The organism is Clostridium kluyveri DSM 555 (assembly GCF_000016505.1).
Classification (GTDB): domain Bacteria; phylum Bacillota; class Clostridia; order Clostridiales; family Clostridiaceae; genus Clostridium_B; species Clostridium_B kluyveri.
Window position 1 is genome coordinate 2,533,557 of sequence record NC_009706.1, and the last position, 57,671, is coordinate 2,591,227.

General features: G+C 32.3%; 62 protein-coding genes, 2 pseudogenes and 1 riboswitch (1 of these 65 only partly in view). Of the genes and pseudogenes, 5 read left to right on the top strand and 59 right to left on the bottom strand.

All coding sequences use genetic code 11. The annotated features are described in order from the left end of the window. From CKL_RS12000 to sugE, 12 genes are all read right to left on the bottom strand, one after another. Positions 1-705 carry the 5' end (the start) of a permease gene (locus CKL_RS12000; protein WP_012102798.1) on the bottom strand. 966 nt of this gene lie to the left of the window's left edge, so 705 of the gene's 1,671 nt are visible here — the first part of the coding sequence; the start codon lies at positions 703-705; the stop codon falls past the left edge of the window. A gap of 15 nt (positions 706-720) precedes the next feature. Then, positions 721-1,689: a GTP-binding protein gene (locus tag CKL_RS12005; protein ID WP_012102799.1), complete on the bottom strand. Its 969-nt coding sequence runs from the start codon at positions 1,687-1,689 to the stop codon at positions 721-723. A 140-nt stretch (positions 1,690-1,829) separates the two neighbouring features. Then, positions 1,830-2,486, bottom strand: a complete 657-nt coding sequence (locus CKL_RS12010; protein ID WP_012102800.1) for a potassium channel family protein — start codon at positions 2,484-2,486, stop codon at positions 1,830-1,832. Positions 2,487-2,510: 24 nt separating this feature from the next. Beyond that, positions 2,511-3,863 carry a TrkH family potassium uptake protein gene (locus CKL_RS12015; protein ID WP_012102801.1) on the bottom strand — a complete coding sequence of 451 codons (1,353 nt, stop codon included), beginning with the start codon at positions 3,861-3,863 and terminating at the stop codon, positions 2,511-2,513. Positions 3,864-3,941: 78 nt separating this feature from the next. Beyond that, entirely contained in the window at positions 3,942-4,991 is a 1,050-nt protein-coding gene (locus CKL_RS12020) for an NADH:flavin oxidoreductase (protein WP_012102802.1), read from the bottom strand. A 42-nt stretch (positions 4,992-5,033) separates the two neighbouring features. Beyond that, positions 5,034-6,749 carry an ABC-ATPase domain-containing protein gene (locus CKL_RS12025; protein WP_012102803.1) on the bottom strand — a complete coding sequence of 572 codons (1,716 nt, stop codon included), beginning with the start codon at positions 6,747-6,749 and terminating at the stop codon, positions 5,034-5,036. 164 nt (positions 6,750-6,913) lie between these two features. Further along, positions 6,914-7,639 (bottom strand): DUF1287 domain-containing protein, encoded by a 726-nt coding sequence (locus tag CKL_RS12030; RefSeq protein ID WP_012102804.1) that lies wholly within the window; start codon positions 7,637-7,639, stop codon positions 6,914-6,916. Positions 7,640-7,804: 165 nt separating this feature from the next. Further along, entirely contained in the window at positions 7,805-9,034 is a 1,230-nt protein-coding gene (locus tag CKL_RS12035) for a nitrogenase component 1 (RefSeq protein ID WP_012102805.1), read from the bottom strand. Beyond that, the gene (locus CKL_RS12040; RefSeq protein ID WP_012102806.1) at positions 9,015-10,310 is read right to left on the bottom strand and encodes a nitrogenase component 1; all 1,296 of its coding nucleotides are present in this window, start codon (positions 10,308-10,310) and stop codon (positions 9,015-9,017) included. The genes CKL_RS12035 and CKL_RS12040 overlap by 20 nt, the downstream gene beginning before the upstream one ends. Beyond that, positions 10,307-11,062 (bottom strand): nucleotide-binding protein, encoded by a 756-nt coding sequence (locus tag CKL_RS12045; RefSeq protein ID WP_012102807.1) that lies wholly within the window; start codon positions 11,060-11,062, stop codon positions 10,307-10,309. Before CKL_RS12045 ends, CKL_RS12040 begins: the two co-directional genes overlap by 4 nt. A gap of 85 nt (positions 11,063-11,147) precedes the next feature. Then, complete coding sequence (locus CKL_RS12050; protein ID WP_012102808.1) at positions 11,148-11,999, bottom strand: AraC family transcriptional regulator; 852 nt, start codon at positions 11,997-11,999, stop codon at positions 11,148-11,150. Positions 12,000-12,119: 120 nt separating this feature from the next. Further along, complete coding sequence (gene sugE / locus CKL_RS12055) at positions 12,120-12,440, bottom strand: quaternary ammonium compound efflux SMR transporter SugE (RefSeq protein WP_012102809.1); 321 nt, start codon at positions 12,438-12,440, stop codon at positions 12,120-12,122. Between the two features lie 56 nt (positions 12,441-12,496). Beyond that, positions 12,497-12,600: riboswitch (guanidine-I (ykkC/yxkD leader) on the bottom strand. 347 nt (positions 12,601-12,947) lie between these two features. On the opposite strand from sugE, the gene CKL_RS12060 reads away from it, so the two are divergent. Further along, complete coding sequence (locus CKL_RS12060; protein WP_012102810.1) at positions 12,948-14,363, top strand: DHA2 family efflux MFS transporter permease subunit; 1,416 nt, start codon at positions 12,948-12,950, stop codon at positions 14,361-14,363. Positions 14,364-14,548: 185 nt separating this feature from the next. On the opposite strand, the gene CKL_RS12065 is transcribed toward CKL_RS12060, so the two are convergent. The 19 genes from CKL_RS12065 to CKL_RS12150 all read right to left on the bottom strand — a co-directional run bounded on the left by CKL_RS12065 (position 14,549) and on the right by CKL_RS12150 (position 29,363). Beyond that, complete coding sequence (locus CKL_RS12065; RefSeq protein WP_012102811.1) at positions 14,549-15,301, bottom strand: hypothetical protein; 753 nt, start codon at positions 15,299-15,301, stop codon at positions 14,549-14,551. A gap of 16 nt (positions 15,302-15,317) precedes the next feature. After that, the gene (locus CKL_RS12070; protein WP_012102812.1) at positions 15,318-16,031 is read right to left on the bottom strand and encodes an acylneuraminate cytidylyltransferase family protein; all 714 of its coding nucleotides are present in this window, start codon (positions 16,029-16,031) and stop codon (positions 15,318-15,320) included. Positions 16,032-16,070: 39 nt separating this feature from the next. After that, positions 16,071-17,117 (bottom strand): nucleotidyltransferase family protein, encoded by a 1,047-nt coding sequence (locus CKL_RS12075; protein ID WP_012102813.1) that lies wholly within the window; start codon positions 17,115-17,117, stop codon positions 16,071-16,073. A 16-nt stretch (positions 17,118-17,133) separates the two neighbouring features. Then, a complete protein-coding gene (locus CKL_RS12080) occupies positions 17,134-18,285 on the bottom strand; it encodes a LegC family aminotransferase (RefSeq protein ID WP_012102814.1) in 1,152 nt (383 codons plus the stop codon). A 36-nt stretch (positions 18,286-18,321) separates the two neighbouring features. Then, positions 18,322-18,993, bottom strand: coding sequence for a PIG-L deacetylase family protein (locus tag CKL_RS12085; protein ID WP_012102815.1), 672 nt, complete (start codon positions 18,991-18,993; stop codon positions 18,322-18,324). Beyond that, a complete protein-coding gene (gene neuC / locus CKL_RS12090) occupies positions 18,986-20,161 on the bottom strand; it encodes a UDP-N-acetylglucosamine 2-epimerase (protein ID WP_012102816.1) in 1,176 nt (391 codons plus the stop codon). The genes CKL_RS12085 and neuC overlap by 8 nt, the downstream gene beginning before the upstream one ends. Beyond that, positions 20,151-21,098 carry a GNAT family N-acetyltransferase gene (locus tag CKL_RS12095; protein ID WP_012102817.1) on the bottom strand — a complete coding sequence of 316 codons (948 nt, stop codon included), beginning with the start codon at positions 21,096-21,098 and terminating at the stop codon, positions 20,151-20,153. Before CKL_RS12095 ends, neuC begins: the two co-directional genes overlap by 11 nt. Before the next feature lie 19 nt (positions 21,099-21,117). Then, positions 21,118-22,116, bottom strand: coding sequence for an N-acetylneuraminate synthase (neuB, locus tag CKL_RS12100; protein ID WP_012102818.1), 999 nt, complete (start codon positions 22,114-22,116; stop codon positions 21,118-21,120). After that, positions 22,109-22,750: an acetyltransferase gene (locus CKL_RS12105; protein WP_012102819.1), complete on the bottom strand. Its 642-nt coding sequence runs from the start codon at positions 22,748-22,750 to the stop codon at positions 22,109-22,111. Before CKL_RS12105 ends, neuB begins: the two co-directional genes overlap by 8 nt. A gap of 57 nt (positions 22,751-22,807) precedes the next feature. Further along, positions 22,808-23,794: an NAD-dependent 4,6-dehydratase LegB gene (locus tag CKL_RS12110; RefSeq protein WP_012102820.1), complete on the bottom strand. Its 987-nt coding sequence runs from the start codon at positions 23,792-23,794 to the stop codon at positions 22,808-22,810. Between the two features lie 30 nt (positions 23,795-23,824). Then, the gene (locus CKL_RS12115) at positions 23,825-24,082 is read right to left on the bottom strand and encodes a peptidase associated/transthyretin-like domain-containing protein (protein WP_012102821.1); all 258 of its coding nucleotides are present in this window, start codon (positions 24,080-24,082) and stop codon (positions 23,825-23,827) included. 17 nt (positions 24,083-24,099) lie between these two features. Beyond that, positions 24,100-24,432, bottom strand: a complete 333-nt coding sequence (locus CKL_RS12120) for a peptidase associated/transthyretin-like domain-containing protein (RefSeq protein WP_242649420.1) — start codon at positions 24,430-24,432, stop codon at positions 24,100-24,102. Between the two features lie 26 nt (positions 24,433-24,458). After that, complete coding sequence (locus CKL_RS12125) at positions 24,459-24,785, bottom strand: hypothetical protein (protein ID WP_012102823.1); 327 nt, start codon at positions 24,783-24,785, stop codon at positions 24,459-24,461. Further along, a complete protein-coding gene (locus tag CKL_RS20845) occupies positions 24,778-24,948 on the bottom strand; it encodes a hypothetical protein (protein ID WP_012102824.1) in 171 nt (56 codons plus the stop codon). The genes CKL_RS12125 and CKL_RS20845 overlap by 8 nt, the downstream gene beginning before the upstream one ends. A gap of 49 nt (positions 24,949-24,997) precedes the next feature. Further along, positions 24,998-26,716, bottom strand: a complete 1,719-nt coding sequence (locus CKL_RS12130; protein ID WP_012102825.1) for a motility associated factor glycosyltransferase family protein — start codon at positions 26,714-26,716, stop codon at positions 24,998-25,000. A 185-nt stretch (positions 26,717-26,901) separates the two neighbouring features. Further along, positions 26,902-27,189 (bottom strand): hypothetical protein, encoded by a 288-nt coding sequence (locus CKL_RS12135; RefSeq protein WP_012102826.1) that lies wholly within the window; start codon positions 27,187-27,189, stop codon positions 26,902-26,904. A gap of 84 nt (positions 27,190-27,273) precedes the next feature. Then, positions 27,274-27,573, bottom strand: coding sequence for a hypothetical protein (locus tag CKL_RS12140; protein WP_012102827.1), 300 nt, complete (start codon positions 27,571-27,573; stop codon positions 27,274-27,276). 91 nt (positions 27,574-27,664) lie between these two features. After that, on the bottom strand, positions 27,665-28,840 hold the full coding sequence (locus CKL_RS12145) for an SAM-dependent methyltransferase (protein WP_012102828.1): 1,176 nt from the start codon (positions 28,838-28,840) through the stop codon (positions 27,665-27,667). An 82-nt stretch (positions 28,841-28,922) separates the two neighbouring features. Next, positions 28,923-29,363, bottom strand: coding sequence for a MerR family transcriptional regulator (locus CKL_RS12150; RefSeq protein ID WP_012102829.1), 441 nt, complete (start codon positions 29,361-29,363; stop codon positions 28,923-28,925). Positions 29,364-29,506: 143 nt separating this feature from the next. Between CKL_RS12150 and CKL_RS21330 the strand changes: the two genes are divergently transcribed. Beyond that, the gene (locus CKL_RS21330) at positions 29,507-29,641 is read left to right on the top strand and encodes a recombinase family protein (RefSeq protein WP_423200919.1); all 135 of its coding nucleotides are present in this window, start codon (positions 29,507-29,509) and stop codon (positions 29,639-29,641) included. Positions 29,642-29,720: 79 nt separating this feature from the next. On the opposite strand, the pseudogene CKL_RS21805 reads toward CKL_RS21330, so the two are convergent. The 12 genes and pseudogenes from CKL_RS21805 to CKL_RS12205 all read right to left on the bottom strand — a co-directional run. Further along, positions 29,721-29,850, bottom strand: a pseudogene (locus CKL_RS21805) (transposase); the annotation flags it as partial. Positions 29,851-29,859: 9 nt separating this feature from the next. After that, entirely contained in the window at positions 29,860-31,548 is a 1,689-nt protein-coding gene (locus CKL_RS12155) for a methyl-accepting chemotaxis protein (protein ID WP_012620689.1), read from the bottom strand. A gap of 42 nt (positions 31,549-31,590) precedes the next feature. Continuing rightward, positions 31,591-32,106, bottom strand: a complete 516-nt coding sequence (locus tag CKL_RS12160; RefSeq protein WP_012102831.1) for a methyl-accepting chemotaxis protein — start codon at positions 32,104-32,106, stop codon at positions 31,591-31,593. A gap of 734 nt (positions 32,107-32,840) precedes the next feature. Beyond that, positions 32,841-33,605, bottom strand: a complete 765-nt coding sequence (locus CKL_RS12165; protein ID WP_012102832.1) for an ABC transporter permease — start codon at positions 33,603-33,605, stop codon at positions 32,841-32,843. Further along, positions 33,602-34,516, bottom strand: coding sequence for an ABC transporter ATP-binding protein (locus CKL_RS12170; RefSeq protein ID WP_012102833.1), 915 nt, complete (start codon positions 34,514-34,516; stop codon positions 33,602-33,604). The genes CKL_RS12165 and CKL_RS12170 overlap by 4 nt, the downstream gene beginning before the upstream one ends. Further along, the gene (locus CKL_RS12175; RefSeq protein WP_012102834.1) at positions 34,516-34,719 is read right to left on the bottom strand and encodes a PLD nuclease N-terminal domain-containing protein; all 204 of its coding nucleotides are present in this window, start codon (positions 34,717-34,719) and stop codon (positions 34,516-34,518) included. Before CKL_RS12175 ends, CKL_RS12170 begins: the two co-directional genes overlap by 1 nt. Next, the gene (locus tag CKL_RS12180) at positions 34,719-35,837 is read right to left on the bottom strand and encodes a helix-turn-helix domain-containing protein (protein ID WP_012102835.1); all 1,119 of its coding nucleotides are present in this window, start codon (positions 35,835-35,837) and stop codon (positions 34,719-34,721) included. Before CKL_RS12180 ends, CKL_RS12175 begins: the two co-directional genes overlap by 1 nt. Before the next feature lie 386 nt (positions 35,838-36,223). After that, complete coding sequence (locus CKL_RS12185; protein WP_012102836.1) at positions 36,224-36,955, bottom strand: ABC transporter permease; 732 nt, start codon at positions 36,953-36,955, stop codon at positions 36,224-36,226. Beyond that, positions 36,955-37,680: an ABC transporter ATP-binding protein gene (locus tag CKL_RS12190; RefSeq protein ID WP_012102837.1), complete on the bottom strand. Its 726-nt coding sequence runs from the start codon at positions 37,678-37,680 to the stop codon at positions 36,955-36,957. The genes CKL_RS12185 and CKL_RS12190 overlap by 1 nt, the downstream gene beginning before the upstream one ends. Next, positions 37,681-38,250, bottom strand: coding sequence for a WHG domain-containing protein (locus CKL_RS12195; protein WP_012102838.1), 570 nt, complete (start codon positions 38,248-38,250; stop codon positions 37,681-37,683). Positions 38,251-38,322: 72 nt separating this feature from the next. Continuing rightward, a complete protein-coding gene (locus CKL_RS12200; protein WP_012102839.1) occupies positions 38,323-38,514 on the bottom strand; it encodes a hypothetical protein in 192 nt (63 codons plus the stop codon). Between the two features lie 421 nt (positions 38,515-38,935). Then, entirely contained in the window at positions 38,936-39,502 is a 567-nt protein-coding gene (locus CKL_RS12205) for a TetR/AcrR family transcriptional regulator (protein WP_012102840.1), read from the bottom strand. Between the two features lie 245 nt (positions 39,503-39,747). Between CKL_RS12205 and CKL_RS12210 the strand changes: the two genes are divergently transcribed. Together CKL_RS12210 and CKL_RS12215 are read left to right on the top strand one after the other, a co-directional pair. Beyond that, positions 39,748-40,938 (top strand): multidrug efflux MFS transporter, encoded by a 1,191-nt coding sequence (locus CKL_RS12210; RefSeq protein WP_012102841.1) that lies wholly within the window; start codon positions 39,748-39,750, stop codon positions 40,936-40,938. Between the two features lie 117 nt (positions 40,939-41,055). Continuing rightward, positions 41,056-41,640, top strand: coding sequence for a hydrolase (locus CKL_RS12215; protein ID WP_012102842.1), 585 nt, complete (start codon positions 41,056-41,058; stop codon positions 41,638-41,640). A 205-nt stretch (positions 41,641-41,845) separates the two neighbouring features. Here CKL_RS12215 and CKL_RS12220 read toward each other — a convergent pair whose 3' ends face one another. From CKL_RS12220 to CKL_RS12245, 6 genes are all read right to left on the bottom strand, one after another. Further along, on the bottom strand, positions 41,846-42,637 hold the full coding sequence (locus tag CKL_RS12220) for an energy-coupling factor ABC transporter ATP-binding protein (RefSeq protein WP_012102843.1): 792 nt from the start codon (positions 42,635-42,637) through the stop codon (positions 41,846-41,848). Positions 42,638-42,642: 5 nt separating this feature from the next. Continuing rightward, a complete protein-coding gene (locus CKL_RS12225) occupies positions 42,643-43,440 on the bottom strand; it encodes an energy-coupling factor transporter transmembrane component T (protein WP_012102844.1) in 798 nt (265 codons plus the stop codon). Positions 43,441-43,445: 5 nt separating this feature from the next. Further along, the gene (cbiM, locus tag CKL_RS12230; protein ID WP_012102845.1) at positions 43,446-44,462 is read right to left on the bottom strand and encodes a cobalt transporter CbiM; all 1,017 of its coding nucleotides are present in this window, start codon (positions 44,460-44,462) and stop codon (positions 43,446-43,448) included. Between the two features lie 145 nt (positions 44,463-44,607). Beyond that, the gene (locus tag CKL_RS12235; RefSeq protein WP_012102846.1) at positions 44,608-46,251 is read right to left on the bottom strand and encodes a spermidine synthase; all 1,644 of its coding nucleotides are present in this window, start codon (positions 46,249-46,251) and stop codon (positions 44,608-44,610) included. Positions 46,252-46,354: 103 nt separating this feature from the next. Further along, positions 46,355-47,179 carry an ATP-dependent sacrificial sulfur transferase LarE gene (gene larE / locus CKL_RS12240; protein WP_012102847.1) on the bottom strand — a complete coding sequence of 275 codons (825 nt, stop codon included), beginning with the start codon at positions 47,177-47,179 and terminating at the stop codon, positions 46,355-46,357. Positions 47,180-47,463: 284 nt separating this feature from the next. Continuing rightward, positions 47,464-47,838, bottom strand: coding sequence for a MerR family transcriptional regulator (locus tag CKL_RS12245; RefSeq protein WP_012102848.1), 375 nt, complete (start codon positions 47,836-47,838; stop codon positions 47,464-47,466). 80 nt (positions 47,839-47,918) lie between these two features. Between CKL_RS12245 and CKL_RS12250 the strand changes: the two genes are divergently transcribed. After that, positions 47,919-48,287 carry a carboxymuconolactone decarboxylase family protein gene (locus CKL_RS12250; protein WP_012102849.1) on the top strand — a complete coding sequence of 123 codons (369 nt, stop codon included), beginning with the start codon at positions 47,919-47,921 and terminating at the stop codon, positions 48,285-48,287. A 96-nt stretch (positions 48,288-48,383) separates the two neighbouring features. On the opposite strand, the gene CKL_RS20850 is transcribed toward CKL_RS12250, so the two are convergent. The 10 genes and pseudogenes from CKL_RS20850 to CKL_RS21810 all read right to left on the bottom strand — a co-directional run. Continuing rightward, a complete protein-coding gene (locus CKL_RS20850; protein WP_172634743.1) occupies positions 48,384-48,536 on the bottom strand; it encodes a hypothetical protein in 153 nt (50 codons plus the stop codon). Between the two features lie 85 nt (positions 48,537-48,621). After that, positions 48,622-48,876, bottom strand: a complete 255-nt coding sequence (locus CKL_RS12255) for a TfoX/Sxy family protein (protein WP_012102850.1) — start codon at positions 48,874-48,876, stop codon at positions 48,622-48,624. A 218-nt stretch (positions 48,877-49,094) separates the two neighbouring features. After that, positions 49,095-50,243 carry an ABC transporter substrate-binding protein gene (locus CKL_RS12260; RefSeq protein ID WP_012102851.1) on the bottom strand — a complete coding sequence of 383 codons (1,149 nt, stop codon included), beginning with the start codon at positions 50,241-50,243 and terminating at the stop codon, positions 49,095-49,097. A gap of 28 nt (positions 50,244-50,271) precedes the next feature. After that, positions 50,272-51,435, bottom strand: coding sequence for an ABC transporter substrate-binding protein (locus CKL_RS12265; protein WP_012102852.1), 1,164 nt, complete (start codon positions 51,433-51,435; stop codon positions 50,272-50,274). 27 nt (positions 51,436-51,462) lie between these two features. Further along, complete coding sequence (locus tag CKL_RS12270) at positions 51,463-52,263, bottom strand: ABC transporter ATP-binding protein (RefSeq protein WP_012102853.1); 801 nt, start codon at positions 52,261-52,263, stop codon at positions 51,463-51,465. 7 nt (positions 52,264-52,270) lie between these two features. After that, positions 52,271-53,326, bottom strand: coding sequence for a FecCD family ABC transporter permease (locus CKL_RS12275; protein ID WP_012102854.1), 1,056 nt, complete (start codon positions 53,324-53,326; stop codon positions 52,271-52,273). Positions 53,327-53,356: 30 nt separating this feature from the next. Beyond that, positions 53,357-54,535: a nitrogenase component 1 gene (locus CKL_RS12280; protein ID WP_012102855.1), complete on the bottom strand. Its 1,179-nt coding sequence runs from the start codon at positions 54,533-54,535 to the stop codon at positions 53,357-53,359. Then, a complete protein-coding gene (locus tag CKL_RS12285) occupies positions 54,532-56,010 on the bottom strand; it encodes a nitrogenase component 1 (RefSeq protein WP_012102856.1) in 1,479 nt (492 codons plus the stop codon). Before CKL_RS12285 ends, CKL_RS12280 begins: the two co-directional genes overlap by 4 nt. Positions 56,011-56,360: 350 nt before the next feature. Beyond that, a complete protein-coding gene (locus tag CKL_RS12290) occupies positions 56,361-57,179 on the bottom strand; it encodes an MGDG synthase family glycosyltransferase (protein WP_012102857.1) in 819 nt (272 codons plus the stop codon). Between the two features lie 202 nt (positions 57,180-57,381). After that, positions 57,382-57,591: pseudogene (locus CKL_RS21810) on the bottom strand (glycosyl-4,4'-diaponeurosporenoate acyltransferase CrtO family protein); the annotation flags it as partial. Between the last annotated feature and the right edge of the window lie 80 nt (positions 57,592-57,671).

Genomic DNA, 57,671 nt, shown 5'->3' on the forward strand with positions numbered 1-57,671 from the left:
AAAAAGAAGTAATACTCCTAAAATCATATATATAATTATTTTTCCATTATTTGATTCAGCTGCTTCCACACTCCCTAAAGCTTTTTCATCTTCTCCTTGAAAATAATTTTTTGTAACTGCTTGTATATTTTTTAAAATTTTTTTTCGCAATATATGAGCTTTTAAAAGTTCTTTTTCTAAATCATTAATATTTTCAATTCCCAATATAATTGCATAGGAGTTAATCTCTTCAATCTTCTTTTTAATCCTTGTCTGATCTTTTTTCTCCATTCTTTTAAAATTATTCATTATTATTAAATTGCTATTATATATAGGCGGAAAAATCAAGGATTCCATATTATTCAAATAAAGTTCAAAACTTTCTGCATCTAATATATTAAATATAGTCGATATACTGCAGTTTTTTCTTATTTCATCCTGATTTAATGTATCTAACAGTTCCTGCAGTAAAGTTGCTCCATTATGTTCAATAATAATCCTATGGGGCTTATAACTTTTAATTATATCCATTGAAATTACATCTTCTACAGCAACTTGTCCACTGCTTATATATTTATCTTCAATGCTTTTCTCTCCAATCTCATTTTGAAATATAAGCACCCGCTGGCCACGGGCTAAAGTATTACCCAGGAGAACATTTATAAAAGTAGTTTTCCCAGCCCCTAAAAACCCTGTAACTATTTCTACATCAATTTTTTTTATCATCTATTATACCCCATATTAAGCAGTGAATAGCTTATTTATATAATCCTTATTTATTTTGCAGCCTATTACACATACTCTTCCAGTAAAATCAGATGTAGTTTCCCTTATATTTAATTCATTTGGGACATAATCAAACTCTATCCAGTTTTTATTTTCAACCTGAACTATCCCCTTCGCTCTGAGCACCATTCCAGTAAGTTTTTCATCCCTCAGCTTATTTAAATTATTCAACAACTTGTTTTTGTTGTATATAACTGAAGTTTCAATTCCATAGCTATCAAAAACTTCATCTACATTATTTGGGTCTTTATTTGAAACTTTTGTACCAATTACATTTAATTTTGTTCTTTCAAGTCTTACTGCCTGCTTTAGAAGTTCAGCCTTAAAATCTTCCTTGGCAGCTTTAACAATTTTATCTCCCTTTAGCTGTTCAATAGGGGTAGCAACAATACTACAATCACTATTAATCCTTTTAATTTGTTCTATCACTGATTGAATCTTTTCACTGCTTTGATTTTCTGTTCTAGTTAAAACAATACACTTAGCACTTTTAATCTGATCCTTATAAAAATCTCCAAAATTTATTATATAGGCATTGAATTTTGTTACATCTATCAAGGTTATAACCAGATTCAAATTTACTATTCTTTTAAGCTCCCTACTACTTATAACCTTCAATATTTCTGAAAGCTTGCCAACCCCAGAAGGTTCTATTATAATACTGTGAGGCTTATATTTACTGCATACCTCCTCTATAGCTTTTTTAAAATCCCCTGCAATAGTACAACATATACACCCTGCATTTATTTCTTTTATTTCTATATTTGTTTTCTTCAAAAAACTTCCGTCTATTGGCACTTTTCCAAATTCATTTTCTATTATAGCTACATTTTCTGTATATACTTTTTCAAAAATCAGCTTTTTGATAAGAGTGGTCTTCCCGGCTCCTAAAAATCCTGAAAAAATATCAACTCTGGTTTTCATAAACACATGCCTCCTTATTCGGATAAATTTACTTAATATTATAATATATATTAAATTAAATGCAAATTATTAGCATTTAGCATTGTTTATTTAAAAAATCAATATAGGAATGGCATTATTAAAATAATAACTATATAATATCAAATGCTATTTTCCAATTTTTCAATTTCTTTTTGTCCCCCTATAGCTACAATTATATCCCCTTCCAAAAATACAAAATCCGAAGTAGGTAATACATTTACATCATCTCCTCTTTTTATCATTATAATATTTATTCCATACTTAGACCTTATATTCAATTGCTCTAAATTTTTCCCAATCCATTTTTTTATACATAGTATTTCCGCTGCTCTATATTCAGGGGATAATGCTATAAAATCAAGCATATTATTTGATACCAGATTATGAGCAATTCTAACAGCTGTATCTTTTTCAGGAAAAACAACTTTATCAGCTCCTATTTTATATAAAATCTTTGCATGTAAATCTGTATTGGCCTTGGCAAGTACAAATTTCATACCCATTTCCTTTAACAACAAGGTAACTATAACACTGCTTTGAATGTCGGCGCCTATTCCTATTATAGCTACATCAAAATTATTCACCCCAAGTGCCTTAAGATTTTCCTCCTCTGTGGCATCTGCCTCAACTGCCTGTGTCACATAAGGAGTTATATCCTGAACATTGTCTTCTCTTGAATCCACTGCAAGTACATCATTTCCAAGTTCATAAAGAGTTCTAGCTATCGATTTTCCAAACCTCCCCAAGCCTACTACTAAATACTGTTTTTTTTTCATAAGATCATCTCCGTTTTTTAAATTTTATCCAATTAATATTTTATCTTCGGGATATTTTATAGATTTAGGAATTTTCCTATTTATCATGGATAATATTATAGTGAGACCTCCTAATCTTCCAAAAAACATGCTTATAATTATAACTATTTTTCCTATAATGCTCAAATCAGGTGTAGTTCCAAAGCTCAATCCTGAAGTTCCTATAGCCGATATACACTCAAAAATTATAGTTTCCAAGGATTCATCCTTTTCCGTTACACCTAATATCAAAGCAGATATAAAAATCAAAATTATATAAACTATGAATATAACAATAGCTTTGTATACCAAATCTTTTTTTATGGTTCTTTTATAAATTTCAGTTTCCTGTCTGCCTTTTATTACAGATACAGCTGTCATTATAATTAGGGCTGCAGTGGTTGTCTTTATCCCTCCTGCTGTAGAACCCGGAGCCCCACCTATAAACATAAATACAATAGTTAAAAATTTACTGCTCTCATTCATGTCAGAAATAGAAATTGAATTAAATCCTGCAGTCCTCACAGAAACTGAAGCAAAAAATGAAGATAACAGCTTATCTCCTGATGTCATATATTTCATAGTAGCTGGATTATTAAATTCAAATAAAAAAAACAATATGGTTCCAGAGGCTAAAAGTACAACAGCCATTGTTATACAAACCTTTGAATTAAGAGAAAGTCTCTTTGTATACTTAAAACTTAAATTATATATTTCCTGCCATACATAAAATCCCAATCCTCCAATGATAATCAATACACTTATAGTAAATATTATTGTAAAATTATTATAATAAGGCATTAAACTTCTACCCTCTCCAATTAAGTCTATGCCAGCATTACAGAATGCAGACACAGAGTGAAAAATCGAATAAAAAAGTCCTCTATAAACTCCAAACTGAGGAATGAACTGAGAAGACAAAACAACTGCTCCCACAGTTTCTACTAAAAAAGTAAACAATAATATGTACTTTGACATTTTTACAAGCCCCTGTATATTAAAAGAATTAAGTGACTCGTGAATTAACAGTCTTTCTTTTAATGTAATTTTTCTTCCTAAAATCAATGCAATAAGAGTGGAAAACGCCATAAATCCAAGACCACCAATCTGGATTAAAGCCAAAATTACCGTTTTCCCAAAATAGTTCCAATGAGTTCCTGTATCCACTGTTATAAGCCCTGTTACACAGGTTGCAGATGTAGCTACAAATAATGAATCTATAAAATTGGTGTATGTATGATTTTCAGAAGATATGGGAAGCCATAGTAAAATGGCACCTACAATAATTATTAACAAAAACCCTAGTATTAAAATTTGAATTTCATTTATTTTAAATAATGGTTTACTTTTAAGCTTCATTAAAATTCACCTTCTGTTTATAAATTACTCTTTATAGTATATCTAATTTAAAAATACTTACCCGATTTATTTAAAAAATTAAAATTTTCTTGGACAATTATCTCCATTTGTGAACCACCTACAGGGCTTACATCCTAAGCATTTAATAATACTCTTTCCTTCTCTTATATGACTTGTAAAATCATAATCTGCAAGCTGCGCTCTACCTATGGCAACAAAATCCGCCAAATTATTATCAATTAAATAATTGGCCTGCTCTTTTGTCTTAATTGAATTTACTGCAATTACAGGTATATTTACCTGTTCTTTTATTTTAGCTGCGCCATATACAATCCAATTACAGGGAAAATCTTTTGGTACTTCTTCTTTAATTGGTGTATTATCATATCCCGTAGAAACATGAATATAGTCCATACCTGAAGCTTCAAATTTTTTTGCCATATTAATGCTGGTTTCCAAATCGCTCTCATTACATCCCATCCTAATTCCAACTACAAAAGAAGCACCAACCTTTTGTTTAACTCCTTGAAGAATCTCCATTGTAAATCTCAATCTATTATCTAAGCTTCCGCCATACTCGTCCACTCGCTTATTTATTTTAGTTGAAAAGAACTGTGTCATAAGATAGGAGTGGGCTCCGTGAAATTCAACTCCATCAAAACCAGCTTTCTCGGCTCTAAGGGCAGCGTTTACAAAATCCTGTTGAATTGAATGAAGTTCATGCTTTGTCATAGCCCTGGCAGATATATTCCTATGAATATAATCAGAAGATGTAATAGTATCTTTATTAACAGGCTTGGAGGTTTTAAGTCCTGCATGATGAAGCTGGAGAATAACTTTTGCATTATATGTATGACAAATGTGCGCTATTTTACCCAACCCCTCTATATAATCATCACACCAAATTCCCAGCTGATCTGGAAATATCTTTCCACTTTCGGAAACTGCTGCTGCTTCCACAATTATCAGACCCGTACCACTTTTAGCTATTCTTTCATAGTGGTATATATTTTTCTTTGATACAAAACCATTCTTATCTGCAAAATTAAAACAAACCATAGGAGGTAGTACAATTCTATTTTTTATTTCTAGATTTCTAATTTTACGTGGTGTAAAAAGTGTATTCATTATCTTCTCTACCTTTCATTTATTTTTAAAACTAATTTTTTATTACTCAGACATCTTTACCCTCAATCCTCTATAACGGTTCAAAGCGGCACAGAATTCATGTTTCCTAGGAAGTGCCAGATTACCTGGATGACCTGTATAGGGTGAAATAGAATCTAATCCAAACTTTTCTATCTGCTCATATAGTCTATTGACAGCTTGAAAAACAGATGCCCTATCATCCAACATATGTTTTCTCAAAAAATCAATCATTACAGCAATACAATTGGTTTGGCTGTCATCTACTAATTGTTCCAAAGCAGAAAGATCAATAATTTCTCTTCCATATGAAATCTTATATTTCCCTCTAGGCTTAATGCGATCTTCTTTCCCTGTTCCTAAAAATCCCGCCTTTAAAGGTATTCTATGTGTAATTTCTCCAAATTTACTATTTGTGATTTGTTCCCGTATGTATCCATGGGAATTTGCAATCTCTTTGGCAGTACTTGTTACATCCTTTGGCACATATTCATCCATCATAACAATTTGGTGTGCCACATCAAAATAATCCCCTGAACCTCCAACTATCAATATAGTTGAAACCCCATTGTCATCATATAATGATTTTACCTTATCAATAAAAGGTGTTATGGGTTCTTTATCTTTTGAAACTAATTTTTGCATCCGTCCATCCCGTATCATAAAATTGGTAGCAGAGGTATCCTCGTCAATCAATAAAAGTGAGGTTCCCACTTCTAAAGCTTCCATAACATTTGCTGCTTGAGAAGTACTTCCACTGGCATTTTCCGTGGAAAATTTAAAAGTATCTTTATTTCCCGGCAAATTGCCGATAAAGGTGCTAATATTAACCTTTTCCACATTGCGTCCATCTTCAGCACGAATTTTTACTGCATCTTGCCAGGTAATGACAAATTCTCTGCCATCACCGGGAATATGATTATATACACCAAGTTCAAGTGCCTTCAGCAATGTAGATTTTCCATGATAACCTCCGCCTACAATTAAGGTTATTCCCCGTGGTATTCCCATTCCTGTAATTTTGCCATTATAAGGCAGTAAAATTTCTATTTCAAATTTTTCCGGGCTTGCAAATGGAATTTGACCTTTAAACAACGGCTTATCTGATATACCGCTTTCCCTTGGCAAAATGGAGCCATTACCAATAAAGGCAGCAAGACCCCTTCTCTCTAATTCTTTTCGAATATACATTTGATCCAAAATTAAATTCACCTGATTTTTTAATGCTTTTTGATCAATATTTTTATAAAACAAGGACCTATCCACTATTTTAGGAAGGATCTCCTGAAAGATACGGTTGGCAGCTTTACCCAAAACTCGTCTTCCTGCGGCAGGCAAACCAACTTCAAATCTCACTTCAATACGGTCATTTTTAATCAAAACAGCTGTCCTCTCAAGCATTTCTTGCCCACAATGATCAATTAGTAAAAGTCCACTACCCCCTGTTCCACTGATACCCTTATTTAAGTGCTGGATATTCTTCCATAAGACTCTCGTTAGAAAATCCGAAACAGCTGTTATTTTATCTTTTGAATCAATCAGATCATCTGGAATGCCTGTAATATCACGATTAATTACAATGTGAGATTTAGATGGAGGAGCATATGGATCTGCCTGGACATGGTCAACAAAAAGTTGATATGTTCCAAAATTATATGCTTCCTTTATTTCTTTATAAGCAGAATACCCACGCCCATCTATAGACATCAATAGTTTTTCAAGTTCATGATGGTTTTTCAAATTAAATGCCCCCTTGTATGTATTATTCTTTCTTTGCTCTATTATACATTATTTGAAAATTACATGGGAATATAAATTCCTTTAGACATATAATAATCTGGTTAACATTAAACTCATCATGGCAAATCATCTCAGCCCAATTATACATATTCTCAATCCTGTTATTATTTCGGGAATCTAAAATGACCTGTTATTCTAGGCATCCAATACATAATTTCATCACCTTCTCTAGCATAAGGTGGTACATTATGTATTATATATGGAATACCATCTGCTCTCCTTTTATCAGAAACTACAGCTATATGTTCACTGTGATCGAAAGTTATGATATCCCCTGGCTGCCATTCTTTTAAATTCTCTATATCATTGGGTTTCAGCTCAATAGTAACACTAGCTGCATATTTTTTAAAATAAACATAAAGATTATCCACCCTTCTAAAATCTATATTGGGATCTGGCTGACCCTCAATTCTTTCGTAATCACCAGGATAATTTCTTATATCTTCATCTACCATATCTTTTAGATTATATCCTGCATCCCTAAAAGCTCTCCATACCAAGTCAGTACATACTCCTTCATTCTCTGGAGGATATCCGCCTACATAATAGCCTTCTTTATATTTTACCTTTTTATCTGCTTCTTTTCTTGCTCCAAGTACTATATCTTTCTGATCCTTTATGCCGTCTTTATCTTTGTCTGAATTTATCAATACTATTCTTTTATTTAACTTTTCATCAATTGTCTCATTCTTTTTTTCACTAGTTGTATTTTTAGTTTGAATTCTTGCTGTATTTTTACTGTAAAATACATTTTTTTGCGTGAAAAGCTTAAAACTTATAGCGATTAAACAAATTAAAATTGAAAATATCACGAAAAACTTTTTTCTCATTTCTTACCTCCTTCTTCCCTTTATTATAAAGCATATTTAAAAAATAGTTACTATGTTGTTTTTTAAGTTTTCTTGTGGAATTAAAAAAAGGTGACCTTTCACCAACAATATAAGTTGAGAAAAACCACCTAGCGGTAATCATACATTACTTGTTTAATCAGTTTATTAATCTTCAATATCTTCATTGATCCACAGATTTGCCAGATGAACAGCACCACGAAAACCCATAAAGGGCGGTTCATAAGGATGCAGACGCCATTTTATATCGGGGTTGGAAATTTGCATTTCCGTATTGCGCCCCGCCCACTTAAGTACTTCACCGCTTGCCATAAGATATCCCTTCTTATGTGCCTGAACTGCTCTTATCCACTCGTCCTCTGAAAAATATGGTATATCCTCACCTCCCATATGTGGACAGTCACACCAGCAAGTTCCTTTGGAAAGAGAAAGCTCACCGCATCCAAAAGATAATATGCCACCTACCACATCTGCATGTCCACCCAATGACAATACAGCTTCATCCGGGTGTGATCTTACTATATGCCGAAAGGACGGCATTACTGGTGCAAGCCGACTCCAGACAATTTCTCTCTCTGCTTTGAGGAAAGCTTGATTCACAGCCAGTCCAGATATTTGTGCAATTTCCTCAAGCCACCGCACAGTTCCCTCAATACCGTAGGGTCTCCTTAAAATATAGGGTATATCAAACCTCCTTTTTAGATGTTCTGCAGCAGGTATTCCTTCGCACCGTATAACAAGGTTGATATGTGCATTACCCATCCGTTGGATTTGTTCTACAGATGTATCTGAGGTCATCACACACAACGGTTTCATACTGAAAGCACCTTCCATTATACGAAGGATTTCATTTGCATCAGCCTGAAAGCGGAATAGATCCGCACAGGAACCAATAATATTAAAAGTAGGCTGTGGAGTTCTTTCCCCATCCACCGGCAATGTTTTGACAAGCAGCAAAAGTGCCTCCTGCACACCCCGATGCTGAGTGATGTTAAACCCGCCGTATCCAAAAGGCAGCAGACGTACATCAGGATATTCTGGCTGCAATTCCTTACAGAGAGCGGAAATATCCATTCCAATCACCTCAGGAATAGATGAGGGCAAAAGAAAAATCACCTGGGGATGATCACTTTTTACAACATTAGCAATTGTATGGTTAAGCCTGCTTGTACCACCAAAGACTATATCTGTTTCGTCTATGTGTGTGGAGTAAAGCTTACAGGCGTCATGTACCCCTGCACGTTTTAGCGTTACATTACTATAAAACATATGCCCCATACAACCAAATTCCACAAGAGCAGCATCACGGATTGTAGCAAGTGTCCAAAGAATACCCATACGTCCTGAAGGAAGCGGTTTAAATCGATGCAGGCCCATGTTTATTCCCCCTTTCCCTAAGATGCACTTCATCTAATACGCCTAAAATTCTTCTTAACAGGTTACTCGTCCGACCATAACCTACCTGCCCGTAAAAATCAAACATATCCAATACACAGGGAATGTTTTTATTGATATCTGACAAATAGCCAAAACATAAATCCGGAGCCAGCTTTTCCAAAACCAATAAATCTGCTTCAGCATTCACCATTCGGCAGATCCACGGATTATAGCCCATTGAAACAAGTTCTTTGGCATAGCTCCTATCCTCTGGATAATATTCCTCTAAATGCAAAAGCAGTGGCTCCATGCCAAGCCTAGCAAGATAAATGGCCATTGGAATAGGTATATCGATTCTAAGACAAAATACATACCGAAGTCCGTCCAATCTTTCCTTTGCCTGATTTTGTAAAGTAAGGGCTTCCTGCCGTTCTTCTTCAAATGCATTGTCCCAAGAAAAACCAAAATGTTTCGCAATCCCCTCATAGGTCCTGTGGATTCTCTTCACATCATACAAAGTGTGCAGAGCAATATATGGTACACTAAATTCCCGTTCCATTTTCACAGCAAGCGGCTGCATGAATGGACAAACCACCAAATTCAATGCGGCATCTGGTGCACTTTGGAAATCTGTTAAAGAAGCACCTGGCGCAAGATACCTAAGAGCGAAGCTGCGCTTCACAAGTTCCGGTAGTAGGGATGGCATAGGTATATGTTTTTCTTCCGGGGAACGTCCCAATATGTTAATACGTGCCGGCTCTGTTTTTTTTGCCTTCATTAACACCCCAAGGGCTTCCATTGTTTTCCATGAACCAGGAGGGTAGCTGATATTTTTAAACTGACCCAGCAGCACAAAAGTTACCTGTGCAGATAATTCTGGCTGTATTTCATGGACAATCCCTTCAATGTCCTCTCCAATTAACTCAGGTACACAGGTGACAATCATCAGGATCGCCTTTGCTCCCGCTTTATCCATCTTTCTGAGGGCACCCATCAGACTATTCCGGCAGCCAAACACTACCTCCTGTGCATCCAGTACATACAGCCAGTGCAGCTCCCCATGCTTACCTTCCGGATTGGGACTGAAAAGACGTGAATGAGTGGTATATTCCTGCATCCCCACAAGTAGAGAGGAAAGACCTTTAATATCCTCTACGATCACGGAAGCAATACGCATTGGGCAATGATTGCCAGGAGAAACAGCAGGAGTTAAAAATTTAATACCGGTGTTAGATTTTACCGCCGACAGATGCTTTAAATGTTTCAATTCATTCATAACACTTCTCCTTCCTCCAGCAGTAGTTTTGCAAGTGCTTTGTAATGTACTGCCATACTAGAATCCGGAAAAGTCTCCACCACGGTTTTCCCCTGTGCCTCGGCCTGCTGTACAAACGGATCACGTGGCAGACGATAAATCACCGGCACTTCAATCTCCGCTGCCACCTTGTCTACCAACTCATTTTCCCCCTTGATATTCTTATCATTGAGAATCAGCCCCCTCAATGAGGCATAGCCACGCTTGCCAAAGCTCTTAACTGCACGGGATATATTGGTAGCCGCATAGAGGGACATCATCTCACCAGAGGTGACTATGCACACCTCATCTGCATATCCACCCCGTATAGGCATGGCAAATCCACCACAAACCACATCACCCAGCACATCATAAAATACTATATCCGGTTTATAAATTTCATAGGCATCCAGTTCCTCAAGTTTTTCAAAGGCTGTAATAATACCACGCCCAGCACATCCCACCCCGGGAACTGGTCCACCGGATTCCACACACAACACACCAGTACTGCTTTTCACCACAAGATCGTCAAGCTGTGCGTCACCATTTTCCCGCAGGGTATCTAGTACTGTGGAAATATTTTTCCCTCCCGTCAGGTTGCGAGTAGAATCGGCCTTGGGATCGCATCCAATTTGCAGAACAGTCAACCCCATAGCTGCCATAGCTGATGACACATTAGATACAGTGGTGGATTTTCCGATACCACCCTTCCCGTAAATCGCAATTTTTTTCATTAGCACATCCTCCCAATCCATTCCTCCAATAAAATTATAGTTTACCTTAATTAACTCTGTAAAAATCAGTATAACAAAACACTTTTTATATTGGAATGGAACCATCCTGAAATACATATGGATTATTCCTGAATTTTTCTCTCAACCCACTTGGGGAAATCCCGAACCGTTTCCTGAAACTGCGGCTGAAATACAGTGCATCCGGGTAGCCTACGCTTTTTGCCACTTCCCGTACAGGAGCACTACTGGTGATCAAAAGTTCCTTCCCTCGATTAAGCCTGTATGCCATAATGTAATCTCCTGGACCCATGCCTGCATATTTGCTGAAAACATAAAATAATCTGTTTTCATTGACTCCATTTTGCTCCGCCAATCCCCGCACAGTCAGTATATCCATATAGTGATCGTGAATGTAGGCTGATACCTGCTGGAATAAAGTCTGAGCACTATTATTGGTTTGATTGCGACTGCAAATAAAGACTTCCTCAAGTGTACAGCGAAATAGTGTTTCTGTCTGAAACGCAGGCAGTGCACCCGGTTCATTGAAAGTCTTCCACAAACGCCACAGCAGCTCTGTTAGGCGTGGGCTTTGCCCTATATTAATTTGGAAATGTGCATCCCTCAAGCAAATCTTCTCCTGTTTAGAGTCCTGAATGTCATACAATACAGAGATATACTGCCATTTCCCATTTCCTACTACACGCTTGTGGAGGCTCATATTTGCACCGCCGTGAATTATATTTCCAACACCCGCCAGATAGGGCGTATCATTAAAATGGAACTGTGCCTTTCCTCCCATGGGAAAGATAAAACCGGGAAAGGGTGTTGATTTCTGCCATCTGGCCGTACCCGGCTCTATCTTATAATGATACACACCCTGTACCCGAAAACAACTGTGCACAAAATGCTCTACTAGCTCATTGAGTTTTATTTCCATATTATGTACCTCCTTTTGCTGATTTAAATCACTGTACTTATATCCTATCCTTAATGAATAACAGCAGCAAAATAAGTTAGATGTATCTAACTTCAATATTATCATGATTTTTTATATACTTCAACGAGGAGATACAAGCTTTAATCCTATAATTCCTATTACTATAAATCCAATACAAATTAACCTTATTATTTCAATAGGTTCTTTGAATAATATTATTCCCAAAATTACAGTACCAACTGTACCAATTCCTGTCCAGATTGCATATGCAGTTCCTAGTGGAAGATTTTTTAAAGCTAATGATAAAAAATAAAAGCTTGCTATCATTCCCAGTATAGTAAGTATACTGGGTACAAGTTTTGTAAATCCTTGTGAATACTTCAAGCCTACAGCCCAACACACTTCAAAAATCCCTGCTACAATTAATAATAACCATTTCATAATTTCATTCCTCCTCTAAAATCAAAATAAAAAAGCCATGGATGATATAATAAAATATCTCCCAGGCTTTTATCCTTCCGTGAACACAGCAAACTGTGCGTTTTATCTTGGACCAGACCAATTATCAATTTCAAACTGCGGAACCCTATAAAACTTTAAATTATTAAAATTTCTTATTTTTAAAATAATAGCAAAAAATATTGAAATAGTCAATATCCGATCTTTTTCTATTTTTTATCAAAAATGTTATAGCATAAAATAATGACTTATTTAATTTTACAATTACTGCCATATAATAAGCTAGTGTGGTAAAAGAAATGGGTATAGTATCTCTTGTGTAGACTGCTCATAAAAAGAAAAAATGATTTGCAAAATTTCTGATAACTATTGTATAATATCTATACAACGAGTAGTTTTGATAACGTAAGTCCAGTTGTCAACGCTACTCGCTTTTTTTTTTGAAGGTCAACTATATATGGACTAATCTAATAAGAAGGAGAAAACCCAATGGAAGAAATAACGAAATCTAAAACAAGAATAAATACAAGGGCAATTCTAGCAGTATTGGCATTTAGTGCATTTATAGCACTATTTAATGAAACTATATTAAATGTTGCATTAAATATTCTTATGGAAGAAATGAATATTACAGCAGGAACAATACAATGGTTAGTTACTGCATACATGATAGTTGTATCAATTATGGTGCCAGTTACAGCTTTTTTAACCCAATCCTTTGAAACAAAAAAACTGTATTTAGGAGCTATGACCATACTTTTGATTGGAACAATATGTGCAGCTTGTTCTAAAACTTTTACAATATTACTTATTTCAAGAATACTACAAGCCTCAGCAACTGGAATGATGATTCCTATTATGATGAATACAATATTACTTGTAACGCCACCAGAAAAACGGGGCTCAGCAATGGGTATATGTGTCTGTGTAATTCAACTTGGACCAGCACTTGGACCAACAATTTCAGGGCTTATATTACAATTTTTTAGTTGGCATGCATTATTTATAACATTAATTCCGCTTATAATACTATCTATGATACTTGGATACATTTATTTAGTTAATGTATCAACTCTTACAAAACCAAAAATTGATGTTATATCAATTATACTGTCAACTATTGGATTTGGAGGAATCATATATGGCCTAAGTAGTTTTAGTGGTGGTGGAAATATGAAGATGATTGGTATAATATTTATTATTGGAATAATCTCATTGTTCTTATTTTGTAAACGTCAGTTATTATTAAAAGAACCAATGTTAGAAATACGCACATTAAAATATCCTTTATTTTCAATTGGTGTAGCACTTGTCATGATTTCAATGATAACAATATTTACTATGAATGTAATGTTACCTATGTTTCTTCAAGGAGCACTTAAGACAACAACTTTCATGTCTGCAATGGTATTACTTCCTGCAACACTTACCAATGGATTTGTAACTCTTATAAGCGGAAAAATTTATGATAAATTGGGGGCAAAGGTTTTAATACCGGTAGGATTTATTATAATTCTTGTGTCATTATTTATTTTATCACGCTCAACTATCGATACATCTCTCGCAAAGATTACAGCCATATATATAGTAGTATGTATTGGAGTAGGTAGTACAATGTCACCTTCTCAAACAAAAGCCCTTAATCAATTGCCAAAAAAAGCTTATCCACATGGTGTAGCTATACTAAATACTCTTCAACAAATATCAGCTGCAATTGGTTCATCAGTATTTATAAGTATTATGTCAGCTTCTCAACTCAAATCCTTAAATAATTCAGCTTCACAGGAAGTTGCTTTGGCTACCGGGTTTGGAGCAGCCTCATTAGTTTTAGTAATATTAGTTTTAGTAGGCCTTTGTTTGTCATTTACTTTAAAATTTGAAAATATTAAAAAGAATAAAATTTAAATAAACCACGATACTTACCGGTACGGCTAAAACAATTTTTTTGCATACTGAAAAACATAGAGGGGTTGTGCTCCTGGACACATTTATTTAGTCCTTTTTGAAAGAACCCCTCTCTTAAAACTTTTATCCAAACACAGCAATTAGCTAACACCCCACCTTTTTTTAAGGGATAAGACATTTGCAGTTCAAAAACTCACGGAAGATACAAAGCATAAATTCACTGCAGCTCCATCATTCCCTGGTAAACTAATTACTGCTGTATTTGCACCTGTTGCCCTAACTATGTTACCTTCACCTGAAATTGCATTATTTCTACTTGTATCTATATTTAAAACCCTATTTCCTATATTGTTTGCAAAAAGTATTCTTAATTGTTCCTGACAACATTGTTTATATCCCTTTGGGATCTCAGAAATAGTTGTATCTAAGGCAGCTTTTAGGGTACTAGTCCTAAAATCATAAGAATTACCAATTAAAAAAGTGCTTTGTATCAGCTCCATTTGACAAATAGATACAATTTCTCCATTTGAAAATTGTACTAATGCTGCTGTATATATATTATTTGCATCAGGATAAAATCTGATTATACTTTGATTGTTTACGGCTGGTTCAGGGGCTATTGTTTCAATTATGATATCTGTTGCTCCAACATTTTTTAAATACCCTAAAACAGCTCTTAATCCTGCCATGCAATATTCATCCCCATTTACTCCAGCAAATCCTGGAGGACAAATATTACAGAAATCATATTTAAGGTTATAATTGTTTCTGTGATACACAGGTGAACAATGATTATTTAAATATCTTTCATGAAAACAATCCAAAGAATCATCTTCAATGAAATCACCTAAGCAATTATCCTCAATGATTTCCCAATGACTGTGTTTTAAACCATTAACATAATAGTTTATACTAACTGAATTTTGGTTGTTATGCATATTTACTCCTCCAACTTTAATCAATAAAACTATTCATCATAAAATCATTATTTATTATAAACCTTACAAATTCAAATTGATAAATATCATCTATATCTATAGATGACATTTTATCCATTATATATGGATAACTTTTTTCTCTATAAAAACTCTTATATTTTAAAAAGTAATCTGTTTTACATATATAAATAGCTCCATTTATTCTATATTCCTTTTTCATATCCTGTCTTCTCACTCTTTTGCTGTCATCAAAAAGAAAATCCAAACGCATATTTGAATCTAAAACTATATTAATGTTTGATGGGTGATCTACTTCACATATACTTACTATTGAATTTCCATTATAACTCAATAACTTGTCTATACTTTCTAATATGTGATTTTCATTCCTAAGAGGTGAGGTAGGCTGCAGCAGAACAGTATAATCGTATGAACCTCCAGTTTTTTTTATTTCATTTAATACATGTAAAATAACATCATGATTTGATGCAGTATCCGTAGATAATTCATCAGGCCTTAAAAATGGAACTGAAGCCCCATAACTTTCTGCTATTTGTGCATATTTTTTAGAATCAGTAGATACAATTATATCGTCAAAAATTTTAGATTTTATACATGCATCTATAGTGTAAGCCATTAAAGGTTTACTATTTATTTCCTTTATATTTTTATTAATTATGCCCTTGGATCCGCTTCTTGCAGGTATTATAGCCAAAAAACTTCTATCCATATACATTGCCTATCTCCTTAAATTATAAAAACTTTCAAATCAAATATTTAATTTTTCTATCATACTTTTCATCTCTCTAAATTCCCCCATATCCAACCAATCATTATCAGTTACAGGGTATATACCCACTTTTTCACCATTTGACAAACAGATATTTATTAAATCTGTCATATTAAAATAGATGCCTTTAGAAATATACCTTAATACATCTACTTCCAATACATACATGCCTGTATTAATTAAAAATTCATAATTGGGTTTTTCGTCAATTGAGGCTATATCTCCTTTTTGATTTAAATTCAAAATTCCATATGGAATTATATAATTCTTTAAAGCTGTTACTACTGTTACCTTGTTATTATGCTCTTTATGATATTCTAAAATTTTAGAATAATTAGCATTAACCAATATGTCACAATTGCTTACAAAAAAAGTATTGCCTATGCTGTTACCCACTAAACTCAATCCTCCAGCAGTACCAAGAGGTTTTTTTTCCTCTAAAAATGATATTTTATATGATAATTTTTTACTAAAATATGCTTTTATTATTTCTTTTTTATAATTAACAGTAATATAAAAATTTTCAAATTTAAACTCTAGAAATCTGTTTATTATCCTCTCTATTATAGGTATCTCTCCAATTGGAATAAGTGCTTTTGGAATAATTTTTGTATATGGATGGAGCCTTGTACCTTTTCCGCCAGCCATTATAACAACTGATATATCCCTGGTATTATTACAATTGAATTTATTATCATATAAATCATCCCAAAATATTATATCTATAACTTCATGGTACTCATTTATCAGTGGAATACTTTCAATACGATACTTTTTCATCAATTTATTTGCTCTATTTCTATTTTTTATATTTAAATATATAGGATGTACGTTCATTATATTTTCCACTGAAGATGATAAATCTCCGCTTCTTACAATCCATCTTCTTATATCTCCATCTGTAACTACACCTATCAATTTATTATTTTCCACTACAATAAGAATTTTTTTTGCAGTTTTATTTAACTTTTCAATTGCCTGTCGTATTGATATTTTTTTATTTATAAAAAGAGCCTGAATACTCATAAGAACACTCCCTAACCTATTGAGCTTTTTCTAGTATGCTTATGATATATTCTATGTTTTCCCTTTTTAAGTTGGTACTGCATGGTATATTTAATACCCTATTGTAATATTTAATGGCTTTTTCAATTTTATATGCTTCATTGTTTATATATGGTCTTTGGGTGTGTATCAGTTTCCAAATAGGTCTTGTTTGGATTTGATTTTTTAAAAGGTATTTTAACAGTTCATCTCTATCCAAGCCGTTATTATTTATATATAAGGAATAAAACCAGTGATTGTTTCTTGCATTATTATTAAATTCCAGAAGTGTTAATCCTTCTATATTACTTATCCTTGACTTATACAATTTATAATTTTTAATTTTTATTTCAATAAATTCTTCTAATCCTTCAAGTTGTGCTACTCCCAATGCTGCCTGCAAATTAGTCATTCTGTAATTGTATCCTATATGATGATGTACATAATATAATTCCTCATCCTTAGCTTGAGTTGACAAATATTTAGCTTTTTTTATGTCCTCAGAGGATTTTCCAATTAAAATTCCTCCTCCTCCAGTTGTTATTATTTTATTTCCATTAAATGAATAGGCTCCAAAATCACCTATGGTACCTGCAAACTTTCCTTTATATTTTCCATTAGTATAATAAGTTCCTAGGGCTTCAGCAGCATCTTCTATTAATTTTATTTTGTATTTATCTGTTAACTCTTTTATTTTTTCAACGTCAGCCATATTTCCAAAAACATGAACTACTATTAATGCTTTAATATATCTGTCGGTATTTTTATTTTTCAATCCGCTATCAGTCATGACGCATTCATTTTCAAAGAATTTTTCAAGTTTGCTGCAATCCATATTTAAATTATCATCGCAATCCATAAATACAGGTTCTGCCCCTAAATATTTAACAGGGTTAACTGTAGCTATAAATGTAACCGTCGGCACTATAACTTCACAATTTACAGAAACTCCCGAGAGCTTTAACGCTAAATGAATTGCTGCCGTACCGCTTTGACAAGCAGCAGCATTATCTACATTCAAGTATTTTTTTATATCATTTTCAAATCTATTTACATAACTACCTGATGTAGAAATCCATTCACTTCTTATGGCATCTACCACATATTTTTCTTCATTACCCTTCAAATTTGGTACAGATAATGGTATCATAATTATCTTCCTCTCATATCTGCCTGAAACCCATTCCTATTCTACTCTCTCTCTTAATAGCATAAATGCTTCAGCATTTTTATAACCTGAAGCTCCTCCTCTAAATGTAGAAAGCCCTTTTACTACATCCACAGATCTTGGAAAAGGTGCTTTTCCTATTTCACTTTTAAATATATTCATAATACTCAGCTTTTTCTCTAAAAACCCTTCTATGTTTACAAATACATTAGGTTTAAAACCATCTATAGAATTATTTATTCCAAACTCAGTTTCCGATAATGTTTCATAAACATATACCTTTTTAACTGTATTATGCCTAAACCACTTGGTACAACACATGGAAGCTTTTGAAACAATTCTATGATCGCTGTGTATATCTCCATAATTAGGGATGTACAAAATTTCACACTTTGTTTCAACAATACATTTAGATATTTTATCCACTAAATCCCTAAAAGGTATTTTGTCTAATTCTGTAGTAGGAAATCCCAATCTAAATATCTTCGCAAATTTATATTCATTAGCTGCTTTTTCGATTTCTAATTCTCTGCTATTTATTCTTTCTTTAGAAAATCCTAATTCCTCTGTCATTGAAGTTACTATAACCCAATAAATCCTGTGACCCTCTTTTACATACTTTAATATAGTTCCTCCACAACCAAAAGTTTCATCATCAGCATGTGGTGCTATAATCAATACATTACTCATTATCCCCCTCCATTATCAATGGATCCTCTAATTTAACTATATAAGATTTTAAATCCAAGCTTCTCATTAAGCTTATAATTTTCTCAACTGAATTTCCGCTGCCATAGGGTGATTGTACTTTATCCAATAAAAGTTTAAATTCTTCAGTTAAAACTGTTTCTATCCCCTTTACTATATTACTCACTCCTTGATGAACAAAAATCATATTTTCTGCACATAATCTTCCTTTTTGCCTATTTCCCACATTAACTGCACCTAATTTTAATATTGGTGCCTCATATAATCCAGCACTGGAATTTCCAATCATAAACATACTATTCCTTAATAAATTTACAAATAAGGTTCTAGGGATATTTTTATAGAATTTAAAATCTTCTTTATTATAATATTTTTTTATTACTTCTATAATCTTCTTGTTTCCGCTGTCTACATTTGGGTAACTTACAAATGCATTTACAGACTTTTTTTCCAAAGCAACCAGAATTTCTTCAAAATACTTACCCGCTCTATCTTCTTCACCTGCCAGGGGGTGAAATATCATAACTGCATAATTATTCCAACGGGGTTTACCTAAGATATGAACAATTTCTTTTTTGCCTATATACTCAGTGGAAATAAATTTATCTAAAGCTGGACTTCCAACATTAAATATTCTATTTTTATTTTCTCCAATTTTTATTAATCTTTGTTTTGATTCTTCGTTACTGACAAAATGAAGAGATGACAATTTAGATACTGCATGCCTTACCAGATTGTCAATATTCCCATCCAAAGCATGATCTCCACCAAAAAAATGTATGGTTGGAATTCTAAGATATGTGCCTATTAATCCTCCAACAACCACTTCTTCCCTATCTCCAGCATATAGAATAACATCCGGTTTATATGCTGCTGCTGTATGAATACAATCCTGTAATAATATAGATAGTGATTTAATTCTAGAAGCCCTGGAATTGGAATCAATAAGATTTTCAATTTGGGCTATTACCGGTATTCCATCTTCCACTATATTATTTAATGTATATCCATAGGTTTCTGATAAATGCGCACCTGATACTACAAGCTTGATTTCAAAATCATTTGCTTCATTTAATTTTTTATATAAAAGGCTCATCAGCTCGTAATCCGACCTAATTCCGGTAAAGGCTAAAATTTTCTTAATAAACATCTGAATCTCCCATCTGTATATTCCAATTATTATAAACACTTAAATCAATGGATTCCTCTTTAAAATCCTTAACTCCAAAATAAGAGATAGGTTCACAGCTGACAAATCCAATTATTTCAGCTATTTCATGTACATTATCATTCAATTGACACCACATATTAGCATATTTAAAATTATTATTTTTTCCTTTTTCAATAACCCATTCTAATATTTCCTTTGTATAGCAATCATCTAATGAATTGATTTGTACTATATCAATTTCACAATTATTAAACTTTTTAGTAATTATTGATGAAACTACGGTTTGTCCTTGAACTATCACATAGTTATTATATCTATTAATTGGATTATCTCTAAATCTCCATTTTAAATAATCTAAATCCTTATATATTTTTATTTTGTTATTATTGTTATTGATAAGCCTTGAATAATCCAGTGCAAATTTTTTATCATTAATAATATTAAAATTTTTATAATTGCTTAAATTACTTATGTTCAGTAAATTTAATTTCATAGTGGGAATTTCATATATGTCCTTCCAATTTAATTTATTTACAAAGATAAGGTGAGAATTATTATTAGGAAATCCAATTACTGCTTTGTAACCGCTCTCCTCCATTCTTTCATATAATCCCTTAGCTAATTTAGGAAATAATCCTTTTCCTCTAAAATTTGGGTGTGTCATTGTAGTCATAGATAATGCGGCCTTTTCTATATTCCCATTAATACAAATTTTACAGGGTGATACAGAATAATTTGCTATTATCTTGTTATTTTCAAGTGCAGTGTTAACCAGCATATTTTTCATAGGATTATCTATATATCTCCATTTCAAGAATTTTTCAGGTATTTCTCTATTGAAACAACTCCTAAATAACTTTTGAAATTCTGATATTCTTTTTAAATACTCGTTTTTATCTATAAATTTAAATTCCACTAAATTTCCCTACCTTACCTTATAAATCTATAAGCTCATCTTTTTTAAAATCCCTTTTTGCCTTTTTGCCAATAACATAACTCCAATTTCTAGGTGATATACCTGTTCCAGGTCTCTTTACGCATACATTTTCTTCAGTAAATGTTTCTTCAGATTTTATGAAAACTTTAGCTACCAAACTTTTCCTTGCCACTGCTCTATTTATTTTTTCTGAAGGGGTTTGAATTTTTATCCCATCTCCAAGGGCCCTTTCTATATTTCTCACTGCTTTGACCATATTATCCAGTTCAAACGGCTCCAAACTGGCCTTATGATCTGGACCATACATATTTTTATCTAATGTAAAATGTTTTTCTATAACTTTGGCACCTAGTGCCGCAGCTGCTACAGCTACCTCTATGCCTTCTGTATGATCTGAATATCCAACTGGTACTTTAAATGCATTTCCTATAGTTTTCATAGCCAATAAGTTTACTTCTTCCATTTTAGTTGGGTAATCGGTATTGCAGTGGAGTACAACAATATCTTTTGTGCCATTTTCTCTTAAAATGTTTAGTGAAAATTCTATATCTGATAAATTACTCATACCCGTTGACAGTATAACCTTCTTTTTTAACTTTGCTATCTTTATCAGGTATGGAACATTATCTATTTCACTGGAAGGTATTTTAAAAATTGACATTCCAATACTATTTAAAAAATCAATACTCTCTAAATCAAACGGCGATGATAAAAACATTATTTTTTTCATATCACAATAATTCTTTAATTCTATATATTGTTTATAACTTAACTCCAACTTTTCTAACATTTGTAATTGGGAAGTTTCTTCACCCAAATTATTAATTTGATAATTAGCCTGTTTTGCATCTCTTGTTACTAGATTACATGCTTTAAAAGTTTGAAATTTTACTGCATCCACTCCTGCAATTACTGCTTTATCAATCATTTTTTTTGCTGTATTTAAATCCCCATTGTGGTTAACTCCAGCTTCGGCAATTATAAAAATATTACTCATGACATTCTACCTCCCGACCTGGATTGCCATAAACCTTAATTCCATCTTTAACATTTTTAACAATAACAGAACCCGCCCCTATAAGTACATTCTTTCCCACATTAATATTTTGAATAATTGTAGCATTAGTTCCCACATGTGTTCCTTGTCCAATTGAAACTCCTCCACTTAATGCTACTCCAGGTGCTAAATGAACAAATTCATTTATTTCACAATCATGTTCCACTATAGCACCTGAATTTATAATGCACTGCTTTTTTATTAAGGAATTAGCATTGACAATTGCTCCTTTTCCTATAAATACACCTTCTTCAATTTTTGCACTACATGACACTACAGCTGTTTTATCAATTATAATGGGAAAATTATATCCTATGCTCTTCAATAAATTATAAAATTTTATTCTAACTTCAGGATATGCAATAGAACCAATTCCAATAAATGCATTTTTTATGCCGGATTTATATAATGAATCAAGCTCTTCATCACACCACACTCTATCTATATCTAATCCACTATGCTTCGTATGCTTTTTATCAACAATTCCCACAATCTGAAAATTCTTTAATCCATTTATAGAATCAATAATACTTCTACAGTGTCCCCCTCCACCAATTAATATTATTTTTTCCATAAACTTTCCTCCTGATTATTTAATTTAAAACATAATAAAAAAACTTTTCTAATCCAATTAAATATTATATATATCCGTTTTATATTTTTCTAAATTTTTCCCTACCTTAAACCACTCAATGGTTTCTTTGATACCTTCTTCAAAAGTAAATTTTGGAACCCATTCTGTTAACCTTTTTATCTTTTCATTTGAGCCTAATAATCTACTTACCTCACTTTTTTCAGGTCTAATTCTTTCTGTTTCACATATAATTTTAGCTTTTGGATTTAACTGCTTTATAAGTTCTGCCGCAAGATTCTTTATAGATATTTCTCTTTGGGAGGCTATATTTACTACTTCCCCCACTGTTTTGTCACTTTTAGCAATTTCAACAAAGCCATCTGCAGTATCTTTTACATAATTAAAATCTCTTGTTGCACTTAGTGAACCTAGTTTTATTTGCCCTTTTTGTGAGAACAATTGAGTTATTATTGTGGGTATTATAGCTCTTGCTGATTGTCTGGGACCATAGGTATTAAAAGGTCTTACTATTGTTATAGGTAAGGAAAAGCTTCTATAGAAAGATTCTGCTAATTTATCTGCTGCTATCTTGGTAGCTGAATATGGTGATTGTGCCTGGCAGGGATGCTCTTCAGTTATTGGCACAAATTTAGCACTGCCATAAACCTCTGAAGTGGAAGTTATGATAATTCTCTTTGTATTTAATTCTTTAGCTGCTTGAAGTACATTTAATGTGCCCTTTATATTGGTGTCCACATAAGAATCTGGTGAGTAATAACTAAAGGGAATGGCTATTAGTGCTGCAAGGTGGTACACATCATCTACATTTTTCAAAGCTTCTCTTACTCCATTTTGGTCTCTTATATCACCACTAAATATTTCTATTTCCTTTAGCATATGTTTTGGTAATGTATCTAACCATCCCCATGAATTGAATGAATTATAATGTACAAAAGCCTTAACACTATATCCTGAATTTAAAAGTTTTTCTACCAGGTGGCTGCCTATAAACCCATCCGCCCCTGTTGCCAGAACCTTATTCATGAATTGCCTCCTATATTATTACTTGATATGTTATTCTAAGTGTATACTGCAATTTACATTGCCTGGATCACTACATTCATTGTTAAAAACTTTTAATCTATAATAATATCTTTTATTGTAAATTAAGCAGCAAAACTCTCCATTACAATTTGTAAGTGTATATCCACAAAACTTTCTATAATCTGTATGTGGAAGGAATGCTTCCAATAGCACTATTGCATCTTTAACTGGATTTCCATTTCTATAACATACTTTCCCTTTTACCAATACCCTATTACAACTTTTCATTTCAGCATTCCTTCCATTTAACTTGTTGTTTCTTCTGAACATAAGGGTTCAATTATTGGTTCATATATATATAACTCATAGTTAACATTATGAATTTTTTCAATATTTATGGCATATGCTCCAGAATTATTGGTAATTGCATATCCAATTTCTGTTTCTTTAGGAGGTCTATAATTGTAATTTATACTTTTAATGCCAATAACTGCTCCCTCTACTGGATTATAATTTGAATCCAAGACCTTTCCCTCTATTAATATATCCTCACTTTTTCCTATTACAATTCTTTTATTTAATATTTCATATGAACGTAGTTCCTGTGGGGTTATAATAATTTCCGCATATGATTTCAAAATTTTACCCTCCCATTCACTACTCACTACATATTTAAAGGAGAATATATATTCATTTCGTAAAATATATCCGATAAAACTTCCACACAAAATAAATATTCTCCTCTATTATTAGTGTATGCATAACCTATTATTTTTTTAACATTACTGTCACAATTGACTTGAATTACTTCTATTGCAGCGCCAATACTTGGTATTTTATTTGAATTATATACGGTACCATTAACAATAACTCTTTTATGACATTTTAAAATTACATTCAAATTATATTTACTGCAGTGGTTTAAATTATCAGTATTTATTAGTATGGATCTTTTTTCACATAATTCTATAGTATTTTTACCATTAGCCATTATTCTTTTGATCCATATCTTCTGTAAATATAGTCACTGTTGTATCCTTGCCTGCATCCGTATCCTCCGATGATATTATTGATCCCTTTTTCTCCTTGCCATTAATCACCATCTTGCTTATTTTTACTTGTTTATAAACTTTGCCATTTATTATCTTTTCCATTATATTCCTCCATAATATACATTATTGCAAGTTAACTATTAGAAATGTCTTAATAAAACTCCTCTAGTGTGTCTAACATTAAAGACTCAACTTCTCTCAAGAAATCTTTCATTTTATGAAAATAAGCTAAAAAACATTTACTTTGATATCTTAAGTTTGAAGTCAGAGAATCATAATCTTTAGCATACATATTAAAAGTTTCTTCTTTTATATCAAATAAAAATTTATTAAAATATCCACCTAGATAAAGTCTCCCCGCTGATGATTCAAACCCATTTACTATTCCCATGACATATATAAACTTTTTAAGTTCTTCATCATCTTCATCCATATCCATTAAAGATTTATCAGATTCACTGGACAGTAAATCTTTACATAACTCTTCTCCTTCTTCTGCCGCAGCTGTACATCTTTTTACATAATTCAATATATCATAAGCTATACCTTCTGCATCTATTTCAATTGTTCTATCTATAATGCAATTTTTTTTTCTACTATCCGTATTATATATTTTAAATACCTCACATAATTCCCTGTGAGGTGCACCTTTAATTTCCGCCCCGTAAGATACATTGATAAATTCTACATTGTTGACTTCACTATAAAATTTTATATACTCTTCTATTTTTGCTCTAAAGTGATCAAGTGTTACATTGGTCTTTATTCTCTTACCAAACACATCCCTTACATTTAAATCAGTATTATAGTTATTTTTTTTATCACTATCAAAAACAGCTGACTCCGAATGATGCTTGCCATAGGTAAAAGCAAAATCTTGTCCTGCCAATATTAAGGGGGAACATCCCATAATGTTTGCAATATCTACACAGGTGTGAGCTACCGAACCTCCTAAATACACTCCTTTAAGTCCACATAGCTTAGGTATTGTCTTCGACAATAATGTAGATACATATATTTTTTCTCCCTTATAATCCCTTATTAAATATCTATTACTGTATTCATAAAATACCAGCGGTATATCTTCCTCTAAATAGTCCTTCATCATATCATAATTGTCATTTACAGGATCTATTGATACCACCATATCCGGTCTTATTCCATTTTTAAGCATTGCCCTAAGTGTTCTATTTCCTGCTATTATAAAATATTTATCTAATTTACTTTTATACTTCACCATATCTGCTAAATTTTTATCTAAAGAGGGCCCTGCGGATACTATTATTGCTGGAATACCTCTATTTATATTTTCATATAAATTAACCGGCGTTGCACTTTTTAATGATTTTAGATTACCTATTAAATTTTTAATATATATTTGGCTAAATCTGTTTGCAATACTTATAGAAGAACATGCCGTATAATAAACACAATCCAAATTTTCCATAAATATTTCATATTCTTCTCTATATACACGGGAATAATTTCCGAAGGCATGAACATATAGGTTATTAAAATTTGTATTATTTATCACACTATACAATTTGGTTCTTACAGAATTTTCATCATAAAAAACTAATCTTACATTATCATTATCTATATTATTCTGGCCTTCATTAAAAATTTCCTTATTGGGTTCAAAAATTAATATTCTGTTTTTTTCACACAATACATTATATAAAGCATTTAAATATTCACCTGTATCAACACCAAAAATAATAATTAACGAATCAAACTTAATATCCTCTATAGTTTTCAATAACTCCTTAATATCTTTTTTGTAATTATTTTTATCTGCTAAATAATAATATTTTTTTCCGTTTTTTACATAATAAACATGATAACCATCCAACGTTTCAATCTTTTGCATATTATCTCCCTATATTATCTCTTTAGAATATTTTTTCCTTTAATTTTATAATATTAAAAGCTGTATCGTTTGTTACCGATAATATAATAGAAAAGCTGTCCAAAAATAAACTTTAAAGTTATTTTGGGACAGCTGTATTTTAAATTATATTGTATAATTTGATAATATTATCAAAAATCTAATTATTAAACTCCAAAGAACTTAATTACTAGGGCAACATTAGCCTTACAAGTTACGCCATATCTTCCTACTGCATCTGTAAAAGTAGTGTGTTGTGCTTCTTCAGTTGTTGGAGCAGTACTCTCCCAAACTTGGACAGCACCACTTTGCATAGCAGCTCCAGTGGGACTTAAGGCCGTTCCTCTTAATAAAAACATGCCCCAGGTACTTGTGCTGATATCTTTAGTATATGATGTTCCTGAATCTGCAAGAGATGCTGCAACGGTAACTGCTTTTGGTCTGTAATTAGCCATGGCATTCTCCCCTTTTAATCTACATTTTGAGTATTATTTACTCCATTATATAATATATATAACCTGTGAAATTAGTTACAATTCTTATGCTGGAGAATATGCAGTTAATTCATAAGCATAACCTTTTTTCCATAAAAGTGGTACACCATAAGAACCATCCTCTAATGTAAAAGTTACTCCTATGTTTTTTTTAACTTGTGGTGTTACATTACTGTCGATTTGGATTATATCAATAGCTGCATGTGGCAGTGGCCTTCTCTGTGGACTATACACCACACCCTTTAAAAGTACATACTCTTCACTTGGTAAAGTAGCATTTTTGCATATTATTTTTTGTGTAGTTAATTCTTTTCTGGATATTATTTTTTTTACTACAGCACACATAAAATTCCCCTCCTCCACATTTAAACTATTTGTATTTAATATATCCTATGTGATCTTGTTAAGATTTGGACTGCAAGTATTTAGTTCATTTTCATTCATATATATAATTACGAGTCAGTGGCCAATTATTATTTACACCTTTAGTAAATAGGAACTGATGAATATCGATGTTGCCACAATGAAATGATGCCGCACAGGAGTTTAAATAAAGGCGCCACATGCGAATAAAAGTTTCATCTTTTATTTTCCTGATATCTGGAAGAGCCTCCTCGAAATTTCGAGCCCAATGTTCTAAAGTTTTAGTATAATGTTCACGCAGGCTCTCAAAATCTATAAGATAAAACTTATTCATAACTATTATGGAAACAAGCTCTTGAACTGCAGGTATGTATCCGCCTGGAAATATGTACTTATTAATCCAAGTATTTGTTCCCGCTCCATCATAACCAGTAATACAATGCAGGAGAGAAACCCCACCCTCATTCAGAAGTGATTTAACAGCAGAAAAGTACCCTGGAAGATTTTCTTTACCTACGTGTTCAATCATTCCCACGCTCACTACTCTGTCAAAAGTCCTATTCCTCAATTCCCTAAAGTCAATGAGCTGGACCTCTACCAGGTTCTGTAATTCCTCTTCTTTAATTCTTTCCAAAACCCGGGAGTATTGCTCTTTACTAAGTGTAATTCCCAAGGCTTTAACCTGATAGGTTTTAGCAGCTGTAAGAATAAGTTCTCCCCACCCGCAGCCGATGTCCAGCAGCGTTTGACCAGGGTGCAAATTGAGTTTACGTAAAATATGATCCACTTTGTTCTTTTGAGCCTGAAACAAGCTGTCTTCCGGCGATTCAAAATATGCACAAGAATAAGTCATACTATCATCCAACCATAAACGATAAAAATCATTACCTATATCATAATGAAACTGGACATCATCCTGGCTTTTACGAATGGTATTGGATAGTATTTTTGCCAATTTAACATAAGGTTTTTTGTCATGGAGAAAGCTGCTATAATTATTATAGATGGATTCAATAACTTTTTGTACACTTCCCTCAATGTCAATTTTGTTATGCATATATCCTTCACCAAATGCAAGAGACGGATCACTTATAATCTCTGATTTTGCAATAGACTCATAGAAGTGAATCTTGAAACGAGCTTCTCCATCACCATACTTTTTTACTTCTCCATCCCAATACTTTACTTCACAGGGGTCAGCAAACATATTCTTCATGACATTATGATAGAACGCTTTATCAATACTCATTTATAATACCCTCCTATTATCATTGGAATCTTTATTTTTCCAGCATTAAATTATCTACTTTCAATGAGTGACTAATGCTTTCTCACCCTTCAAAGTTCTCCATATTCATTTTTTCAACAACTGTTTGAGCTCGTTTTTTTAAATCCAGTAACTCCTTACGTACATTTTCAATTTTATCAATCTTTTTTTCAATGAGTATAAGCTTTTGATCTATATTATTTATAATCTCAATCAATTTTTCTTTTTGCTTAGCTGGTTCAAATGATTGTTTGTAATCTATTTTATTGGCTTCCATTGCACTGCCAAGTGATATGAAATATTGCAGCTCTTGAAGAGAAAATCCCAAAGCCTCTTTAGCATTTTTAATCTTTACCAATAAGTCAATATGTTCCTGAGTGTAGCATCTAATCCCTCCTTCACTACGCATAGGTGGTGGTAAAATACCAATTTGCTCATAATACCTAATTGTCCGCTTAGTCAAACCACTTTCTTTTGAAACCTGATCTATTTTTAACCAATCCATAAAAGCCCTCCAAAGTCATTAATTCTATAATAGAATAACATTCCATTTACATTAACGTCAACGTTAATTGCTGGCAAGAGTAAAATTGTGCCATATATCCCTAATATATTGCGTAACCTAACTGAAAAAATATAAAAGAAGGAATACATTTAGTAAGTTATAAAGAGAATACGGATACATCAACCGATATTGGGAAGTCAATGATTACAATGATAAATGCTATTGCAGAATTTCAACGTATTAATTTACTTGAAAGACAAAAAGAGGGTAAGGCGTGAAAATAATTATGTGTATTCTCTCTTTTTAGACAAATAATTTTAATATGTGATAAACCTCAGGGATCCGGGGACAGAGTCCCCGGGGTACATTGCTAACAGGACCAAACTCAGATTTTATAGTTTTTTTAGCAACCATTTCTACTGTTAGTTGTCTGTTTTTCAGTTACATTGTATTTATCATATCCAAGTTGAGTATCCATTTCTGCTTCTTAAAACCTTTATTTAATCTTAAATGTATCTAAGGAGATTTGTAGTGAAGCAATTATTTCCTTCAGTATACTAGCCTGAACTGCAATTTTTTCCGCTGCCATAGTTTGTCCTTCTATATTTACTATCGTATTTTGAATACTTGCGGCTGTCTGCTCGGAGATTGCAGACAAATTTTCAGTCATTGCAACAATTTCATTCTTTTTTAAATCCATTTCCATACTACTACTCGTCGTATTGGAAATCTTGTCATATAATTTATTTATTAATTCAGATATGTTTGTAAATAAGCTATTTGTGTCATCGACTGCTTGTTTCTGTTCTATCGAAATCTTTTCTGCTTCCTGCATCAAGATTGAAGTTCTATCTGAATTATACTGAATTTCCTTTATAAGTTCATTGATGGTATTGGACAGATCCTTTGTCATATTTGCAAGCTTCGAAATTTCTTCAGCAACAACTGCAAATCCCCGACCTGCTTCTCCAGCTCTTGCACTTTCAATCATTGCATTCAATGAAAGCAGATTAGTCTTTTGTGTTATATCCATGATTGATTGAGTTATATTCGTAATAGCTTTACTTGTTTTTCTAACTTCATCCATACTGAGAGATACATTACTATCTTTTTCCGCCCTTTCTCTTGATTTTCTTATAAGTTCTCCTACAATTAATTTTCCCTTCTCGCTGAGCGCTTCTGTTTCATGAGCGATTTCATTCATTGCAGCTATATCTGAAGTAACTTCGTGAATTTTTTGCCCTAAAATCTGCATTTGAACCACTCCATTTTCAACTTCAGAGGAATTTTCCTCAGATGCCCTGGAAATTTGCTGTACCACATCCAAGATTTCCTTGGAATTAGTTTTTGATGTTTCAGTTGCAAAGGATAGTGTAGCAGCACTCTCAGAAACCGTATTTACAGCCTTTACGACTTTATAAATCAATCCTCTTGTATTTGAAATCATTTGATTAAAGCTCTTTGTAACTTTAGCAATTTCATCCTTCGTCAAAAACTTACCTTCAACCGTTAAATCACCCTGAGAAGCACAATTAAAGTCATGAATCATGCTTTCCAAAGGTGCCGATATGTTTTTGGAAATAATTCTACTTATGAACAAAACAAGCACTAACGACACAAGTATAACAATTATGATAAAAAAGGTCATTTTGTCCATCTCTTTAAAGATTTCATTTTTGGGTACGGCAATACATAAAATTTGGCCGTTTTCCAGATGTGAATAGGCCAGCAAATAATTTATCCCTAGTTTTGTAAATTCTGCAACCCCAGAAGTGTTTTTATCTATATCCTTAATAACATCCTTATACACACCATTGTCCATTGAAGCAAAATTAGTAATTGATTCACTTTCTTCTGACTGCTTATCCTCCCCTGTTTTCATAAACTCTGGAAATGCGATAAGATTATGCTGCTGGCTTAATAAAAAGCTATAGCCTGAATTAAAAACTTTTAATTTTTTTACAAGGCTCTCTGTATCTTCAAAGGTCATATCAATACCTACCATTCCTATCGTTTTTTCCTCATTTTTGATAGGTATTGCATAAGATATCATATTCATATTTAAATCCGAATCCAAATATGGATCCTGCCATAAATCTTTTCCATCAAGAATTGGAGTAAAATAATATTCATATTCATCATCTCTGTTCTCCGTCAAATAGATACTTCTATCCTCTTTTGTCATGTCATACTTTTCAAAAGTACCATCTTTATTGTCATCATAAAATTACGTTATCGATGATAAAATGATATTATCAAAAGATTTTACTGTGGCACCCAATCTTTCGTGGGACTCATTTACAATAACTTTGTTATTTTCCATTCCCGCCCTGGCAGCTTCTATGGCAGCATTTAAGGCAAGCAGATTGGTCTGCTCTGCAATGCTATTAATTGATTCTATTATTTTTCTTATAGAATTGGATTTTTCAGACAGTTTATTTATTTGCAGTGCCACATCCTCCGTGGCCTCTTTATTTTCCTTGAATTTATCCGAAAGTTCACCTATAGACTTTACTCCTGAATTATTATTTTGTTTTAGACTACTCATACTGGCAACAGTTTCACTAATTTTATCCTCTGCAACTTCAATCTTGTCCGCCAACTGATTGCAAATTTTAAAATTATTATTAACTTCCTTTGCCTGTTCTCCCGAATCAGCTGCAATTTCTTGAGATGCCTTTGCAACCTGGTGGGAGGTTTCATTAACACAATTATAAGGTTTTCCAATACATTTAAAATGCAATTTACGATAATCACACTTCTGTGAAAAATATCCTTTCTACATACCCAAAACAAAACAATCACAACAAAATTTTTGCATTACTATATTTTTCATATTTTACTATAATCTTTTTAAGTTTATATTATTTTTATGTTAAAATATTCACATTGCAATCCTATTTGGTTGACACGGTTTCTTCTTTGTTTAAATATCTTCCCTCCTCTGATGGATAATCATTTTTATTATTTCCTTAAAATTTTTAGACGATCTAACTTACCAATAACTTATCCACAGTTTATCCACATTATCCACAATATTCCATTAGATAAGTTTTTCTGAAATAAAAATAAGCACCCTAAAAAATAGGTGCTTAACTTTTAATAACATTAATTTTAAAAGAGATTAATTTAACATACGAACTTCTGGCAGTTGCATTTAATTTTTAAGTGCCCTGCAACCACAGACACTATTCAAATTTACATTTGGGGTATTAATTACAAACTATTTATTTAATACTAAGGTTTGATTACTAAAGACATTTATAATTATAAGCAGTATTTGTTACAACTTAATGGCATAATAATTAACTATTTGTAAACAAATGTGTAAAAATCGGTACACCAAATTTTATTGGCACTGTCTGAATCAAAATTTCAGTTTAACAAATTGGAAAAATTTTTATGGGAATATAAGTCAGTTCCTGCTTTTCTCCATATTTTAAATGCATCCTCTTTCTGACAAAAACATCTCCATAATTATAAAGATTTTTCATTAAAAATTCTTATAGATAGCCTTAGTGCACATAGACTAATGAGCATCATTATGACAAATGAATATTTTATATCATAAAATGTAAGTATACCTTGCAATATCTTTATATTGCTATTTGCTAATTGCAAAGGATTCCATTTTATTGCTTTAGGAAACATATTGATGATAAAAAGTATCACTGTAAAACCAGCTGTAAAAAGTAAAGAGCCATAGATATTTTTAAAGCTTATGGAACCCAACATAACTATCGAAAATAGCATAATACCAAAAAAATAAAAGCTAAAGACAGCCAAAAATAAACCTGTAGTTTTTCCTTCTGGGAAATAGTATCTTGTGTATATTGAAGCAATAAAAAAACATATCCAATAACTTATTGTCCAAATTAAAACCACTACTGTGTATTTGGCTGCAACAACCGTCTTACGTGATAATCCTTTCGTAATCAGATTAACTAACGTTCCCTTCTCATATTCATGAGACATCATTCCACTAAAAATAATAATAGCTACAATAGTACCCATTTGAGATATATTTTTAAAAAATTGAGTCCATGAATCTATATTGGAAGGTTCCGTTAATTGAATGGATATATCAGCAGGCATGAATTCTCTGATAATCTCCGGCATAAACTTAGCACTAAGTGGACTAATAATTCCTAGAATTGCAAATACTATTATTATGATTAATATTTTATAGTTTCTTAGATAGTCAATCCATTCTTTTTTAATAAATGCAATATATGACCTCATTTAGCCACCTCCATAAAAATATTTTCAAGACAAGGTTCCATAATTTCAAGTTTTAATGGTGTAATTGATAATTTAACTAGAATTTTCATTACCCATTTCATAATTTTATTTACTTCACTTGTTCTTATATAAATGGAGGTTTCTTTACACTGAATTTTTTTGTTCAATTTCATTATTTCTTCAGACTTGAGCAAGGTATTTAAATCACTATTTGAAGAAAGTGACAGCATCACTGTATTTTGATATTCATGTTTTATGTTATTTAAATTACCTGATAAAACAATTTCACCATTATTTAAAATTCCAATATGATCACAAATTGTATCTACATCGTTTAATATATGAGTTGAAAAAATAATCGTTGTATGGTTTTTCACTTTGGATAAAATATCTAATATTTCTTTTCTCCCAATAGGATCCAAAGCTGAGGTAGGCTCATCACAAATCAATAGCTTGGGATCATTTAACAATACCTGAGCAATACCAAGACGCTGCTTCATCCCTCTTGAAAAACCCCCTATTCTTTTTTTTAAATCCGTTAATCCCACAATATTTAATAAATATTCACTCTTTTTTTGAATAAAATGAGCTGACATTCCAGTAATTTCTCCGCAAAGTTTTAAATATTCTTGGGCTGTCATAAAATTATAAAATTGTGGAACATCCGGTAAATAGCCAACATATCGGTTTGCTTCCGAAGAACCAAATCTAACTTTTTTATTACATATTTGTATCTCACCAGAATCCGCTCTTAATAAACCTAATGCAATCTTCATAGTTGTTGTTTTGCCTGCACCATTTTTACCAATGAAACCATATATAGAACCTTGTGGTACACTTAAGTTTACTCCCTTTAATACCTTATGTGTACTGAAGCCCTTATGCAAATCACAAATTGTAAGTATATCCACTATTCCTCATCCCTTCCGACTAGAAAATATAAAATTGGGCCAATGATGTTTACACAAACAATAGTAATAATCCAAAGTGGTTTATTTCCTCTACGTACTGTAGAATGTCTTAAAATATGAACCAATGCAGTAATCATTAAAATTAATTGAAGCATAATTAGTGGTAGCAAAACTGGTAAATACTTAGAAAAAGTATCAATCATTATTTTTCACCTAACTTTTCTTTCAATTTTTTAATAATCATATTGTACTGTTCATCTTCTTTTAACGGTGTAAATGCAGGATTTTCAGTAACAGCCTCAATGAAATTTTTCTTAATTGTTATCTCATCTAATGGTGTGTTTGTTCCAATACAAATATTATCCTCAAGCCATTTATCTACCTTGGTAAAATATCCATTTCCTTTTAATCTCAATGGATATTGATATCCACAAACAATACTTACATATTCTTCCAACGCATCTATTGCCTTTTCTTTTTTCTGCTGAATCAAATACCCTTGTGCAGCAACAATATGAATTCCAAAGACCGCATTTGTCAAGATCTCTTTCATCTGAAAAGAGTTGATAATCTGAATCCCCTGAGAATATATCTGCCCAAATAAAACTGGTTCCGTCATGTGCATGGAAAGATAATTGGTTAAAAGCGTTAATGCATTTATTATATTTTGGTATAGTAATATTTGATTCACCTCATTCGCTTGAGCATTTTCTCCAAGCATTTGATATGCATTAATCAGCATAACATCATCTCCACTATAGGGAGTTAATTTGTCATCTAATAATCGAATAACTTCTTTACTATTTCCCTGTATCATTTCTGCCAATGCTTCCATGGTATTTGCACTTTTTATGTCAGAAATGTTCTCTGATTCCTCTTTTACTCTCTGACTTAGAAGTATACATTGGTGAATAATTTCTTTTTTTATTTCCTCAGTTTTTGCTAAAGGCAAATAGTTTAATAATAATTGAATCATAGACAATAAAAATGAAAAACAAGAATAGTATTTCTTTATCATTTTGTTACACTGCTCCATTACTTCGTCAAAAGATTTTGTAGCAAATTCATGTGAAAGTTTATTATAAATTTTCTTAATATCCTTCTTTGTAAGTTGTGGAGAATATCCCAGTAATTCATCCACTGAAACATTAAAATAAGTTGCAAGTTCAGGAAGAAGTAAAATATCAGGATAACTTAACCCTGATTCCCATTTGGAAACAGATGCTTTAGAAACTCCAATATAATCCGCCAACTGTTCTTGCGTTATGCCTTTCTCTTTTCTTTTTTGAATAATACATCTTCTTATATTTAGCTCTCTCATATCCATCACCTCTAATGATATTTTATGTATTGAGCCATTCCCTGTCGATGGATTTATAGTTGATTTTAGTGAAATAAGTTAACTTACAGGAAACTTCCTTCAATAATTAAAGCCCTGCTTCTCTTGGTTAAGCAAGGCTGATATAAATATCTTATGTTTTGATAGAAAGTGATACTAATTCGCGTTCAAATATTAAGATCTCTCTTTTTCCTTACTTACTATTTATCTAATAAGACCATATCAAAAACTTATCGGTAGTAAACTAAGCCCTTTAGTAAAACAAAAGGGGAAGTTTTCAAATATTGTGTCACCCATATCCTAATACGAGTTTTACTCCTGCAAGCAGCACACAATAACTATTCTGTTCTCATAACTCCCGGCTAGACTCAGTCTTTTCTCATTTTCCGGGTGAATACCAAAATGGCTATAATAACAGTCAAACATGCATATCCGAGTACCCACCAAAGGTGCGGAAATATCGCCTCAAAATTACCCCCTAAAACTGCTCGTCCCAGTTCAACAGCGTGTACATATGGTAAGGCGTATGCTATTTTTTTGAAAAGGCCTCCAACAAGGTCTAAATCAAACCATGCTCCCGAGAGCCATGCCGCTAAATTTGTAAGCAATGCTCCGCAAATACCGCCTACTTGCTTATCATTGAAGATGCTGCCGAACAAAAGTCCCAAGGCAATAAAAAACAATGCAATCGGTATAACAAATAGAATTGCATAGACAATGTTTACCGTAATCTCCAAGCCCAAAAATAGGGCGCTAATGTAGCAAATAACGCTTTGTGCCAATGCAATCGGAAGAATGGGAAGCGCATACCCCAAGATATAGTCACTTGCGGTTAAGGGCGTTGTATATAATCTTTGAATAAAAGAACTTGAACGGTCTTTCGCAATCAATATTGCAGAATACAGTGTCATAAAGGATAAGCCAAACACTGATATTCCAGGTATAAGTCTGTCTATTTCAAAAAGCCTGACAGGGATGTTTGCCTGTATTGCAGATAGTAATACCAGAATCACTAATGGGAATCCAATGCCGAAAGCCACATTCAATGGATCGCGCAGGATTTCTTTTGTCGTGCGGTTGAAAAATGTTAGCATTCTCATTATATTCCCTCCTTTACAAGTTTAACAAAGGCGTCTTCAAATCTATCAGTTCCTGCTTTTGCTTTGATTTCATCAGCAGTTCCTGCAATTAACAGCTTCCCACTTTTCATGATACCGATACGGTCCGAAAGCGATTCTGCTTCTTCCATGTAGTGTGTTGTTAGAATGATTGTAATTTTCCCTTTAAGAGAACGAATAACATCCCACAAATCACTTCTTGCCAAGACATCCAATCCCAAAGTGGGTTCGTCTAAAAACAAGATGTGAGGCTCTGAAATTAAGGCCATGGCAATACTTAGCCTGCGCTGCCAGCCGCCTGAAAGTTTCTCAGCTTGTTTATTTGCAATTTCATGTAAGTCAAATTCACTGATTAGCTTTGTTACTTTGGCTTTCGTTTTCTCCTTGGAAAAGCTATGAACACCCGCCATAAACTCCAAATTTTCTTTTACCGTCAAATTAGGAGCAACCGCTGTTTCCTGCGGTGAAACAGCGATCATTGACTTTACCGCCTGTGCATCCTTAGTAATGCTTTTGCCAAGCAGTACTGCATTACCGCTTGTAGGCTGTGTAAGGCATGAGAGCATTTTAATTGTCGTAGTTTTACCTGCTCCATTTACGCCTAACAGTGAAAATATTTCTCCGTCATGAATAGATAAGTTTAGTTCGTCAACAGCCGTTATGTCTTTATATTTTTTTGTTAAGTTACTCATAACAATCGCATCCATTTACTTGCCCTCCTTGTTTTTGTATCGCTCTCTCATGCCCTCATATGCATCAGTCAGCATCATACTTATCGTGTCCCACTTCCAGTCCAGATAGGCTGTGGCAATCATTGTAGCAATACCATGCACATAGATCCACATTTCTATATGAAACATATAGGCATCATCCAAGCTCATCCCCGTGTTGGATGAAATGAGATTTATAAGGTCGGAGATTTCCTCTCTTTCTTCTTTCACTTCTTCCTGAGAGCGGTCACGCATAAAAAGCAGTTTGAACAGCTCTTTTTCTTCTTTGGCAAATTTGATATAGGCGATACCGCTTGCCTTGTATGGCGGATAGACGGAATCTTTCATGCCTCTTTCGATATATTGCTGATAAAGCTGCTTTGCCGACTGCATCACATCATTTTTTAAATCTTTCATAGTGGAATAGTTGCTAAAAATCGGTTGTGTGGAACAGTTTAATTTTTTTGCCACGGCTCTCGCGTTCAAGGCTTCTGCTCCATTTTCACGAATAACATCAAGAGAGGCCGTTATGATATTGTTTTTGGCTATTTTAACTTTCGGTGGCATTGTGCCCCTCCTTCCTTATAAATAACTTTCGTTATATATCTGATGTTATTTTAATCTGACATACTACTTTTGTCAATAGGAGGGTTCTGGCAAACTTATAAAATGTCCTTCAATGCTAACGATATTATCTATTTTAAAAACAAAATTCTCATAATACTTATACTTGCCTGAAATTCCCTCAATTGAGCCTTCATACAATTCTAATACCATCAAGTGATTCTTAGGTTCAGGTGGAGTTTGCTGTAGAGAACTGCTTATCTCCATCTGAACCTTATTAACAGTATTCTTAGTGTCTTTAGCACTTAGAATACGTTATCCTTTAGGGGAAGAACTTATCCAGGCGCGTAGCAGTGCTTATCTCCCACTTTGAAGAAGATGGGAGTATTAGCAATGGTAGCTGTTCGGATAAATTCTTCGAAATTAGCGCCCCAAGATGTTTGAATATTATACTTTAAGAAAAAGTAAAATCATAATAAAGATATTAAGGCAATCATTACTTCTGAATTTTTTAGAAAATATAAAATTTACATTCACTATACATGTTATGGATACATAAAAAATGGCCAAGTTATAGAACTTGACATTATAGATGTGAAACATTCAATTTGTTTAAGAATTAAATGTCATAGGAGTACTAAATTAGATTTCATTATTAAAAATCATAACTTATTAGTTAATACAATACTTAACACAAATTTCTTGAAACTGACAAAATAAAATCATCTATCATCAGTTGAAAGCTGTCTTCTGAACTTACTGGATTTTGGAAATACCCGAGGAAATTTAAAGAAATAAAACCATGTAACAAGCTCCTTAATGCCCGACTTTTATGAACCAAATGTGTTTCATCCTCAATATAAAAATGTAAAATTTGACGAATAATACTGGTAGTTTCTTTCGCTAAACGATGTACTTCTTTATCTTCTGTACTTGGAATATTCATAATAAGCCCATAAGCAGACTTGTTTTCAAAGGCAAAGTCTCTATAAGCATTGGCATACTCTTTAACAGCATCTCCACCACTTTTGCCAATTAATCTTTGCATTAATTTCAAGTTCAATTTATTTAAAAGGTATATTGTCATTTCTATTTTAAGATTATCCATGTTAGTAAAATGGTTATATAAAGATGGGTATTTTATATCCAGCTTTTCTGCAATTTTGGGGAAAGTAACTTGATTAAGTCCAATTTCATCAGCCAATGAAAAAGCAACTTGAATAATTTTCTCTTTGGTTAAATTTCGCTTTCGCATTATTTTATAACTCCTTCGTATAATTTCACTTTATAAAAATAGTTTAACATAAAAAAATATATTTATCAAACTATGAAATATAGTTTACATGTTATATTTTATAATTTATAATGATATTAAAAAGTGATACATAGTACAAAATACATTTTATTGCCCTTTAGTTGTTTGTTAATTGTTATTTTCGTTATGTATTGTAGATAGCAGCATTATTTATGTTGAGTTATAGCAAAGAGAAGAGGTATATTATGAAAGTGTGGAAAAGAAATTTAATAGTTTGTTGGTTTGGAATGTTTGTAACCAGTGTAGGAATGAGTCAAATTGCCCCGGTATTACCCCTCTATATAAAACATCTTGGCATTTCTAACACAGCTTTAATTGAACAATTTTCAGGAATTGCTTTTGGTATTACCTTCATAATTTCAGCTGTTTTTTCACCAGTTTGGGGACACGCTGCTGATAAATTTGGACGAAAACCAATGCTTTTGCGAGCAAGCCTTGGTATGGCGATAGTTATATTCAGCATGGGTTTCGCACAAAATGTATATGAACTAATAATATTAAGAGTATTACAAGGTATTATCACAGGCTACAGTACAGCTTGTATTACACTGATTGCAACTCAAACAGATAGGGAACATGCGGGATGGGCTTTAGGTACGCTCTCAACATCAAGTATCGCAGGATCACTACTTGGACCAATGATTGGTGGCTATATTGAAGAAAACTTTAGTTTACAAAATGTATTTTTTATAACAGGTGTACTTATGCTTATTACATTCACTACAACTGCTTTATTTGTAAGGGAATCCTTTACTCGTGAGGATAAAAAAGTGAGCAGTATTAAGGAAATATGGAGTATTATTCCAAACAAAAGTTTAACTATTATAATGTTCGTAACCTCTTTTATATTAACTCTAGCGTTATATTCTATAGAACCAATCATAACAGTATATATTGCTCAATTATCTCGTAATAGCAATCACGTTGCTCTGTTAGCTGGAATGGCATTCTCAGTCTCAGGATTAGCAAATATAATTGCAGCTCCAAGACTTGGAAAACTTTCTGATAAAATTGGAGCGCAGAAAGTTATATTAGTTGCACTTGTAGCGGCAGGAATAATTTTTATACCACAGGCCTTTGTAAAAAATCCCTGGCAGCTAATGGGTCTTCGCTTTCTATTAGGACTGGCGATGGGGGGACTTAATCCTTCTGTTAATGTTCTAGTTAAAAGAATTACACCAGATTCTCTTACAGGCAGAGTTTTTGGTTTTAATATATCCGCCCAATATTTAGGCATATTTGGGGGATCAATTTTAGGGGGACAAGTGGCAGCTTATTTAGGTATAAGATATATATTTTTTATTACAAGTACATTGCTGCTGCTAAATGCCGTGTGGGTCTATTTTAAAGTATATAAAAGACTCAGCTTAAATTAATAATCATCACAATATAAAATGAAATTATAAACTATATTATATTTATAGTTTATGTATAATAGCCATGACAAGGGGCTTACAGTACCTTGTACACAAGATAAAAAAGGAGATAAAAAAATGGAAGATTTAAAATCAAGAGAAACTGAATTAATAAAATCAGAAAAAACAGCTCTGGTAATCATAGACTTACAAAATGGAATTGTGAATAGGGAGCTTTCACCTCATACTGGTGTAGAGGTTGTTCAAAATGCAAGCAGATTAATCAATGCATTCACAGAAAAGGGAGCCTTTGTAGTTCTTGTAAGAGTTTCCTCCATAGATGGAAAAGATATGTTAAAGCCAAGTGTAGATTTCAAAATTAATCCAACACAATTCCCAGAAGGATGGGATAGCTATGTACCTGAAATAGCAAATAATAAAAATGTTCATACTATCACCAAAAGACAGTGGGGTGCATTCTATGGTACTGATCTTGACTTACAATTAAGACGTCGTGGAATTGATACTATTGTACTATGCGGCATTTCCACCGGAATTGGCGTAGATACTACGGCAAGAGAAGCTTTTCAACATGGTTATAATCAAATCTTTGTGGAAGATGCAATGACAGCGGGATCAAAAGAAGAGCATGACTATGTTTGTAAACACATCTTCCCTAGGATAGGTAAACTTCGAAGAAGTGAAGAAATAGTTTTATCATAATGTCCATTTCCAAGGATTCAGTCCAAATAATGAAGATTACTATATAAATGTAAATTCAAAAAACCTCCAATAGATGTGAAAATAACACTATCTATTATCTTCTGCCCAATACTCCTCTACAACTTTGAATTGGGAATAAATGTGATATTTATTCTAAACATTAAAATATCATATTTACTCCCAATTTGATTTTCAATAAAGAAAATTATAGCTCATAGTTATGCATGTGAAAATGTGCATGATGATTTCCTTCATGACAGTGATAATATTCATCTACTAGATTTACTTTTTTCAGTAAATCTATCTCTGCTAGCAGTTTCTCTGTTGGTAAATCAGCTGCAATACAATGATCCTCTCCAAACAGTACAGCTCTTTTTGATATTTCCTGTACTAGCTCTAAATTATGTGTTGAAGTTATCAATGTCTTCCCCATTTTATTCAATTTAACTAGAAATTCCGCAAGCCATCTCTGAGTTCTAGGATCAAGACCGTTCATGGGTTCATCAAGGACAAGAACTTCTGGATTTAAGGCTAAAACACAAGCAATAGCAACTTTTCGTTTTTCTCCACCACTTAAATGATATGGCTGTCTATGCTTGAAATCAGTAATATTTAACAATGATAGACAATCATTAACTCTTTTATCTACATCATTCTCATTCATTCCCATCTGTCTGGGTCCAAATGCAATTTCATCATAAACATCAGCACAGAACAATTGTGTATCTGAATTTTGAAATACAAAACCTATTTTCTGGTGAAAGAGCTTTGAGAATTTTGTATCTTGAAGTTTAGCATGAGTTATTTCTTCATTATTAAACTTATAACTCCCACTATCGGGGAAAACAATACCATTTATTAGCTTCAGCAATGTTGATTTACCACTGCCATTGGCTCCTAATAATGCCACAGCTTCTCCTTTATTTATATGAAGATTTATATCCTTTAAAGCAGGAATACCTGAATACGAATACGATACATTACTTATATCAATCATACATTTTAGACCCTTCCCATGTATATAAAAATAATAATTATTAGTACATTAATTATTACATATATATAGTCTGTAAAATTTAATTTATTTTTATTATTAATAACTCGATATTCTCCTGTGAAACCTCTGCACTCCATGGCAGTATACATATCTTCAGCAATTTCCTTGGACTTTATAAACATTGTTCCAGCAATTCCTGAAAGCGATGCATATTTATTACTATTTTGACCAACTGATCTAAGCTTTAATGAATATAACATATTTAATGAAAATTCACCCAGCATAACTATGTATTTTATAGTAATATCCATGACAAAAATAAAAATATCCGACACAAAAAATCTCTTTAATGCACTGATTATAAAGTTCCATTTTGTAGAATGAGAAAGTATATTTACACAAGTTACTGTTGCAAAGACTTTAGATGTAATCATAATGCTGCTAAACCCATTGTTCCAAAAGATTGCCGGTAAGAGTATAATAAACGTGAAAGCTGACATTATCAGACTGATTTTTAAAACTTTTATAATTTCTTCGCCATCCATCATACTCAATATCGCTAATAAATATACATTAATAATAATTGTAAATGTAAAACTTCTTGTAATAGAAACTAACAATATAAGTATAAATGTAAATGTGACTTTCAAGGTTACATTTATTTTAAATTTATTTTTTTTATATCCGCTTTGAGTTCTTATCCTCGAAAGAACTTCCAATATGGACAGAATACTTTTTGTAATAAAAGTGTCCTTATCTGATTTAGGAATATAATTTTCATCTTTTAACAACCACTCAGGCATATATATTATTTCTCCTCACTTTTACCAATTATGTCCCCAGTTTTATTTTTCTTTAAACTGCTTATAATCTTAAATAAAATTACTAAAATTACTACTCCTGTAACTGCCGATAAAATATATCCAGCAGTCTCTGGCAGTCCCTTAATTGCATAATCTGACATAAAAGTATTAAAGCTAAATCCATTTTTCATTCCTTCAGGAACATAACCAAGTGCCTTACCACCAATCGATACATTCTTTATTTCATCAATTCCCCATTCACCCCATGCTGTTCCGGTTGCAATAAGTCCTATCGGTGTCAAACAAATTAAAGCAACAATTAATCCATAGACAATTTTTGTCTTTCTCTTGGCTCCTTCATATATTGTGCCTGGAGAAACTTTCTTTATAAATGAAAAAATCGCCACTGTAAATATAACTTCGATTACGCCTGCAACTAGTAAATGAGGAACAAGCATGGCTGGAATTGATACAGACAATGGATAGGGACTGTATAATGCTTGTCCGACCGCATTTTTAAATAGTAGAGGCTGAATACCAAATTCTATTCCTGCTATAAAAGCTGCAAAATTGATTCCTATATAAGATCCTAATATTATTCCAACATATTCACCTTTTTCAGAATTAGTTCTATCCTTGATAAACTTATAGATAAAATAACCAAGAAAAGGCATTATAAATGCCATATTAAAGCAATTAGCTCCGAATGCCAGTATTCCACCATCTCCAAAAAGCAGCGCCTGGATAAGAAGAGCCACAGTAATCGAAATGCATGCTGCAAATGGTCCTAAAAGTATAGCCAGCAGCGTCCCTCCTACAGCATGCCCCGTTGTACCTCCTGGCAGCGGTACGTTAAACATCATCACAAGAAAAGAAAATGCAGCGCCTATACCAAGTAATGGCATTTTAACCTTAGATATTTCATTTTTTACCTTTTTAACTGATATCCCCCATATTGGAATCATAGCCGCCCCCATCACTGCACAAGTGGATGGACTTAAATAATTATCTGGAATATGCATACTTTAACACCCCTTTTTCACAAAATAACTTTAATTTCTTAATATAAGAATACTACTTAGAGTCAACTCCAAGTCAATATTTTTTTGTATAAATCAATTTATTTTTATGAAAATATATTTTCTCTAATTACTTATGAAAGCATGCCTAATTGGGAAAGTCAAGACCCCCTGCTTCTGCTCTATCTATTTCACCGCCTTGAATTATTAGATCTTTATATTTTTCTTTGAATATTTTTTTGTAATAACTTAATTCATCTTGAATTAATTCATCGATTACCCTCATTCCTAAAAGTTCCACTGGTGCCTTATCATCAGTCAGAAGATAATTTCCTTTTACATATGTGTCCATATTATCTTCAATGTTATACATCAATGTCTTTAATTCATTATTTCTTAACTCTCTAGTATTCTGCTCAAAGGTTTTAGCTGCTTCCATATTCTGCGTTGCAAATAGTTCTCTGTTGGTTGAGCCATCTACATTTACTGTATATACCTTATTAAAAACATTTGCTATGGTGTCTGATAAATGCTGTGTAATATTTCCTTTTTTTTCGGTATGCATATTCATATTTACAACCATGACACCATCTTTTACTAAATGATTTTTAACAATGGTAAAGAATTCTTTGGAAGACATCTGAAAAGGTATGGTTATATCCTGATACGCATCTACCATGATCACATCATATTTCTTATTTTCAGAATTCAAGTATGCTCTTCCATCATAAGTATTTACTTTTATAGTGTTTGGGAGTTTAAAATATTTACTGGCTAAATTGGTTATTTTCTGATCTATTTCTACACCTTCAATGGAAGCACTAGGAAAATATTTTTCACACTGTTTTGCATAAGTGCCTGTTCCCATGCCAAGCACTAAAATCTTTGCATTTTTTTTCTTATGAATTCCGGACATAACGGGTGCCGCAAGTGCGTAGTCATAATACATTCCCGTCAAACTGTTATCTTTTTTCATAATGGATTGAACCCCAAAAAGTACATTGGTAGAAAGGATTATACTGTCATTTGTATCCTTCACCTGCAGATAATTATAAATAGATTCTCCTTCATACAAGAGATTTTTCTCCCAAAATGCAAAACTATCCGACGATCCAAATACGCTGCAAAAGATGAACAAAATAACACTTATAATACATTGTACTTTCTTTGCTTTTATGCTTATAAAATAAATTATGCCAAGCATCAGAAGAATCCCCGAAAATATTAAGAATGTAACGGATGTACCAACTGCTGGAATCGTAACAAAGGTAGGTAAAAATGTGCCAATGATGCTTCCAATTGTATTAATTGCACCCAGCATACCCACTATCTTTCCATTGTCACTCAAACTACTTACTGTATATTTCACTAGAGAAGGTGTAACTGTCCCCAGCAAAAAAAGTGGAAATACAAAAATTATCATACACACTAAAAAGGTTGCTAAAATTAAAAAGTTATTACTTATTGTTAAAACAAGTGCTGCAGATACAGCTAAAATTATATACTTTCCCAGAAGCGGTATTGCTGCAATCCATATAGCAGCTATAATCATTCGCATATACAACTTATCCGGATTAGGATTTTTATCTGCACTTCTTCCTCCCCAGATATTGCCCAATGCTATTGCAATCATGATAGTTCCGATAATAATTGTCCACACAATTTGTGAAGAACTAAAATACGGTGCCAAAAGTCTGCTCGCTGCAAGTTCCACTGCCATTACTGACATTCCTGCAAAAAATTCTGTCATATACAAATAAAACTTATTCTTTAATATAGTCCTCGTTTCCATTCATACCCTCCTCTGATAAGAATTCATATGACAACTTCCCTCTATGTTATCTTATCATTTTAGGTAAACCCTAAGTCAAGAAGTAATCAATTACAACATTTCATCAAACTGTCTTTTCTTCTGCTGAAAGTACTTCATTCATACTTCCTGTTCTATATCCCAGGATATCTAAAGTAACATAAGTAAATCCGATCTCTTTGAATTTTTTCCCTATCTTATCCATTACTTCAATATCAAAAAATTTAACTCTCTCCTCAGGAGAAACTTCAATTCTAGCTATTTCTCCATGATGTCTTACCCTTACTTGTCTTATGCCCATATCAAGTAAGAACTGTTCTGCTTCATCTACCATCTTAAGCTTTGGAATAGTAATTTTCTTTCCATAAGGAAATCTGGAAGATAAGCATGCAAAGGAAGGTTTATTCCAAGTTGGAAGTCCCAGCTCTTTTGAAAGTTCTCTTATATCTGCCTTGGTAAGATTCGCTTCCTTAAGTGGACTTATTACTTCTAATTCCTTTGCTGCTTGCATTCCCGGTCTATAATCACCAGTATCATCAAAATTTGAACCATCAAAAACATATTCAACGTCATTTTCTTCAGCTACCTTTTTTATCTTTGTAAAAAGTTCTTTTTTGCAATAGTAACATCTATTTTTAGGATTACTAGCAAAGCCTTCAATATCTAACTCTTCTGAAGATATAATTAAATGTTTTACACTCATATCTTTAGCATACTTAATTGCTTCTTTTAGTTCTCTTTCGGGATAAGTCGATGAAGTAGCTGTAACTGCTATTAATTTATCGCCCAATACCTCATGTGCAACCCTAACTAAGAAAGTACTATCCACTCCACCTGAAAAAGCAACTGCTGCACTACCTCTCTTTTTAATATTACCTTTTAATAATTTAAACTTCTCCTGTAATAACATATTTATTGGCCTCCTAAATTTAATTTTTCTCCAATTATTTTAATTAAGCACCTTGAAAATTTTATTTATTATACAGTTCAAACTATAATTCACTTTACTACTTGGAGTTAACTCCAAGTCAAGTACTTTTTAATAGAGATATTGTAAAATGAAAAGGTAATTTCTTGTTTGCACTACTTAATTCGTGTTTCTAGATTTTAGTCTTGCACGATATTTGCTACAATGAAACCTATTTACCAATGGAAAGAATTTAGGAAATACTAATGTCAAAAAAAATTTGTGTATTAATCCTTAATAACAGTTTTATTAATCATCTTCTTATAAGTATTAATTTTTTTCTCTAAATGCACTATATTATTCTCTATATTGCTTTTTTGGGTATACAATCTGTCCATTTGCTTTTCTAACAATTTCAGACGTTCCCTCAGCGTACTGTCTCCCTCATATCTCAGCTTAGAATAATATTGAATTTCTTTAATTGGCATATTTGTTTCTTTTAATCTAAATATAAAATTTAACCATTCTATATCTTTTTCACAATACACTCGCCTATTTATTTTATCTCTACTAGGATAAATCAGGCCAATTTTCTCATAATATCGTAATGTATCAATACTTAATCTAATTTTTTTGGAAAATTCTCCAATACAATAATTCAAATATATTCACCTTCCTATTGACATGGACTTAACTCCAGCATATAAGATAATGTTACCAAATATGAGGAGGTAATTCAATTATGGAAAGTCGTTATGAACTAGGAGTACGTAAACTAAAAGAGGTTGACGGAACAGGCGGAACAGCCGTAGTAGATTCACTGAAAAATATTGCTCCTGATTTAGGAAAATATATTATTGAATTTGCTTTTGGAGATATTTATACCAGACCAGTACTTGATTTAAAACAAAGAGAACTTATTACGTTATCTGCACTAGCAGCATTAGGCGGATGTGAGGCACAATTAGAAGTCCATATTAATGGAGCATTAAATGTTGGAATATCAAAGGAAGAAATTATAGAGGTTTTTTTGCAGTGTATCCCTTATATTGGTTTTCCAAAAGTATTAAATGCTGTTTCAGTTGCAAAGGATATTTTTCTAAATAGCTAATAAAGAAATAAGAGCCTAAATTCTCTATAAGAATCTAGGTTCTTATTTTTATAGATTTTTAAGATTTTCTATCTGCTTAGATATAACTGATTTTCTTTATAATTTATTGTTTTTTTCATTTATGTAAATATCAAGTGCTTTTATTCCTCTGTGAGCAAGTTTAACAAATAGTATAAAACTATAAATACCTATACTAATTAATACCACTATAATAAATAAATTAATTAGCGTAAAACCAGCCATTGCCATACTCATATTCTCCTAATCTCATATTTAGCTATTAGCACAGAATTTTACAAATAACATTAAATTACAATATCTTACAATTTTTCAATTACTTTACTGTATTATAAAATTCTCTTAATTCACTTTTTATTTCATTTGAAAGACTATGCCATCTAATTCCTTGTATTGCTCCTTCTATGGCACACAATCTATTTATACACGCTGAGTTGTCTATAGCTTTAATATCTAACCAAGCTTGCTTACTTCCAATTCTTTTTAATTGTTCAACCGTTTCTATTCCAACTTCATTAAGCTGTGTTTCTAATTTGTTACCTATATTATGCAATTTACATAATTCACCCAATGCCCTTCCTCCTCTCCATACAAATACGTATTAATAAAATTTCAAACATATCCCATAGTAGTTTCTATATATTTCCATTATTTCATGTGATATCTTCCTCACTTCTCATTTATTCACAATGCTGCCGCAACTAATTTTAGTATATCATGAAATTTGCTGTAGATTCCATATATTCTAATTCATTATCATAAAATCCTAAATACATTAAATGATAAACATTATTTCCAATCTGCTGAAAATAAACCCGAATACTTAACCGGCATATATTTATCAAAAAATTCTTTTCTATCTTTTTCAGGATTTAAGTCCTTAAATTCACTTGGAAATAAGAATTTTGCCATCGCCTCAACTCCACAAAAATTATATGGATAAACAGTATAGTTAAAATGTACTGCATATAATCTTCCATTTTTTACTGCTGATAAATCTGACCATCCTGCTCTCTTTTGAACATATTCATCTAGATGTACACTTGCCTCCTCTTTAGTTACATAATATCCCATACGCATAATATTAGCAGTTTGATCCCAGTTAGCCCCACCTATTACTATTACATCGGGATCCGCAGTCAATACTTTTTCAGGGTTCACTGGATTTGATCCTTGTCCAACACCTATATTATCAGCACCTAACCTATTCCATAAATATCCCCAGCCATCTGATGTGTCTCCTCTAGTTCCTCCAATTTCCGTTGGTGTTACATTACCACATTCAAAATATAACGTTGGTCTTTTAGTTCCTGCTTTAAGTAGTTTATCAACCCTAGTCAATACAGAATCAGTCTTTTTATTTGCATCTTCAACCATCTTCTCAACCTTATCCTCTTTTCCAAGCATTTCTCCAAGCATTAACATACTCTTTTGGACACCATGGAATGGATCTGAATTCATATCTGTAAATACAACTGGAAGTCCAGCTTCTATCATTTTATTGACACATGACTTAGATTTAAATTGTGTATCAACAATAATAAGATCAGGCTCTAAATTTACAACGGATTCTAGACTAATAGCATCATCATATATACTTCCTAGACTTTTAATCTTATCCATATTAAATACTTCTGAATATTTTTTATATCCGTCTATATCGCTATCTTTAAAATTCAGTCCCAGAGCAACTACTTTTTTATCAAACTCTTGTCCTAAAATTGCAGACATATAATATACATCCATAGATCTTATTAATACAATTTTATTGATATTAGTTGACAAAGTAACTTTTCTGCCTGCCATATCAGTATATGTTTTTGTTTTAGCTGTATCCTTTGATGTTTCATTCTTTACTGCCGTTGTACCACATCCTGCTAATGATACTATAATCGTTGCAATAAGTAATAGGCCTAACATCATCTTTTTTATTTTCACTTTGATTCCTCCCATTCATATTAACTTATTATTTATTCCATTGAGTCCACTGTATACCTGAATATGGGATTTCCATATATTTGCTGAAAAATTCTTGAATATCTTTATCAGGATCTAAATCGCTAAATTGTGTAGGATATAACATCTTTGCCATTTCTTCAATGCCAGCAAAGCCATAAGGACGACCATAAAGATTGTAATGAAGTGCATAAAGCCTTCCATTTTTAATTGCATTTAAATCAGACCATCCTGCCCTTTGGGTGTAAAGGCTTAAATGCTCATTAGCACTTTGCTCAGTTGCAAAAAATCCAAGACGCATAATATTATCAGTTGGATTCCAGTTGGCTCCGCCTATGATAATAATATCAGGATTTGAGGCAAGTACCTTTTCGGCATTTAATGGCTGACCTGTGACACCAATACTAATACTATCTGCACCAAGCTTGTCCCAAACATAACCCCAACTGGTTTTCACATCACCATCTGTCTGCCCAATCTTGTCTGGAGCTACATTGCCGCACTCCCAATATAATACAGGCTTTTTTATTCCGCTTGAAATAACTTTTTGAACTCTTTGCAGCACATCATCAGTTTTCTGGTTAGCATAATCCACCATTTCACCAACTTTTGATTCTTTACACAGCATTTTTCCTACCATTTTTATACTCTTTCCAGGTCCATAAAAAGGATCGGAATTATTATCCATAATAACAACAGGCAATCCTGTAGAAATCATTTTCTGTATACAATTTTTATTGTAGAATTGTTTATCAACAATGATTATATCTGGATTTAAATTCACAACAGATTCAACACTTATTGCATCGTCATACACACTGCCAAGCACAGTCATTTTATCAAGATTCTTGTATACTTTTGAAAACATATTATATCCATCAATATCGGTACTCTTGAAACTTTGGCCTACAGCCACTAATTTTGTATCTAGTTCTTTACCTAAAATTGAAGAGAGCATATATATATCCATTGTTCTCACAAGTACAATACGTTTAATATTAGTAGAAAGTGTCACTTTCCTGCCAACCATATCTGTAAAAACCTTCGTTTTTGAAGCAGTTGAAGATGAATTTGATGATGTTGAATTATTAGAACTACATCCAGAAAATACAAAGATAAGTGCAGCTGTCAATAGTAACCCAATAATTCTAATTCCTAATTTTTTGTTTTTCATCTTGATTCCTCCTAGGCATATAATTAATTAAATTTGAGATACTATTTCATATTTTGGGGCTTCGGCAGCAATGTCAACAAATTCAATAACTTGTTTACCTTGTTTATTTACATATATTTCACTATCAATTTTATATATTTCCCTTATCATTTTTTTTGTTAAGACTTCCTTAGGTGTTCCGTAAGAATAAATATTACCATCTCTCATGACAACGATATTATCGGCATATCTTGATGTGAGATTTATATCGTGCATTACAATTATTACAATCATTTTTTTCTCATATGCCAAACTTGATACTGTATTCATCAATGAAAATTGACGATGTATATCTAGATTATTTAATGGCTCATCTAATATGAGAATTTCTGGTTCTTTAATTATTGATTGAGCTAATGATACCATTTGAAGCTGACCGCCACTTAATTCATTAATTTTATTTTTTGCTAAGTGCTGCAATTCAAAAGCATCTAAAATATCATTTACCTTTTGTTCCTGTTTTTTACTAACTTTAAGATTTAGTGTATTTATTAGTCCTAAAAGTACAGCTTCGAAAACAGTAATTGAAGCATCATTTTGTGTTGTTTGGGGCAAGTAACCCACCTTTTGCTTAATAAATTCTTTTTTCTGTTTCTTAATGCTTTCACCTTGGTAATACATTTCACCATCACACTTATATATATTTAAAATACACTTAACTAGTGTAGACTTTCCTGAACCATTTGGCCCAATGATTGCAGTTACATTATTATGAAAAGTCAAACTAATATTATTTAGAGAAAATTTAGAAGAATGTTTATAATTAATATTTTGTATTTTAAGACTCATACTCTTCTCACCTTCCTTGTTTTAAAATAAGTACCAATAAAAACGGAATACCTATAATTGAAGTAACTATTCCTAAAGGAATCTGTACTCCTGATATAGCAACCTTGCTTAACACAGATGAAACTGATAACATAAACGCTCCAGTTAACATAGATGCTGGAATAAAAAACCTCTGTTCTTCTCCTACTAAAGATTTAGCCACATAGGGTGCAACCAATCCAACAAAGCCTATGGTTCCAACAAAGCAAACTGCGATGGATGTTATTAATGAAGATAATATTAAAACCTTTGTTCTTAACTTTTCTACATTGATCCCTAAAGCTGCTGCAGTACTTTCCCCCATACATAATGATGTCAGCTTCCAGGATTCTCTAAAGAGAATTGGTGTCACTATTACAAGTACTACAAACACTATTGCATCCTGCTGCCATGTAGCTCCTAAGATACACCCTTGTGACCAGTTAGTTATACCTCTTAAAATTTCATCTGGTACAAAGTATGTGAGAATAGAATTTAACGCTGTAAACATAAAACTTATTGCAATCCCAGCTAAAATTATTGTTCCTCTATCCTTTTTTATCTTTCCAATAGTATAAATAAAGAAGGATGATATTAATGAAAAAGCAAAAGCAAATATAGGTGTGGCATAATTATTCATATATTGGGGTAAAAATGCATATCCGAAAATCAAAGATATTGATGCTCCAAAAGATGCTGCCGAAGATATTCCCAGTGTATACGGACTAGCAAGATTATTATTAAGTATAGTCTGCATTTCCATACCTGCAATTGCTAATCCTGCACCAGCTAATAGTGCCATAGTTGCTATTGGTAATCTGATTACCCTGACAATTATATTCACTTTTCTGCCCAGTGACTCAGGGTTCGTCAATGAAGTGATTACATCAAAAATATTCAACATTGCCGGTCCAGTTGAGAGATCAATTACAAAGCTTATTAATACAAGTAGTATTAAAATCATCAACGCTATTACTTTTCTCATAATAACTAACTTGTAATTTTGAGACTTTCCAATAACAATTTTTTTAGAGCTTATATCCACGATTTCTCCCTCCTTCCAAACTAATTTTTATCAATATTTTGCAATAAGTTTATAAAAATAAGCCAAATTCAATATGTCCTCAACCAAGAATGACATTCCTTCAACCCCAGCATAACCACTTTTGCTAATACTAATCTTGTCAAACACTGGATATGTATACTGCAGGAAAGGAATATCCAGTTCATTGGCTAATCCTCTCTCAAAAGACGATCCAAAAATCATTACTGAATTGGAGCTAACAACTTCATCTCTTATCTTCTCCCTGTCTTTTTTTTGTTCAGTATCAATTAACACATCTACAACCATTCCAAGTTCAGCTTCTAAAAATTTTTTTAGACCATATATTCTTACCTTATCTCCTAAAACAGCTACTGGCATACCCATAAAAGTATCTATAAATGAGTGAAGTTCATTTAATAATTCTAATGATAAAGCTTCCTTTTCATTAAAATTTTCATGGACTTCAATTGATAGTGCTGCCAGTATTTTATTTATAAAAATTCTACTACCCGTTATTCCATATGGATAACTGACAGTTATATACGGAGTTCCAAATTTTTCTTTTAACATTTCTCCAACAAACTGGAACCCATCTAATACAACATTCACCACAGCTGATGGTACTTTCATAATATTCTCATAGCTATCATAGGGAAAAACGGAATTTATATATATGAAATCTTCCAGCATATTCTCTATATTAATTAAATCCGAATCAACTTTGTAATCATCAGAGAAAAAGCCTATTAAATTAATTGAATTTTTAATTATTTCTCTTGGCATCATTTCATCTATTAATAGTTTAAAAGCACTTTTCATACCTCTTATACCTGCATCATTGAAGCCTGGTTCATTTAACAAAAAAATATTTTCTAAATTGTTCTTCTTTTTAAACCTATTAATGACATTTAGAGCATCATCATTTAGTATTTCAGGTATGCATCCCGTTATCACATATATAACCTGAGCCTCATAGAGTTTAACTATATTTTCTAAAGCTTCCTCTAAAATTTTTTCTCCTCCATTTACTATCTCTTCTTCATAAATAACTGTAGATGTCTGTCTTATATCACTTATTTTTGATGAAATATGAAATGCTAATGTTCCCCAGTTACAGCCAACTGTTGAATGAATTAAAATTACAGAATCTTTAATGCTTATAACTACTCTGTATGCTCCAAACAATCTACACTCACTATCACAATTCATCTCATTTTCCCCCCTCTCTGCAGCCAGAGAATATCCCACATTTTTTTGCTTACCTCCTCATTGACATTAACACTACTATAATTATCTAAAAGTAAGCTCTTATCCTCACGAAATACAGTTCTATTGATCATATCTATATAATGAAGTATGAATTTTTCATAATTATTAAAATCTAATGGTATAAAGGATGGTGGATTGATATGTTTAGAATTTTGAATATGTGTATCCCCTATGCATAAATCTGCATTTTCCTCAAATGTAATGATTTTTTCTATATCAAAATTAATTTTCCAATTAACCTCATAATCTAATTCATTTAAACCTTCTAGTATATTTTCTTTTGCCATCTCAAACAATGTATCTTCAGAAAATAAACTCATATACCCATTTTGTTCAACTGTAACAACTATATATTTTATTTTTAGTTTTAATACGCAGCCATAAAAATAAATTAATTTATATATATCTCTAAAATCTTCACAATATATAGCACAAGTGTATTTACTCATCTTAAGCAATTTTTTTTCTAGCCTCTCCTGAATATGAACTTTCCGCTCATTTAAGTACCTGCCTAATCTCTCATAAGTTCCAATTTTCTTAGCTATATCTATATAAAATTCTTCAATTCCATTTAGACCTCCATAGCCATAATCTTCGTTTTTGACTATCATAAATTCCGTTCCATATAATTCTTTCATTTTTATTACCCATTTAACACGGCTTGTTATTATATTAAGTGCTGCTCTAGGTGCTGTTTCTAGTTCTTCAACAGAACAATTTGGTATAAACGCATTTATTTTTATTCCCATCTTCTCCAATTCTTTTTTTATACCACTTACCATGGCATCTTCATGAATTCCCCAGTAAAAGCCGCATATGTTTATAAGCCTATTGTCTACTTCTTGAGGTTTCATTACATTTTCAACCATTACCTCCATAGCTTCTGAAAACCCACAACTTTTTAAATTACCATCATGAATTTTTTTCTTATCAGTGTTATTTTCACAAAAACTTTTTCTTGCATTACCTCTCTTATCAGCATGTGAAATCTTTTTTGATTTAACAAATAATAGCTTACAAGTAATTTGAGGCTGTAACTCTCTAATAACTCCTTCTATATCATCCCCAATCATATCAACAGAGGACGCGGGAATAATGCCAATTAATGATGGATTATATTTTTTCGCCGTTTTAATAATTGCTTCCTTTAATTTTTCGCTTCCCCCCATTATAATATCTGTTTCCTTTAAACCCGTACATTTTAGGTTATATGCTGGCTTCCAGCTTCTTCTGCAAACATATCTGTAATGAAATCCACATCCGCTAGAACCATGTAAAATAGGAATGGCATTTTCAATTGTTGAAATTGCAAATATTGCTCCAGCGACCTTTCCACTTGGTGTAAACTTATGGATATATGGAACTCTATCATATAGATAACTATTTTTATAAAACTCTCTTAAACTTGTCTCCATTTTCACCCTCCTTTCTATAACTAAACTTGAGCGATTTCAGAATTTTGGAGGCACTAATCACTTATGACAAATCAGTACAAAATCGTTCTAAATTATATAAAACGTATTATTTTTGTATTTGATTCATTATAATTTAATTTTATATTTATCGCAATACTTTTTTGATATTTTATTATAAATAATATATGTTTTTTAAAAAATTATTATTATATCGGGTAATTATTATCTATTTATCAATATTTATATTTTGAACATAAAAAACTAGCTTAATATCAGTATACTAAGCTAGTTTTACTCTATAATTTTCCTACTCTATTTCGGCATATTCTCACTTTTCCATACTTATTTTCTTATTGAGAAATTGTATCATGAATTACTGAATTTGATTTTATTTCCTTTGTATTTAGATATTCCTCAATTTGCTGATTACATTGCTGAATTATAAATGCCGCTATATTATATGCTGCTTTGGGATTTCGAAAGCGAAGCATATTATTCTTAAGATATACTATCTTTTTTTGATTAAATTCATATAAAACATTCGGGCTAGCTCGTAATATAAGAATATCGGCTTTTGTCATATATTTTTTTATTTCTTTCGTGAAACCAATTATGCTGACATGCTCCTCTGAATATTCTGCCAATTCTTTTTTCAATTGTTTTCTAATAACCTCATTCTTTCCGGCAATAATCGTAACATTGCACTTACCATTTTCCAGAAGTTTCTTAGCCATTTTAAGTACTTGCCTGGACCCTTGGCTTCCACTTATAAAAAGCACAGATATACTGCCATTAGCCGAATCTTTTGCTTCTATATCAATATCCGGTATATTACTGCAAAATTCTTCCCTTACCGGAAAGACTACTATCCTTAATCTTTCTGAAGATATTCCCAATGATTTCATTTTGTCTTCTGCTTCCTTAGTAGGGCAAAGTATATACTTTGCCCTTGAGTCCGCCCATAAATTCGAAACATTGTCAAGATCTGCAACAAATGAAATAACGGGAATTTCCATGTGGTTTTTTTCTAAAATTCTTGTTACAGAACCGGTAAAAACCGCATGAACTGAAATGATAATGTCAGGCTTTATCTCCTTCAGCAATTGAAGCAGCTTCTTTTTAATGATCCATGAACACACTACATTAATAGTAAATACTTTTATGCCCATTTTCGGTATTATTAGCTGAGATAAATAATATTTTGCCGGTGTGCATGGAGGGAATATGCTGAATCTTACACCTTTTTATTTTGTTACTATTTCTGTCCTGCCTTTCCATTATTGCAGCCATCCTTGGACGGTTGTACCTTTATATTATAATAAATGAAATGTTTGCCAAAACTGCCACTGCCAATATTACGGTATTTACCCAATTTGCTTGATATAGAAAATACAAAAATACCGTGAATATAATACTCCAATGGCATATTTCAGCTCTGCAGGTTTCTGCAATAAACTGCTTAACATACTCTTTATCTAAGGAAACTATTTTTTTCTTTTTAAATGCTGCTGGAATAAAATCCCCCAGCTCAGGTAATATGCCTTTCCATTGCTTTATCCTAAAAAACTTTTGGTAAAACAGTCCTTTCTCTTCCTATTTTCTTTCCCGAAAAAAACAGTTATCTTCATGAAATTTGTCCCTTTGTAAAAAAAGATACCACA

Excerpts from the sequence above, each read along its gene's own strand:
- CKL_RS12190 (WP_012102837.1), bottom strand. The coding sequence starts at position 37,680 with ATGGATGCGATTGTTATGAGTAACTTAACAAAAAAATATAAAGACATA.
- CKL_RS12005 (WP_012102799.1), bottom strand. The coding sequence starts at position 1,689 with ATGAAAACCAGAGTTGATATTTTTTCAGGATTTTTAGGAGCCGGGAAG.
- CKL_RS12050 (WP_012102808.1), bottom strand. The coding sequence starts at position 11,999 with ATGGAAATAAAACTCAATGAGCTAGTAGAGCATTTTGTGCACAGTTGT.
- CKL_RS12040 (WP_012102806.1), bottom strand. The coding sequence starts at position 10,310 with ATGAATGAATTGAAACATTTAAAGCATCTGTCGGCGGTAAAATCTAAC.
- CKL_RS12225 (WP_012102844.1), bottom strand. The coding sequence starts at position 43,440 with ATGCCTGAGTGGTTGTTAAAAGATGAAAATTATATTCCTAAATCAGAT.
- CKL_RS12125 (WP_012102823.1), bottom strand. The coding sequence starts at position 24,785 with ATGGCTAATGGTAAAAATACTATAGAATTATGTGAAAAAAGATCCATA.
- larE (WP_012102847.1), bottom strand. The coding sequence starts at position 47,179 with ATGTTATTACAGGAGAAGTTTAAATTATTAAAAGGTAATATTAAAAAG.
- CKL_RS12065 (WP_012102811.1), bottom strand. The coding sequence starts at position 15,301 with ATGCATAACAACCAAAATTCAGTTAGTATAAACTATTATGTTAATGGT.
- CKL_RS12010 (WP_012102800.1), bottom strand. The coding sequence starts at position 2,486 with ATGAAAAAAAAACAGTATTTAGTAGTAGGCTTGGGGAGGTTTGGAAAA.
- cbiM (WP_012102845.1), bottom strand. The coding sequence starts at position 44,462 with ATGCATATTCCAGATAATTATTTAAGTCCATCCACTTGTGCAGTGATG.
- CKL_RS12220 (WP_012102843.1), bottom strand. The coding sequence starts at position 42,637 with ATGATTGATATAAGTAATGTATCGTATTCGTATTCAGGTATTCCTGCT.
- neuB (WP_012102818.1), bottom strand. The coding sequence starts at position 22,116 with ATGAGTAATATTTTTATAATTGCCGAAGCTGGAGTTAACCACAATGGG.
- CKL_RS12280 (WP_012102855.1), bottom strand. The coding sequence starts at position 54,535 with ATGAATTGTGATAGTGAGTGTAGATTGTTTGGAGCATACAGAGTAGTT.
- CKL_RS12195 (WP_012102838.1), bottom strand. The coding sequence starts at position 38,250 with ATGCCACCGAAAGTTAAAATAGCCAAAAACAATATCATAACGGCCTCT.
- CKL_RS12110 (WP_012102820.1), bottom strand. The coding sequence starts at position 23,794 with ATGAATAAGGTTCTGGCAACAGGGGCGGATGGGTTTATAGGCAGCCAC.
- CKL_RS12265 (WP_012102852.1), bottom strand. The coding sequence starts at position 51,435 with ATGAAAAACAAAAAATTAGGAATTAGAATTATTGGGTTACTATTGACA.
- CKL_RS12140 (WP_012102827.1), bottom strand. The coding sequence starts at position 27,573 with ATGTGTGCTGTAGTAAAAAAAATAATATCCAGAAAAGAATTAACTACA.
- CKL_RS12105 (WP_012102819.1), bottom strand. The coding sequence starts at position 22,750 with ATGGAAAAAATAATATTAATTGGTGGAGGGGGACACTGTAGAAGTATT.
- CKL_RS12165 (WP_012102832.1), bottom strand. The coding sequence starts at position 33,605 with ATGAGGTCATATATTGCATTTATTAAAAAAGAATGGATTGACTATCTA.
- CKL_RS12250 (WP_012102849.1), top strand. The coding sequence starts at position 47,919 with ATGGAAAGTCGTTATGAACTAGGAGTACGTAAACTAAAAGAGGTTGAC.
- CKL_RS12200 (WP_012102839.1), bottom strand. The coding sequence starts at position 38,514 with ATGGAGATAAGCAGTTCTCTACAGCAAACTCCACCTGAACCTAAGAAT.
- CKL_RS12180 (WP_012102835.1), bottom strand. The coding sequence starts at position 35,837 with ATGAGAGAGCTAAATATAAGAAGATGTATTATTCAAAAAAGAAAAGAG.
- CKL_RS12210 (WP_012102841.1), top strand. The coding sequence starts at position 39,748 with ATGAAAGTGTGGAAAAGAAATTTAATAGTTTGTTGGTTTGGAATGTTT.
- CKL_RS20850 (WP_172634743.1), bottom strand. The coding sequence starts at position 48,536 with ATGGCAATGGCTGGTTTTACGCTAATTAATTTATTTATTATAGTGGTA.
- CKL_RS12235 (WP_012102846.1), bottom strand. The coding sequence starts at position 46,251 with ATGGAAACGAGGACTATATTAAAGAATAAGTTTTATTTGTATATGACA.
- CKL_RS12070 (WP_012102812.1), bottom strand. The coding sequence starts at position 16,031 with ATGGATAGAAGTTTTTTGGCTATAATACCTGCAAGAAGCGGATCCAAG.
- CKL_RS12270 (WP_012102853.1), bottom strand. The coding sequence starts at position 52,263 with ATGAGTCTTAAAATACAAAATATTAATTATAAACATTCTTCTAAATTT.
- CKL_RS12175 (WP_012102834.1), bottom strand. The coding sequence starts at position 34,719 with ATGATTGATACTTTTTCTAAGTATTTACCAGTTTTGCTACCACTAATT.
- CKL_RS12115 (WP_012102821.1), bottom strand. The coding sequence starts at position 24,082 with ATGAAAAGTTGTAATAGGGTATTGGTAAAAGGGAAAGTATGTTATAGA.
- CKL_RS12060 (WP_012102810.1), top strand. The coding sequence starts at position 12,948 with ATGGAAGAAATAACGAAATCTAAAACAAGAATAAATACAAGGGCAATT.
- CKL_RS12030 (WP_012102804.1), bottom strand. The coding sequence starts at position 7,639 with ATGAGAAAAAAGTTTTTCGTGATATTTTCAATTTTAATTTGTTTAATC.
- CKL_RS12135 (WP_012102826.1), bottom strand. The coding sequence starts at position 27,189 with ATGGCTAATTACAGACCAAAAGCAGTTACCGTTGCAGCATCTCTTGCA.
- CKL_RS12075 (WP_012102813.1), bottom strand. The coding sequence starts at position 17,117 with ATGAGTATTCAGGCTCTTTTTATAAATAAAAAAATATCAATACGACAG.
- CKL_RS12215 (WP_012102842.1), top strand. The coding sequence starts at position 41,056 with ATGGAAGATTTAAAATCAAGAGAAACTGAATTAATAAAATCAGAAAAA.
- CKL_RS20845 (WP_012102824.1), bottom strand. The coding sequence starts at position 24,948 with ATGGAAAAGATAATAAATGGCAAAGTTTATAAACAAGTAAAAATAAGC.
- CKL_RS12145 (WP_012102828.1), bottom strand. The coding sequence starts at position 28,840 with ATGAGTATTGATAAAGCGTTCTATCATAATGTCATGAAGAATATGTTT.
- CKL_RS12185 (WP_012102836.1), bottom strand. The coding sequence starts at position 36,955 with ATGAGAATGCTAACATTTTTCAACCGCACGACAAAAGAAATCCTGCGC.
- CKL_RS12205 (WP_012102840.1), bottom strand. The coding sequence starts at position 39,502 with ATGCGAAAGCGAAATTTAACCAAAGAGAAAATTATTCAAGTTGCTTTT.
- CKL_RS12045 (WP_012102807.1), bottom strand. The coding sequence starts at position 11,062 with ATGAAAAAAATTGCGATTTACGGGAAGGGTGGTATCGGAAAATCCACC.
- neuC (WP_012102816.1), bottom strand. The coding sequence starts at position 20,161 with ATGTTTATTAAGAAAATTTTAGCCTTTACCGGAATTAGGTCGGATTAC.
- CKL_RS12155 (WP_012620689.1), bottom strand. The coding sequence starts at position 31,548 with ATGACAAAAGAGGATAGAAGTATCTATTTGACGGAGAACAGAGATGAT.
- CKL_RS12080 (WP_012102814.1), bottom strand. The coding sequence starts at position 18,285 with ATGATACCATTATCTGTACCAAATTTGAAGGGTAATGAAGAAAAATAT.
- CKL_RS12130 (WP_012102825.1), bottom strand. The coding sequence starts at position 26,716 with ATGCAAAAGATTGAAACGTTGGATGGTTATCATGTTTATTATGTAAAA.
- CKL_RS12285 (WP_012102856.1), bottom strand. The coding sequence starts at position 56,010 with ATGGAGACAAGTTTAAGAGAGTTTTATAAAAATAGTTATCTATATGAT.
- CKL_RS12035 (WP_012102805.1), bottom strand. The coding sequence starts at position 9,034 with ATGGGCCTGCATCGATTTAAACCGCTTCCTTCAGGACGTATGGGTATT.
- CKL_RS12085 (WP_012102815.1), bottom strand. The coding sequence starts at position 18,993 with ATGAGTAATGTATTGATTATAGCACCACATGCTGATGATGAAACTTTT.
- sugE (WP_012102809.1), bottom strand. The coding sequence starts at position 12,440 with ATGAAATGGTTATTATTAATTGTAGCAGGGATTTTTGAAGTGTGTTGG.
- CKL_RS12150 (WP_012102829.1), bottom strand. The coding sequence starts at position 29,363 with ATGGATTGGTTAAAAATAGATCAGGTTTCAAAAGAAAGTGGTTTGACT.
- CKL_RS12290 (WP_012102857.1), bottom strand. The coding sequence starts at position 57,179 with ATGGGCATAAAAGTATTTACTATTAATGTAGTGTGTTCATGGATCATT.
- CKL_RS12020 (WP_012102802.1), bottom strand. The coding sequence starts at position 4,991 with ATGAATACACTTTTTACACCACGTAAAATTAGAAATCTAGAAATAAAA.
- CKL_RS12015 (WP_012102801.1), bottom strand. The coding sequence starts at position 3,863 with ATGAAGCTTAAAAGTAAACCATTATTTAAAATAAATGAAATTCAAATT.